This is a genomic window from Azonexus sp. (assembly GCF_030824335.1).
In the GTDB taxonomy this organism is placed as follows: Bacteria; Pseudomonadota; Gammaproteobacteria; order Burkholderiales; family Rhodocyclaceae; genus Azonexus.
This window is the reverse complement of sequence record NZ_JAVBXX010000006.1, coordinates 1-57,671: the sequence shown is the minus strand read 5'-3', so window position 1 is coordinate 57,671 and position 57,671 is coordinate 1. Positions and strand designations below refer to the sequence as shown.

Genomic DNA, 57,671 nt, shown 5'->3' with positions numbered 1-57,671 from the left:
AATCGCCCGCGACCAGCTGGAAGACTGGGCGGCACGCAAGGGAATGTCGCTCAAGGATGCAGAGTACTGGCTGGCACCGCTGCTCTGATCCGGGACTTGCTGCAAAAAATGGCCTCGCATGCGAGGCCATTTTTCCGTCGGCTTGATGCAGCGCTACTTCAACGGCAGGTAGATATCCGTCACCAGATCGGCCTCGGCCGTTTCCGGCAGCAGATTCAGGTAATGGAAATAGAGCGGGAAGTCGCGCAGTTCCTCGCCGCTCTCGGGTAGCCACTCGCGGTAAAGCGGGTAGATGCTCTCGCCGATCTGGGTATGCGAACCGAAGTGCCGCACCCGCGCACAACGCCCGCCGGGAATGCACTTGTTGAGCACGCCCTGCGCATTGGGCGGCACCTCGCCCAGCACTTCGCCGGCGATGTCGAAACGGAACTGATCCGGCTCCGTCGTATCGGGATTGTCGTAGGCAATGCCGAAGCTCCGGCTGCTCTGTTTGGGTGAAAGACCGCTTTGCTGGCGCCAGGCGATGAACTCACCGACCGATTCATTGACGCGTTCGGGCGGGCCGCGATGTTCGCGCACAGCAAGCAAGGTCGTTGTGAAATTGACGATTTCAACCTGCATGTTTCTCTTCCTTTCCGGGATACGGAATCGATAGCGCTCGTGCCACGACACCCAGTCCGGCGCCCGCCTGAATGCGGAGGGCGACTTGCCGAAGGTGTTCCTGAAAGCGCGGGAAAACGATTCCGGGTTTTCAAAGCCGGCATCCAGCGCGATGTCGATCACCTTCCGCCGCCGGTTCAAGGCGAGCTGGTAACTGGCCCGCCGCAGCCGCAACAGGAGGACGTAACGCCCGACACTGGTCCCGACAAACTCGGCGAATTGCCGATGGAAATGAAATTTGGAGAAATTCGCGACCTGGCTCAGTTGCTCCACGCTCAGGCTCTCGTCGAGATGGGCCTCGATGTAATCAAGGACCCGACCCAATCGTGCCGCGTACGCTGTTGCCCTGGTTTCGCTCATTGTTCTTCCTCTATCCATGGCCAGCACTATGCGCGACACGGCAGATGAAATCCTGACTCCGATTGCTCACCGTGGGGAAAGCATCCCCCTGCGCCGACAGATAGGCTCTTCTGCCATTAACGGGAATACCTGTTCGCTTGTCCTTAGGCTGACAGGCTAACCTGTGTATCACTGGATCCCCAGCCAGCGCGAAAGCAGCGATGCCGGGCGGGCGATTGACAGCAGCGGCGCGGCCCGCTCGGGGTAACATACGCGTCATGAACACTCTGGCAAACCCGTCGATTCACCGTATCGCGTTCCGGCTGTTTGGCTTGATCCTGAGCTTGTTCCTCGTCGGTTGCAGCAACTTCACCCGACTGGCGGCGGACATCATGGAAAGTGGCGGCACGCTGCGAGTGGTGTCCGGCAGCTTGCAGGCACCAGCCTGTGAGCGTTGTGAGCTGATCATTACAGTGCTGGGTGATGAACGAGGCGATGCCATTCACAATTACCGGGTATTCGAGCGTCCTGGCGATTTCCGGATTGCCGCACTGAACACCTCGCGCTACCTTTTCGCCTTCCAGGACCTCAATCGCGATTTCACTTACCAGGCGAATGAACCGGGCGTCTGGTTCGATTTGGCCGCGCGCGGCATCGACAGGAATTCGGTAGCTGACATCGCGCTCGAGATCGGGGCACCACTGGTGCGCCAGGGACCTCGCGTGACTGACCTGTTCGAGTTGCGCGGCACGGGCCTCGGGCATATTGATGTCTTACTCGGCAAGGTCACTACTATCGACGACAAGCGCTTTGACAGCGAAGCTGCCGAAATGGGTATGTGGGAGCCACTCGGCTACATGAAGACCGGGCACGCCGGCATCTTCTTCCTCGAACCTTACGATCCATCACGCATCCCCGTCCTCTTCGTGCATGGCATCAACGGCACACCGCAGAACTTCAGAGCCTTGATCGACAAGCTTGATCGCCGCCGCTTTCAAGCCTGGGTCATCAACTACCCATCCGGCTTTGACCTGCGTGCGCTGGGCGACGGGTTGCTTGGGGTGCTGGCCGAACTACGCCTGCGCCATGATTTTCAGCGCATGCACATCATCGCGCACAGCATGGGCGGCTTGTTGATCCGTGAGTATCTGGGCGAGTGCAGCCGCGCCAAAGCCTGCGACTACCTCGACAAGGTAATCAGCGTGGCCACGCCGTATGCCGGCATCGAGAACATGAGCCTGTACCTCGACCTGACTACCGTGGTCATGCCGGTATGGCGCAATCTGCTGCCCACCGGGCCGTTTCTCGGCAATCTGTTCACGGCACCCTTGCCGCCGAAAGCTTCGCTGCACATCGCCTTTGCCTATCTCAGCGACCGCTCACCAACCGGCAAACCAGGCGACGGCGTGGTCAGCCTGAAGACCCAGTTACGCCCGGACGCGCAGCGCGAAGCCACATCAATGCGCGGTTTCCACGAAGACCACGTCAGCGTGCTGGCCAGTGAAGAACTGCAGGACTATGTAAACATGGTGCTGAAGCGATAGGCGCAAACCTGCTTCGTGCCGCCCTCGGGGAGCGGAACGCGCTATCCTCTGTCTCCCTCCCCCGTATCACGCTCCGCCATGCCCCGCTACCCGCATATCCTCTTCGACCTCGACGGCACCCTGATCGATTCGGCTCCGGCCATCCTGGCAAGTTTTCGCGAGGCTTTCGCGCAGACTGGCATCGCGCCGGTCCGCAGCATCGACGACAGCATCATCGGGCCGCCGCTGACCGAAACCCTGCAACTCATCTCTGGCAGTGACGATCCGGCACTGATTGCGCGGCTGGCCGAGGCTTTCAAGGCCAGTTACGACAGCGAGGGCTACAAGGCGACGGCCGCTTACGCAGGTGTTGCTGCCCTGCTCGCCCACCTCGCGGCGGCCGGCCGGCACTTGTCGATTGCGACCAACAAGCGCATTCACCCAACCCGGCTGATCCTGGCGCATCTGGGCTGGAGCGATTTCTTCAGCCATGTTTATGCCCTGGATCTGTTCACACCGCGCTTGCCGGACAAGGCAACGATGATCGGCCGCCTGCTCGCCGACCAAGGCATCGCAAAGGATCAGGCCATCTACATCGGCGACCGCAGCGAGGACGGCGAATCGGCCGATGCCAACGGTCTGCCTTTCATCGCGGTGACCTGGGGCTACGGCAGCCTGACGCCGGCGGAAATGCGTAGCGAATGGCGGGCGGCAGCTCAGCCGACCGCACTTGCAAGCTTGTTGCTCGCCAACTGAGAGTCAGCGCCTTTCAGGTCACACGAAACGCCGCCATCAGTGAATTCAGTCTGGCTGCCAGGGATGAGACTTGGCTAGCATTCAAACTGGTTTGTCGACTGGCACCAGAATTGGTTTCTGTCATCTGGGCTATTTGCTCGACGCGAGCTGCAACCTCCCGCGCTGCGCTGCTTTGCTCAGAAAGTGCGACCTGAATTTCGTTCACCGCCTTCACAACATCTCCGGCCCGTTGTTCGATCTGGTCAATTGACTGCCCAGCCTTCTGAGCCAGTTCTTCACCCTGGTTAGCTCGCACCACATCTGCCTGCATCGTATCTACTGCGCGTTGGGTGCCGCTTTGAATACGCGAAATCATGTCGCTGATCTGCTTCGTCGAGGCGCTGGTTCGTTCAGCCAACTTACGCACCTCGTCTGCCACAACAGCAAAGCCGCGCCCTTGCTCACCCGCACGGGCGGCTTCGATTGCTGCATTCAGGGCAAGAAGATTTGTCTGGTCTGCAATCTCCTTGATGACATTGACGATACCGCTAATCTCGCCAGACAGATCACCCAACTCACTGACGATGGCCGCCGAATGACGAACGCCTTCAGCAATGGCTGCCATTTCTTGTGCCGCACTACGCGTCACCACCCTGCCAACACGGGAAGCTTCTCCGGAACTGACCGCCAGCGCATTGGAGTCGTCAGCATGCTCACGCATCTGATCAATGGAAACCGACAATTCCTCCATCGAAGCAGCCATGCCGGAAGCCGACTCGGCCTGACTTTGGCTGGCGCTAGCAACGTCGGTACTGGCAGAAGCCAATTCATTGGACATCGACTCCAAAGTAGTAGCACCTTCCCTGACCTGCACAACAACCTCGCGCAAACGGTCCTGCATGTCGCACAAGGCTTTCAACAAATGACTGATTTCGTCGTTCCCGTTATGTTCGATACGGTCAGCAAGATTGAACTTCGCAACCGCATTTACCGCCCGTTCGGCTGCCGCGAGTTGCAGGGAAAAGCGGCGCTGAAATAACCAGGTAACGCCGCTCACGACAAGCAGGACAAACGCAAACATGGCGCCAACAATCAGACTTGTCTGCTTTGCCTGGCCGTTGGCCAGATTGAAGGCATCCTGCGCTTCTGTCTGGTAATAGGGCATGAACTGCTCTAACGGCTTGATGAAACCTCCATGAACCACTGGCCACTCATCTTCGAGAATGCTTTTCACGGTGTTGATGTCATCTACCCGATAAGCAGCCAACAGCCGCTCCATCAGCTTCTCAAGCGCCTTGAAGCCTGTGTTCATTTTTTCCAACTGAGCTTTTTCTTCTTCGGGAAGCGGCCGTTGTGGCTCCTTGGCCTTCGCCAAAGCAAGTGCGTAAAACTTTTCCCACTCGGGAGGTAATGAGCTTTGCACATCCTTCAGATGATTTGCGGACCCCACCGTAGGCAACTGCTCCAGGGCAACGCCGGCAATGCGAAAACGAACTTCTTTTACACGGCGCTCGATACTCTGCAAAAGCATGAGCGGCTCAAGCGTACGTTCGTTGACATCAGCCAAGTTGCTGGCCCCGTTGCGAGCAGCATAAATGGCCCCACCGCCCAACATCAGCATACCCAGCAATGTCACGACTGCCAGCAAATAAAGCAAACCACGCAACTTTTGTGGCATGGAAATCTCCAGATCAAATCAGAGAAGCACCCGGGGATGACAATCCATCCCCGGCAATTTGTTTTACTCAGTCGGGAAGCGCTTCTCTTCCCAGGCAGGCAGACCATCACGGAACCAGTTCACGTTCTTGTAACCCGCCTTGATGGCAACGTCAGCGCCCTTGTAACCGCGCCAACACGGTGAACCATTGCAATAGAACACCAGAACCTTGGCTTTGTCTGCGGGCAACTTCGCAAGATCAAACTCATCCTTTGGATCCAGCTTGGCTACTTTTTTATGTACTTCTTTGTACACAACGTTAATTGAACCCTTGATATGTTTTTCCGCATATTCAGCAGCCACTCTGGCGTCGACGAACAGCGCCCCTTTGTCATGGAGGGCTTTCGCCTTTGCTACATCAACAATCGTTCCACCTGGAATGTTCATCGGCGTTTCTTCAACAGCAATCGCTGCGGATGCCATGAAAGAAATGCTCAAAACGGTAAGCAGATTAGCAATACGCATGGATATCCCCTCATTAGGTAATTGGAATAGTTATTTTCACACATACTAATCTTCTAAATAATCTTTCTCGCATTTTTGCCACTCACGCCGCGAAACACTTAAAAGAACCATGACCTTGACTGCTTTCCCGGCAGATCGCCTTGCAGATATTCAACATGGATCGTTGCCTTACTAAAGCAATAGGCTTACCCTTCGCCCAATTTCATTTTGGCGGATGGGGAAAGCATGTCTGACAGTGCTGCGCGGGAATCCTCGCTTTTCCTTGCACCGCAAGCACCGAGCGATTCGCTCGTCACAACGCAAGCCGTCATCGATTCGCTTGGTGACGCAACGGCCCTGCTGAATCACCAGGGCGAAATCATCAGCACAAACCGCACCTGGAAAAACTTTGCCAGTTTGAACGGCGCAGATGGTGCCACGCTGATCGGTGTCGGCATCAATTACCTTGCTGTCTGTCAGCGCAATGGCGCTGACGATATTGCCAAAGGCATACACGCTGTCTTGCATGGTGAGCTTCCCGGTTTTCTGCAGGAATACCCCTGCCATTCGCCATCCGGCAAACGCTGGTTTCGCCTGTCGGCGACCCCGATGCAGGGGGCCAACGGGGGAGCCCTGATCTCCCACGTCGACATCACCGAACACAAACTCCTGAACGCCGAACTCGAGCAACATCGCCATCATCTCGAAGCCATGGTCGCCGAGCGGACGGAACAACTGGACGAAGCCAATCGGGCCTTGCGCAAACTGGCGCAGACGCGCAGCGACTTTCTCGCCAACATGAGTCATGAAATCCGGACGCCGCTCAATGCCGTACTCGGTTTTGCCCAGACAGGCGTCCGCGACAACGCGGGGCGCAAGGCGCAGATCAATTTCCGGCGCATTCTCGATTCCGGCCAGCACCTGCTCGGCATCATCAACGACATCCTCGACTTTTCAAAGATCGAGGCAGGCAAACTACTGGTTGAACAAATTCCTTTCCTGCTGGTTGATGTCATTGATCGGGCCACGGAACTCACCGCCGAACGCGCCAAGGAAAAGGGGCTGGATTTCCAGGTGACACTAAGCCCGACCCTACCCAAAGTGGTGACTGGTGACCCCCAGCGCTTGGGTCAAGTGCTGCTCAACCTGTTGTCAAACGCCATCAAATTCACCGATTCGGGCCAAGTCACCCTGTCGCTCAACTGCGAAGGCGATCAGGGAATATTTCGCGTTACCGATACCGGTATCGGCATGTCCAAGGAACAACTCAGCCGTCTGTTTTCCGCATTCGAGCAGGCTGATAGTTCGACCACCCGGCGCTTTGGTGGTACCGGCCTTGGTTTGGCCATCAGCCAGCGATTGACCGATACGATGGGTGGCACGATAACCGCACAGAGCGAACCGGGCCTTGGCTCAACGTTCGAATTGCGCCTGCCGCTACCGGCCAGCCAGGAAACGCCGACGCAAACCACGCCGGATCTTTATGCCCCGCCCGCCACGGAAAAGCGTCCACAACCCCGCCTGAACGGTTTGCGCATCCTTGCTGCGGAAGATACGGAGATCAACCGCTTCGTCCTCGAAGACATGCTGGCACCGGAAGGGGTGACGCTGACTTTTGCTGAAAACGGGGAAGAGGCCGTCAATTGGATCACGAAACACGGTGCAGATCAGCTCGACCTGGTGCTGATGGATATCCAGATGCCCATCATGGATGGTCACGAAGCGACCCGGCGACTGCAAAAAATTGCCCCAGCCCTGCCGGTTATCGGCCTGACGGCCAGAGCCTTGGCCGAAGAGCGCGCACAGTCGCTCGCCGCCGGGATGGTTCAACATCTGAGCAAACCCGTGGACGGCGAATCTCTGGTGGCTGCCATCCTGCATTACACATTGCGCCAACCACAGCCCCTCGTCAGTGAACTGCCTGCGGCCGCCGCGTCGGCAACGCAAGGTGAATCCCTGATCGACTGGGAAATGCTGAGTAAAAGCTTCAATGGACGTCAGCACGCCATCAACAAGTTGCTCGACCTCGCCGAACACGGCCATGCCGAAACACCAGCCCGCATTCGTGATACGGTATGCCGTAGCGATTATCAGGCACTGGCCTCGCTCGCGCACATCCTGAAGGGCAGCATGGGTCACATTCAGGCCCACAGCATCCGCGAACTTGCCGCCAGAACCGAAGCCGCCGCCCGCGCTGCGACAGCGGACAGCTTACCGCTCGGAGAGATGCTGGCCAAAGAAATGGATACGTTACTGCAGCAGTTGATCAAACGAAAAATGGCTCAGGGAAAAGCAAGCTAAAAGGGAAAGATAATGAAAATATTTGTTGTCGATGATGATCCAATGGCGCGCCTTGCCGCGACCGAATTCCTGCACGATACGGACCACGAAATCGTTGAACTGGAAAGTGGCGAAGCCATGCTCGCCAGCATGGAACAAGCGCCGGACCTGATCCTGCTCGATATTGAAATGCCGGGGATGAATGGCATCGCAGCCTGTCGGGCAATGCGCCAGGCGGGGCATGACGTACAAGTGATCTTTGTCTCGGCCAGCGACGATCTGGACACCCGCCTGACGGCCTACGATGCTGGCGGCAACGACTACATTGTCAAACCCTACGCCGCGCAGGAACTGGCCAGAAAGATCGAAATTGCCGGACGCAGCAAGCAAACGGCACTGGCTTGGCACGATCAGGCCGAAATGGCCCAGAAAGCAGCGTTTGCCGCCATGTCATCGATGGCCGAGATGGGTGCCATCCAGGATTTCCTGTGCGCCTCATTTTCCTGTGCCACGGTCGACGAACTGGCCCGCTGCATTGGCAAAACGCTGGAGCAATACGAACTGCAGGGACTCGTTGCGCTAAATTTCGAGAACAACAAAACGTGTTTCTCCACCCGTGGCGAATGCACGGCACTGGAAATCTCGATCCTTGAACACTCGCGCAACCTGGAACGCATCTTCCAGTTCCGCGATCGACTGGTCATCAATTATCCGTATGCAACGCTGCTCATTCTGAATTTGCCGCTACACCTTCCCGAACGGATTGGTCGCCTGCGCGATCATCTGGCCGTTCTGGCGGAAGGGGCTCAGGCACGCTTCATGGCGCTGCACTACGAGGCCCAGCGCCTGTCCCAGGCGCACAACCTGCGCGGCATCATCGCCGAACTGACGACGACGCTGGAAGATATTGAACAGCATCAAAAAAATCAGCGTATCCAGGTGCTGAACATCAACTGCAACCAGATGGAACGGCTGACCAAGGCATTCACCCACATCGGTTTGAGCGAAGCTCAGGAAGAGGCGGTGGCTTCGGTGGTTCAGGAAGGTATCGAACTCCTCTCGCAACTTCAGGACACGGGTCTGGAGACAGGGCAGCGCTTGCGCGAGGTAACCCACAAATTGCGCCTGCTCTGCCAGGACGGAAAATAGCCGGGTACGCCGCCGGAGCAAACACGGCAACCCCCCCGGCGACTTGTCCAAAGCGCGACCTGACACAAGAAATCGACGACAATTCGCGCCCATGCGTCCTGAACTCAATGTCGAACTGCGGCCTTACAACACGCTCGCCCTGCCAGGGCGAGCCACCGCCTATCTGAAAATCACCGATCCGGCCCAGTTGACCGCAACAGAACGCCGCCGGGAAAAACGCTTCATATTGGGCGGCGGCAGCAATCTGGTGCTGACCGGCGATTTCGCCGGCACCGTACTGCACATGGCAATTCCCGGCAAACGCCTGGTCGGTGAAGATGCCGAGGCTTGGTACATCGAGGCGGGGGCCGGGGAAAACTGGCACGACTTCGTTCAGTGGACACTGCAACACGGTTGGCCGGGATTGGAAAACCTGTCACTGATACCGGGAACGGTTGGTGCCGCACCGATCCAGAATATCGGAGCCTATGGATTGGAAGTCGGCGATTTCCTGCATCAATTGACCGCATGGGACTTTGAAAAACAGGCATTTATTACGGTCGACCGCAAAAATTGCCAATTTTCCTATCGCAACAGCCTGTTCAAGCAGCAAGGCTGGCATCTGAACGGGGGAATTGCCATCGTCTCGGTCACCTTCCGACTGCCCAAAGCCTGGCAAGCCAATTGTCGCTATGCCGATATCGCCAACGCACTGGCGGCTCGCCAGATCACTGCGCCCAGCCCGCAGGATATTGCTGACGCGGTCATCTCCGTGCGTCAGGCGAAGTTGCCCGATCCATCCATCACGCCCAATGCCGGCAGTTTTTTCCACAATCCGGTGGTCGACCGGAAAACCGCCGCTGCGCTGCACGCGGCCCACCCCCAACTGCCCAGTTACCCGCAGGCCGACGGCCGGGTCAAGCTCGCCGCTGGCTGGCTGATCGAACAGGCTGGCTGGAAGGGGAAAAATCTAGGTCCGGTCGGCATGTACGAAAAACAGGCCTTGGTCCTGGTAAACCAGGGTGGGGCAAACGGCGACGACGTCAAACGGACCATGGCGGCAGTTCAGGCAAGCGTGCGCGAAAAATTCGCGGTCGACCTCACTCCGGAGCCAATTTTCCTGTGACCTGCAGGCAGGCAGCGATACCGCTGGCCAGCGCATCGGCCATCCGTCGCTGACGCACAGGATCGCGCAACAACAACTCCTCGTCGCGGTGCTTGATCACCCCCGCCTCGAACAGCAGCGCCGGCAATGTTGTCCGATAGAGCACGACCAGATTGTCGTAATACCAGACACCATTTACCGCATCGGCCGCCTGATGTTTTCGACCGTGCCACGGGGTTGGCTCAAAACCGGCCCGGCGCAACATTGCACCGACTGCCGAGGCACAAAGCAAACTGGTTTCCGGGAACGGATTGGCAGCCGAAACAAAAATCCCATAGCCCTTCTTGACGTCGGTATACGTCAGCGAACGTCCTTCCCAGACCCACGCCTGCAAGTAAGCCTCGCTCACCGAATCGTGGTGCACGGAAACAAAGAAATCACTGCCAGAAGCCGCCTCGGGACGGGCAACCAGGCTGTCAATATGACCATCAAAATTGATTTCGCGCACTGCAATCCGCTGCGCTTCGAGTTGCCCGGCCAGTCGCTCGGAAAAGTCGCGATTAAAGGCAAACTCGCTACGCCCACGCGCACTGATCGCCCCGCCATCGCGTACGCCATGGCCGACATCGACGGCCACCACCGGTTTATCGGCAAAGGCCAATGGCGGGATCAGCAGCAGGAAACAGAACATCATCTTGGACATGAAGCGATTATCCCATGCTGAATCGTGGCCGGCCCGATGCGAAATACGCTATAGTTTTGCCCTCCAATAGGGGAAGAAATGAACCAGAAAAGCCACCCTCGGGGCAGCACTGCCCATATGCCTGATTTGAACTGGAGTCAGGTTCGCGAAACCGTCCTGCTGCTTGAACTTGCCGCAGTGCAGATCGAAGCGGCGATGAAGGACAGCAATGCTTCAGTCGAAGTGCTGACCGACTCCTTCACCAGCATGGCCAGCAACATGCAAACCATTTCCGAAACAGCCAGCAAGCTGCCGGATCAAGGCGACGTCGGAACCGCCAAACAGGAACTGCTGGGCATTGCCGGGCAGGTTTCCGGCATGGTGCACCAGACCATCATTGCCTTCCAGTTTTACGACAAACTGGTGCAGCGTCTGTCGCACGTCGGACTGAGCCTGGGCGATCTAAGCAATCTGGTCGGCGACAACGGACGCCTGTTCAACCCAGGCGAATGGGTCACATTGCAAAGCCGGATTCGCTCGAAATACACAACCCGCGAAGAAATCGCCATGTTCGATGCCGTCATGCAAGGGATGTCCGTGCAGGAAGCCATCGACCGTTTCATGGCGGAAATGAAAGAAAAAAGCGACGACATCGAGTTGTTCTGAACTCGCATCGCCTCCGTTTTTCCTCCTGCCTCAGAAGTCTTCGCGCGCTTCCCACATGATGTGCGCGTCGGCACCGGCCTTCGCCGTACGTTCCAGCATGTCGATCAAGGGCCAGGCACGCTGTGCCAGCCCAACCACCGGTGGCTTGTTCTTTTCTTCTTCCTCATCGTCGACCTCTGGCGCTGCCTGGCGCCGCGCCTCGGCAACCGCCGCCTGCAATTTGGCCAGGGCCGGCAACATTTCCGGTGGGGTGAACACGCCACGCGCCGTACTTTCCTTACCGACGATCCGCAGCAAGTCTTTCGCTGTCTCGGCAAACATCAGTACTTCGCCCGTCTCGCTGGAATCAAATCTTACGATCATGTTGTGTACTCGTTAGCTGGGTTGTCAGGAACATCGCCAGTCATGCACAATGGCCCCAAGGGGGAATACTCGAATGGACAAGAATACTACCGCCAATCCCTGGGAGACGGGAAACGACGCCATCGAGCAACTGGCACTGGAGGAATGCGCCAAACGCCAGCGCATTGACCATAGTGTTTCAGTCCTCATCCTGCCTGCCGGCCAGTGCAAACTTGCCGGCTGCTTTGGCCAGCTGGATGCACAAGTCACCGTTGCCGACTGTGCGGAACGCCAATCGGAAGTTGAAGGCCGCATTCTGGCCTCCGGTTACCAGGACAACATCCGCTTTGCCACCACCACCCTGCCCGCGCCACCGACGCAGGAAGCAGACGCCAGCTACGACATCATCGTGCTGCGGCGTGGGCTGTGCAGCTTGCCCTACGCACAGGGAAAGCTGCTGATCCGGCAGTTGCGGCAAAAGCTCAAGATCGGCGGGAAATTATTCATCACCGTGCTGGGATTGCACTCCGAACTCGGTGAAGACTATCCGGGCGGCGAACAGTCGATTTACGAACGCTACAGCAAGCTCGCCCCGGCCATGGCGCGCAAATACGATATCCACGACGAAGTTTGCCTGTATTCCGAACGCGACCTTTTCCTGTTGTTACTCGAATCCGGCGCCAGCGTGCTGCGCACGATGACCACCACCTGGGGCAACGTCAAGGCCGTCGCCGTTCGCGTTTGATGCGGCTGGGCATTGATCTCGGCGGCAGCAAGATCGAGATCGTCGCACTGGCAGATGATGGCAGCGAAATGCTGCGCCAGCGGATAGTCACACCGCAAGGCGACTATCGGGCAACGCTGCAGGCCATCGCCGGGCTGGTCGAAGCAGCCGAAAAAGAGCTTTCCTGCACGGGCAGTGTCGGCATCGGTATACCCGGCGCAGAATCCCGGCACAGCGGCTTGATCAAAAATGCCAACTCGACCTGCCTGATCGGCCAGCCCTTGCGCCAGGATTTGCAAACGCTGCTGCAGCGCGAAATTCGCTTGGCCAACGACGCCAACTGTTTTGCCCTGTCTGAAGCCATCGATGGCAGTGCCCAAAGTGCGCGCAGCGTATTCGGCGTCATTCTCGGCACCGGTGTCGGCGGCGGCATCGTCATCAATGGTCAGGTAGTAGCCGGGGCAAATTCAATTGCCGGGGAATGGGGGCACAATCCCCTCCCGTCGACCGAGGCCGACCCGTTACGCCCGCTGCCTTGTTACTGCGGTCGAACAAGCTGTATCGAAACCTGGCTCTCCGGCCCCGGCATGACTGCCGATCACTTGCGGACGCGCGGCGAGGCACTTGCCGCCGAAACCATCGCCAGCCGTGCCGCCGCCGGCGATGCCGCCTGCTCGGCCACCCTGACACGCTACCTGAGCCGGCTCGGACGGGCTCTCGCCGGGGTAATCAACATTCTCGACCCGGAAGTCATCGTGCTGGGTGGCGGCCTGTCAAAAATCCAGCAGCTTTACGAACAGTTGCCCGATTCTTGCGGTCCACATGTCTTTTCCGACATTTTCTGCACCAAAATCCTGCCGCCCGCGCATGGGGATTCCTCTGGAGTACGCGGCGCTGCATGGCTGTGGAATTGATGGCAAAATCGCCCGACCATGGCCCAGATATCCCTGTTCATCGGCGGCATCCGTCCGCTTCCCGAGTCCGGTCGTCCGACCGGCATTTACAAACAAGCCGCCAACGCACCGCTTGAGCTTGCCTGCGAAGGTTTCATCGGCGACCAGCAAGCCGACCGCCGTGTCCATGGCGGCCCGGAAAAAGCCGTGCATCTCTATCCGGCCGCCCACTACGCAATACTCGCGCAACGGTTTCCCGAAATCGCCAGTCAGCTCGTTCCCGGCAGCCTGGGTGAAAACCTGTCGACACCGGACCTCGACGAGTCAGACGTGCGTATCGGCGATATCTGGCAGCTCGGCACCGCCCGTCTGCAGCTTTGCCAACCACGCAATCCGTGCTGGAAGATCAATGAGCGCTTCGCCACCGAAGGCATGGCTGCCTTCATCGCCGAACACCGGTTGACCGGCTGGTACTGGCGCGTATTGACACCGGGTAGCGTCAGTCCGGGCGATACATTGACGCTGGAACTCGCCGCACAAACATTTTCGCTGGCCGAGGCAATGCAACTCTGGCAAAGCCACCGCCCCGCCCCCGGCGATCTGGAAAAATTGGCGACCACACCCGGCATTGCAACGCACTGGCGACAAAAGATTGAACAGCGCCTGCACTGGCTGCGCGCCAATCCCGACATCCAACCCAGCCCCCCAACAACGTTCCACGTGAAACCGGAGCAGGCATGAACGCCCCAATCCAGCGCAGCCTGTTTCTGCGCATTCTGTTACCGTTTGCCGCCGGCTATTTCCTGTCCTATCTCTACCGGACGGTGAATGCCGTACTCGGCCCGGTCATCGCCGGCGAACTGGCGCTACCGGACAACGCGCTCGGCTTGCTGACCAGCACCTATTTCCTCGCCTTCGGCGCGGCCCAGTTACCGCTCGGCATGCTGCTTGATCGTTACGGCCCACGCCGGGTCGAAGCAAGCTTGCTGATAATCGCCGCGCTCGGTGCCGCAGTTTTTGCCCTGGCCGACGGGTTGACCGGACTGACGCTGGGCCGGGCGCTGATCGGGCTCGGTGTTTCAGCTTGCCTGATGGCTTCGTTCAAGGCCTTCAGCCAATGGTTCCCACCCGAGAAACAAGCTTCATTGACCGGCTGGATCATGGCTTCCGGCGGCATGGGTGCCCTGGCCGCAGCAAAACCGCTGGAGATGGCCTTAGGCTTCAGCGGCTGGCGGGAAATCCTCATTGGCCTGGCCGTGGTTACGCTGATCGTTGCACTGGCGCTCTGGTATTTCGTGCCGGACAAGACGATCGAGCGCAGCGGCACCGGATTTGCCGAGCAACTGGCCGGCGTCCGCGCCATTTTCGCCAGCCGCCATTTCTGGCGCTACGCCCCGATGGGTTTCTGCTTTACTGGTGGCTTCATGGCAATCCAGGGACTGTGGGCATCGCGCTGGATGAATGTCATGGAAAGCCTCGATGCGGCCGCCGTCGCCGCCCGCCTGACCTGGATGGGCAGCGCCATGCTCGGCGGTTTTCTATTCATGGGTTTCTTTGCCAGTGCGCTGGTTCATCGTGGCATCTCCCTGGAAAAACTGTTTCGCACGGCAATGTTCGCCGCCTTCCTTGCCTTCGCAGTAATCTGCCTGCAGCCGCAATGGGCCGGCGATTGGCTATGGCCGCTGCTCGGTGCCTGTTTCTCGCTGTCCAACATCGCCTATTCGCTGGTCGCCCAGGCTTTCCCGTCGCATCTCTCGGGACGCGCCAACACCGCGCTGAACTTGCTGGTCTTCGCCGGCGCCTTCGGCCTGCAGTGGGGTATCGGCATCCTGGTCGATGCCCTGCAGGCCAATGGCTGGCATGTGACGAGCGCTTACCCGGCAGCGTTCTACGGGCTGCTAGGCGCTCAACTGCTGTCCCTCATCTGGTTTTTGTTGCCCCGGCGGCAAAGTTGAGGTGGCCAGATCAACCTGCTGCATGAAGCCGGCTGAGCCGCTTTCCATCAGGTAGACGCCGGCCGCCCGAATCTGCCCGAGCAGTTCGTTGTCGGCATTTTTCAGGGAAAACGGGGCGTCGACCGCAGCAGTGTAAAGTGCACCGACGCCCTGCTCGGCCAGCGAACGAAAACTGTCGCCGGACCACAGTGCCAACTTGGAAAATGCGCTGTCGGCCTCGTCGATCCAGCCGTTGCCATCATCGTCGAGCTTGGCGAGATCGGCAAAACCGTTGCCGCTCTTCGTGCCGAAAAGTTCATTGCCGTTATCGGCCTGACCATTGCCATTACGGTCGAAAACGAGAAAACAATTGCCCCCCGTCAAGCCCGGCAGCCATTCTGCTGAACCATCGGCATCGAGGTCGAAGGAAAAACGCTCGTTGCTCAGTTCGCAATACTTGCCCTCAAAACTGAGGACCAAAGGATCGCGTAATTGAACGCTGCCGCTTTCCTCAGACAAAGTTTCCCGTTCATATTCGCGTTTCATGGCGACACTGAAATCAAAGCCGATTTCCCGCCCATCGCAGGTTTTGACCATTCCCTTGCCGCATACATTAGTCGACTCCGACTCACTCACCCGCTCACTGATCCGGGTGCGCCAACTGATCTCGCGGGTATTTCCAGCATCCTTGGCCGCGCCCTCCGGCATGGGTGCCAGCGTATCGCTGGCGGCAACGCTCTTCCGGCAAGACTTGCCATCCATTGCCGCCAAAATCGCCGAGACGAGCGACTCCAGCATCTTCTGCACGCGTTCGCGCAGCTCGGTTTCCTTGCTTTCCTGCTTGGCGTCCGTTGTCTCCGCCAGCGTTGCAAACAAGCTGCGGAAGCCAATTTCTGACTCGACCTCCCGCGTCCGGCTGCTTGTGGCTTCGTGGCTGGCCGACAAAATGACGCTCGATTCCTGGATTCTCATGATGCCCTCCTTGCAGTGTCTGGAACATCCACACTGCAAGGGGCGTGCCGGTCACAATTCGAGCGGGTCGACTTCGATGTGCCAGCGCAGTTTTGACGGTGACTTGATGCGCGCGATAGCCTCGCGCCAATGCGGCAGGAAGGCCTGCAAAGCCGGGCGGGAATAAGATTCGGCGAGCAGTTGGGCGCGTTCGAGATTGGCCAGGCGGGCCATTTTCATCGGCACCGGATCGTAAAGCATGACCTGTTCGTGCTCGGCTATCGTCGGCAGTCTGACCGCACTTTCAAGAAAGGCCAGCGCATCGGCCATCGCCGGCGCCTCGGCGCGCAGCACGGCCTGGAAGGTGTAGGGAGGAAAACCGGCCTGCTCGCGCTCCTTCAGTTGGGTCGCGGCAAAACCGGTGTAATCGTGGGCGACCAGCGCACCGAACAGCGGGTGATCCGGGTACTGCGTCTGGATCAGGACCTCGCCCTTCAGTTCGGCCCGCCCGGCGCGCCCGGCCACCTGCATCAATTGGGCGAACAAGCGCTCCGGCGCCCGCCAGTCGGCAGCAAACAGCGCCGCATCGGCGCCCAGCGCGCCTACCAGCGTCAATTTCGGGAAGTCATGGCCCTTGGCCAGCATCTGCGTGCCGACCAGAATATCGGCTGCTCCACCGTGGATTTGTTCAAGCACGGCTTCCCATTGCTTGCGACTTTTGACCGAATCGCGGTCGACACGCAGGATGCGCGCCTCGGGAAACTCGCTTTGCAGCCAGGTCTCAACGCGTTGCGTGCCGCGGCCAAAGGGATGAATGTCCTGATTGCCGCAAGTCGGACAAGCCTTCGGAATGCCATTCTCGAAACCGCAGTGATGACAGCGCAGGCGGCGGTCGGCCAGATGCAGCACCAGATTGGCCGCACAACGCTGACAGCGCGACACCCAGCCACAGGCCGGACAGGCCAGCACCGGCGCATAACCGCGCCGGTTGAGAAAGACCAGGCTTTGCTCGCCGCGCTCAAGGCGCTGGCGGATGGCGGTTACCAGAGTTTCGCTGACGCCCTCGCGCAAGACCATTTTGCGCGTATCGACGATACGCACCGTCGGCAATCTGGCTTCCGGGTTGGCCCGTTCCTTCAGTGTCAGTAGCTGGTAGCGGCCACCGTCACGCGCGTTGGCCCAGGTTTCCAGCGCCGGCGTAGCCGAACCGAGCAGCACCGGGATGCTCAACTGGCGGGCACGCACCACGGCGATATCACGCGCCGAATAACGCATGCCGTCCTGTTGCTTGAACGACGCATCGTGTTCTTCATCGACGATGATCAGCCCGAGCCGTGGCATCGGCGTGAAAATCGCCAGCCGGGTGCCGAGCACGATATCGGCTTCGCCGGAAAATGCGGCCCGCCAGTTGCGCTCACGGGCCGCTTCGGCCAGTTCGCTGTGCAGCGAGACCACCGTGCGCTCGGTAAAGCGACCACGCACGCGCTCTTCCAGTTGTGGCGTCAGATTGATTTCCGGCACCAACAACAAGACCTGTCGGCCGAGCGCCAAGGCCTGCTCGACCAGACGTAAATAGACTTCCGTCTTGCCGCTGCCGGTCACGCCATAAAGCAATTGCGCCGAAAAACCGCCGTCGACCGCAATTTTGTTGATGGCGCTCGCTTGCTCTTCTGTCAAGGCCGGTACCGCTAGCGCCATCTGAGCCTTCTTGACGCGACCCGCCCGACGGTTTGGCGGCGCAACACGCTTCAGGCCAACCGGCAAAGCCTGCAGGACGACTTCACCGAATGGCGCCTGATAGTAAGCACTGGCAAACTCACACAGCGCGAAAAAATCGTGTGGTAAGGGATCATGATCACGCAGGATCTCGGTCGCCGGCTTCAACTGCTCATCCGGCCACTCGCCCTGCTCGACCACCTCGACAATGACACCGATCCGTTCGCCGCGCCCGAAGGGCACCCGTACCCGCAAGCCGGCATCTGCGGTCGACGCGCTTTCGGCCCGATATTCGAACAGGCGATGCAGCGGCAAATCGAGAGCAACACGCAAGACGGGCATGACGATCCGTGGAATGGTGGGTTGCGGCGGTCCAGCCGAAAACTTGTCCACAAAAGCTGTGGATAACTTTGTGGATTGCTTATGGGCAGAAGCGCTAAGTCGCCGTTTTGTAAGGCTTTTGTCTTATTGCCGAAATAATAAGCAAAAGAAAATAACGCATAAAATCAATTATTTGCGTGATTTGCTTACTGTCAAGCCGATTTCCGTAATTATTTTCCCGCAGAACAAGGCGCTGTGCATAAGTCAAGCATGTTCTGCGGGAAATCCGGCTTTATTTGCGCAATGTACGACTGTGAGCGTGCACGGTTTCGACCAGCGTGGTCACATTTTCCGGCGGCGTGAATTGCGAAATACCGTGACCCAGATTGAACACATGACCGGTATTGCCCGGCCCAAAGCTGTCGAGCACCTTCTTCGTTTCGGCAGCAATGATTTCCGGCGTACCGAACAGCACGTTCGGATCGATATTGCCCTGCAGCGTGACCTTGTCGCCGACCCGGCGACGCGCTTCGCCGATGTCGATGGTCCAGTCCAGACCGACCGCGTCGCAACCGATGGCGGCAATCTTCTCCAGCCACAGGCCACCGTTCTTGGTGAACACGATGCTCGGAATGCGCTGGCCGTCCTTTTCCTTCTTCAGCCCGGCAACGATGCGCTGCATGTAGGCCAGCGAGAATTCCTGGTAGGCCGCCGCCGAAAGCGAACCGCCCCAGGTGTCGAAGATCATCACGGCTTGCGCACCGGAATCGATCTGGGCGTTCAGGTAGCTGGTCACTGAATCGGCCGTCACCGACAGTATCTTGTGCAGCAGGTCCGGGCGGCTGTACATCATGCCCTTGATATGGCGGAAATCCGACGATCCCTGACCTTCGATCATGTAGGTGGCCAGCGTATATGGGCTGCCGGAGAAGCCGATCAGCGGCACCGAATTATCGAGCGCGCGGCGGATTTCCGAAACGGCATCCATCACATAGCCGAGATGTTCGTAAGGATCGGGAGCCGTCAGGTTATTGATCGCCCATTCCTCGCGCAAGGGACGCTCGAATTTCGGACCTTCGCCTTCGGCAAAGTACAGGCCGAGACCCATCGCATCCGGCACGGTCAAAATGTCCGAGAACAGGATCGCCGCATCGAGGTCGTAACGCGCCAGGGGCTGCAGGGTCACTTCGCAAGCCATGGTCGGCGACTTGCACAGATTCAGAAAATTACCGGCGCGCTTGCGCGTCTCGCAATATTCCGGCAAATAACGGCCAGCCTGACGCATCAGCCAGAGCGGCGTGTACTCGGTGGGCTCCTTCAGCAGGGCGCGCAGGAAGGTATCGTTCTTGGGTCGGCTCACGGTCTACTCCACCAGAAATCGGAAAAACCGGATTATCCGCCTTTCCGGCAGCGCGGTCAGCAGCTTTGCGATAGCGACAGGATTACCCGGCAGATCAAGCTGCTTGCCAATTCATCCACCAGAACCCAGAATTCAGCATGCTCATATACTGCTCTTATGCAGTTTGTGCATGAAAATTCCATACCCCACGTTCTTTCAAGGTCGCCACTCATGTTCAAAAAAATCATTTTTCTGGGTTCTTTGACCCTTTGCACCTCCGCCTTTGCTGCAGATGCGGATTTCACGCTGGTCAACCGGACGGGATACACCATCGAAGAGGTCTATATCTCGCCAGCCAATCGCAGTCAGTGGGGCAAGGACCGTCTGGGCAGCAAGCAATTGCCCAATGCAGCGTCGCGCAAATTCAAATTCGGCGACACCAAGAACTGCATGCAGGACATCAAGGTCGTGTTCACCGACGACGAATCCGAAGTCGAATGGGAAGACTTCGACCTCTGCGAACTGGACAAGATCACCCTGCGCTACAACCGGAAAACCGGTGAGGTATCGGCCGATTCAGAATAAGCAACGGCAGCCTCATTGGCCAATATTGGCGATACAGGCTGGGCAGCAATCAGAAACTGGGCAGACCATGAAAAGGGAAACCGTGGTCTGCCCCTGAGCATCATCATGAAAAAAAGACAGAAACTACTTTTATCTTGTGCCAGCCTGCTCATGTCATCGGTAGCCGTAGCGCAGGGAATGCACCGCTGTTACATCAATGGCCAAGTCGTTCAGCAGGAAGCCCGCTGTCCTGAACGTAGCACTTCGAGCGATCCCAAACCGGTCGCCGATACGAGCAAGCGCAGCGTGGAAAGCACCAGCAGCAACCCGATAGAGCACGGGAAGTCGTTATGCAAGACAGTCGCCCCGGCATCGCAACAGTGGAAGGACCCAACGAGCCTGCTGATCGGCAATGTCACCGGCGGAGAAATGACGACGCTGGCGATTGGTTATCGTGTTGTCGGCGTCAGAAACTTTTACGTGCCGGTCAACGGCAAAAACAGCTATGGGGCCTATAACGGGGAAAAAACCCTGACTTGCGTCACCAGCGAAGATGGACGGCGCGTTCTGAAGGTCAATGACGTACTACTTTGATTGATGGCTGCGGTTTATTTACGCCAGAATGCCGGGGTCAACACGACCAGCAGGGTAAAAATCTCCAGTCGGCCAAGCAACATCGCGAAAGTGCAGATCCAGGTCTGAAAATCCTCCAGGACAGCAAACGTGGTCGATGGCCCAACCAGGCCCAGTCCGGGGCCCGTGTTATTGACGCTGGCCACGACGGCACTGAAGGCAGTCACGATATCGAGTCCGGTGAATGCCAGCAGCAAGGTCATCGTGACGATGCTGACCATATAGACGAAAGCAAAGGCCAGCACCGCGAAAAGGACAGATTGTGGGGCCGTCTGTCCGCCAAGACGGACGTTGTACACGGCCGCCGGGTGCATGGCACGAACCAGTTCGCGATACACCTGCTTGTAGAGCAACAGCGCCCGCATCATCTTGATGCCACCGCCGGTCGACCCCGCGCTGGTCGAGAAACTGCACAGGAACAGCATCCACAGACCGGCAAACATCGGCCATTGTCCGTAATCGGTGGTCGAGTAACCTGTCGTGGTTGCGACCGAAATGACGTTGAACAAGGTGTAGCGGAAAGCGTTGTCCATGTCGTGGAACATCCCCTCCTTCCACAGATAATTGGCCAACACGAAAACACTGAGCAACAACGCGCCGACAAACCAGCCCGCCTCCGGATCGCGACCATAGACCAGGATCGACCGGCCACTGAGGGCAAGAAAATGCGTGGCGTAATTAATGCCGGAAAACAGCATGAAAATGATGCAGATCCACTCGATGAGCGGCGAATTGAAATAACCCAGGCTCATGTCGTGGGTCGAAAAGCCCCCCAGCGACAAGGTCGAAAAGGCATGGCAAACCGCATCGAACCAGCCCATGCCAGCCCAGCGATAAGCCAGCATGCAAGCCAGCGTCATCAGCACGTAAATCAGCCAGAGACCTTTTGCCGTTTCAGTGACGCGGGGCGTGATCCGGTTGTCCTTCATCGGCCCCGGCACTTCGGTCTGCAGCATCTGGCGCCCACCGATGCCAAGCATGGGAAGAATGGCGACGACCAGCACGATCAAGCCCATACCGCCCAGCCATTGCATCAGGTGACGCCACAAATTGATCGATTCGGGCAAATGATCAAGGCCGGACATGACAGTTGCGCCGCTTGCGGTCAACGCCGATACCGCTTCGAAATAGGCATCCGTATGCGACATGCCGAGATGAATCATGAACGGCAATGCGGAAAATGCCGGCAAGACCGTCCATACCAGCACCACGAGCAGGAAACCGTCGCGTACGTTGAGATCGCGCTGCAGGTGACGGTAGCGATACCAGAGAAAGGCACCGCACAGGATGGTCAACAGGAAAACCTCGTCGTACACCCGCTGCGCACCATCGTTGGTGGCGTGGGAAACCAACAGCGGCGCCAGAATGGTCAGGCCGAACAGCATGAGTATCATGCCCAAGGCGCGATAAACAGGAGCAAAACGCGTCACGGGCAGTCTCTCAGAGGAAGTGGAAGCCCACCTGGAACAATTTTTCGACTTTCTTCACCAGCTTCTTGCGGGTACAGAAAATAATCACGTGGTCGCCGGCTTCAATCACCGTATCGTGGTGCGCAATAACCACCTCGCCATAGCGGGTAATCGCCGTCCAATCGTCGGTTTGACCGATCACGATGGGTTGCTCGAAGTTGCGCACCATGGCCGCCACGGTGACCCCTTTCGGCCAATCAACTTCATCGATTCGCCGACCGACGACCTTGGACGTGTTGCGATCACCGTGTGCGACGATTTCCAGTGCCTCGGCAGCACCGCGTCGCAAGGAATGGACCTCGGCCACATCGCCCTGACGGACGTAGGCCAACAAGGTCCCAATGGAAATCTGTGCCGGTGAAATACCGATATCGATCGGCCCACCCTCGATCATCTCGGCATAAGCCCGCCGGTTGACCAGCGCAACCACGCGCTTGCAACCCAGACGCTTGGCCAGACTGCCGGCCATGATGTTGTCTTCATCATCATTGGTCACGGCGAGAAAAAGATCCATCTCGCCAATATTTTCCTGCTCCAGCAACTCTTCGTCGGTGGCATCGCCGTACAGCACGAGCGTGTCGTTCAGCTCGTTGGCCAGCAACTCGGCTCGCGGCCGCAAACCTTCGATCAGCTTGACTTCGTAGTGCCCCTCCAGCGCCTTGGCCAGACGAAGGCCGATATTTCCCCCACCGGCAATCATGATGCGTTCGACGCGGCTGGTCATCCGGCGCAACTGGCTGAGCACGGTATGAATATTCTCGGCCGCCGCCAGCAAGAAGACTTCGTCGCCACTCTTGATAACCGTCTCACCTTCCGGAGCTACCGGCTGATTGTCGCGAAAAATGGCGGCAATGCGGGCATCGATCTCCGGCGGCAAATAATCGCGCATTTCCTTGATCGGCTTGCCGACCAGCAACCCCCCCTCATAAGCCCGCACGGCAACCAGGCAAACCCGGCCACGGGCGAAATTGAGTACCTGCAGGGCACGCGGGAATTCGATCAGGCGCCGGATATAGTCGGTGATCACCTGTTCCGGGCAAAGCGCAAAATCGACGGCGAAGTTATCCGTCGACAGCAGCACTTCATCCTCCAGGAAATCCCGCGAACGCAGCCGAGCGATCCGGGTTGGCACGTTGAAGACGGTCTGCGCCAGCTTGCAGGCAACCAGATTGGACTGGTCGCTTTGCGTCACGGCGATCAGCATATCGGCATCTTCCGCTCCGGCTTGCCGCAAGACCGTAGGCGTTGCCGCATCGCCAACCACCGTACGCAAATCCAGACGATCCTGCAGTTGTGCCAGTCGAGCCCCATCGCGATCAACGATGGTGATGTCGTTTTCCTCGGACACCAAGCCCTCGGCCACACTGGCGCCTACCTGACCGGCACCCAGAATGATGATTTTCATGTTTTCCCCCCGCTTGCCGACTTATTCTTCGTTACGTTTGCCGAGTCTGATATCAAGCTGCTTCAACTTGCGGTACAAATGCGTCCGTTCCAACCCGGAGCGCTCGGCCAGACGGGTCATGTTTCCCCCTTCACGACGCAGATGATGCTCGAAATACAACTTCTCGAACGCGTCGCGCGCCTCCCGCAACGGTTGTTCGAACAAAGGCTGAAACGACTGCTCCCGGCGCTCATCCTCGATTTCCGGCGGCATGACCCGCACCACGTCATCGGCGCTAATCTCTTCTTCAAGCGCTGTCAGTGCCAGATTGCGGACTAATCCGTAAAGGATGTTCCAGCTGGTTTCGACATGCTTCTTCCAGTTCAACGTGCGCAATACATTCAGCGCAGCCGTTGAAAACCGGCGGACCGGGACTTCGCCGCGTTCGACAAAATTGCTCAGCAACAGTACCGCGATTTCCGGCAGATCATCGACATGGGTAGCCAAGGCTGGCATGGCTACCCAGATTTCACCCAGACGGGCAAGCAACTTGCTGTCCCAGCCATGTTCGGCCAGGTCAGCAAAGGCGGTGGCGCTTGCCACGACCAGTTGCAAATTCAGCTTTTCTGCCCGGTCGACCGCAAAAGCCAGATTCATCTGCTGCATCTTGCCCAGTACGGCCAGATCAGGAACGAACAGTATCCCGCCACTGATTTTTTCCAGCGCATCCTGCGTCAAGGCACTGCTCGTGGTCGACAAGTCAAGCCACGGCGCACGTGGTGCCAACAAGGTGCGAGCGGCAATTTCCGCCATTCCGCCGGTCGCCCCCTTGATCAGCAAAACGGAAGTCTTGGCCGCTGATTGATCGAGCCGGCGGCGAAACTCCTTGACGAATGCCAGGCGGGAAAAAGCATCCAGCGTCAGAGCCGCGCGTACCGGTGGCGCATCGTGTTTGAGCGCCTTCTGCACCGTACTCAGCAGCTTTTGCAGCGCAATCGGCTTCTCGAGAAAATCAAAAGCCCCAAAACGCGTCGCTTCAACCGCCGTATCGATCGTCCCATGACCGGACATCATGACCACCGGCATGTTCAGATGCCCCCCAGCGTGCCACTCCTTCAACAAGGAAATGCCATCGGTGTCGGGCATCCAGATATCGAGCAGAACCAGATCCGGGCGCAACTCATTGCGCACCTTGCGGGCTGCTGTTGCATTTTCGGCCAGCCGAACGTCGTAGCCTTCGTCGATGAGAATTTCCGAAAGCAGTTCGCGGATGCCGACTTCGTCATCAACGACCAGAATGATTGCCATGTTTGGCCTCCTTCTCCCTGACCAGCGGCAGACGAATATCGATCTGGGCGCCGCCATCGGGAGCATTGCTGATTTCTATCCTGCCCTGGTGTTCATCGACAATTTTCTTGACGATAGGCAGTCCCAGCCCTGTTCCCCGGGCCTTGGTAGTGACATAAGGTTCAAAAATTCGCGGCAATAGTTCAACCGGAAAGCCGGGGCCATTATCGGCGATGCGCAAGCGAGCGCAACGCCCGCAAAGATCGGTGGCAATCTCGATATGAGCCTCCTGGCGCCCTTCCAGGGCATCTTCGGCATTGCGCAACAAATTGTGAATGACTTGGCGCAACTGGGTTGCATCACCGAGTACCAACGGCAGGGCTTCACCAAAGTGGACATCGATACGGGCAGAAGAGCTTTCGTACAAGCCCAGCACTTCGCCGAGCAAAGCGTTCAAATCCAGCGGCACGGCTTCAGGCGCCGGCATCCGGGCATAATCGCGAAAATCATCGACCATGCGCTTCATCGCCTGCACCTGATTGATGATGGTCTGCGTGCCGCGCGCCAGCATCTCGGCGTCGCCATTGGCCAGCTTGCAAGCCAGTTTGTGTTGCAAACGTTCAGCCGAAAGCTGGATCGGCGTCAGCGGGTTCTTGATCTCATGCGCCAGCCGCCGGGCCACTTCCCCCCAGGCCGCGCTACGTTGTCCGGCAATCAGGCGGGTCACATCGTCGAATACCACGACGTCGCCACCACCGCTCGCTTCCGGCAACCGGGTGGCACGCAGCAGCAGCACTTGGGGCATCCCGTTCGGCCGCTCCAGTTCAAGTTGCGCCTGCCATTCCGGCTCTTCCGTCGCGGCGAAATTTTGCCGGATGAAAGCCCCCAGCACCTGCTGACGCGGCCAACTTTCCGGTACGGCACCAATCAATTCGGAAAAATCGTCTTCCAGAATGGTCAATGCGCCCTCGTTGACCGTACGCAACACAAACTTGCGGTCGAATACCAGCACCCCAGCCGACAAATTGGCCAGAATGGATTCCAGATAAGCCCGGGCCGACTCCAGTTCGGTGCGATGCCGATCCGTCTCGCGCCGGGCATCGTCCAGTTGGCGAGTCATCCGGTTGAACGACTGGGTCAGTACGCCAAGTTCGTCACCACTGTAAATGGCCTGGCGCTGGGAGAAGTCGCCATCCGCCACGGCTTGTGTCCCTTCGGCCAGAATGTAGAGTGGAGCGACCAGCCGGCGGGCCATCAGATAAGCCAGGGCAAAAGCGCTGAACAGCGCAACCAGTACGGTCAAGGTCAAGGTCAGGGCGTAAATCCGGGTCAGGCCGTGGCGCGCCAGTTGCAACTCCTGGTAATCGCGATACACCGCCTGCACCGCCTCGGCATCCAGTGCCAGCGTGGCCGGCACCACCTGCGTCAATTGCAGGATACGCGGCTCCTCGAACATGGCGCGTGGTGTTACCGGCACCAGCACGCGCAGGAAAAGCGACTCACCTTCACCTTCGACACCGCTCAAACCTTGCGAACTGCGTGCCTGCTTCAATTGGCCTTGCGTCGGCAACTCCGGCAGCAGTTTGCCCAGGTCGCCGGTAGCACTGGAAAGCAGTTGCCCGTTCACCGAGAACAAGGCCGCCGTATCAACCACCTTGTCCTCACGCAAACGGAACAGCACGGAACGCCGCGAGGGTTCGCCCACATCGGACAATTCGCTGGCCATGTCGCGTGCTTTCAGGGTCAGATCGGCAAGCAGCGAATCAAGTGCCGAACGCCCGAGATGCAAGCCGGACTCCAGGGCTTTTTCCACCCGCACGTCAAACCAGCTTTCGATTGAGCGCGTAACGAACTGCACCGAGACACCATAGACCAGCGCGCCCGGCAAAACGGCAATGACACCGAACATCAGCATCAGACGCAATTTGAGTCGTGCCCCGAACACCTGCGCCCGATAATCGTGCCACAAGGAACGCAACTGCCAGCCGACCAGGGCCAGCATGGCCAGAGCAAGCACAATATTGAGCGCGATCAGCAAAGGATAGTTACGCGAGAAGACGACCGTATCCGCCGCCGTCGCCATCAGCAACAGGAACCAGAGTATGCCGCCAATAGCTGCGGCCAACGCCCCCCCTGCGGCAACGAAGCGCTTCACTTGTCCTCCACTGGTGCGCTGGATGGCAGGGTTGCCGACCAGCTTTTCCAGTCGGCGGCCAAACTCCACTCCTTGTTGCCCAAGGCACTGATCTGGAATGGCCGGGGCAACTGATTCAAGTCGAGGCGCAGACGGACGGCAGCCTGATAGCTCTCCCCCGGCACCATGTTCTTGCTGTCCTTTTCAATCACCAGCCAGTTACGCAAGCGGCGCAATACGCGCAACGCTTCCCCCAGTGTGTCGAAGGACTGATGCAAACCACCAGTCGTCAGACGGTACTGGCGCGTCAGCGCATGATAGGAGAGGCGGTAGGTCTGGCTGCGGCTGGCCAATTGCTCATCGAGCCAGTACCAGCGCTGTCGGGAAAGCTCGAAATCGGCAATGAAATACAGCACGACGCCCCGGTTGACTGCCTCTTCCAGACGGGCGTTCAGGTCAAAACGAAAATCGGCCGACAGCACATAACCGTCGTCGCTCAACCGGAGTTGCGGATCAAATACTTCGATTTCTGCGGTCCACGCCAGCACCGGCAGGAAAACCAGCAGTAATACGCAACGGCGCAGACGTTCAAGCACGCTTTTCGAGAAGACAATAGTAGAAACCATCGTGCTCCGCATCGGGAAGAAGCTGCTCCTCATGACCGATAGTGGCCTCACCCTGAGCTGTCCCGGACCTCAGGAAACGCTGGATTTGTTGCGAATTTTCCTCGGGAAACAAGGAACAGGTGGCGTAAAGCAATTTGCCGCCCGGTCGCACGACATGCCAGAGCGCCTCGAGAATCCGTGCCTGCGTCCTGGCAAAACTGGCGATATCGTCTTCCCGGCGCAGCCACTTGGCGTCCGGATTGCGCCGCACGACGCCGCTGGCGGTACAGGGAACATCGGCCAGTACGGCATCGAACAGGCTGCCATCCCACCAGTCGTCGAGCCGGGTGCAGTCGGCAGCGCGTACCCGGGCTTTCAGATGCAGGCGGCCCAGTCCGTCCTCAACCCGCCGGCAGCGCGCCGGTTTCAGATCGAGCGCCAGCAGATCGAGATCGGCTCTTTCGAGCAGATGCGCCGTCTTGCCGCCGGGTGCCGCGCACGCATCGAGGACCAGGCTGCCCGGCGCCGGATCGAGGATTTCAGCGGCGCGCTGCGCCCCCGGGTCCTGCACCGAAACCAGCCCATCGAAAAAGCCGGGCAAACGATCCACCGATTGCGCTTGAGCCAGCGCCAGACCATCCTCGCCCACCGGCTGCGCGGCAATGCCGGCGGCCAGCAGTTGCTCGAGATAATTTTCCCGGCTGACCCGGCGCCGATTGACCCGCAGGCCCATCGGCGGTGCCTGATTGCCGGCTGCGACGACTCCCGCCCAGTCTGCCGGATACGCCGCCTGCAGGCGGTTCAGCCACCACGCCGGATGCTGGGCCACGGCCAGCGGATCAGCCGCCAGTGCTGCGGTCAACGCAGCCTGCTGGCGCAAAAAGCTGCGCAACACGCCATTGACCAGCCCGCGGAATTTTCCGTTGGCGATCTCACCGGCGGCTGAAACCGCCTGATCGACCACGGTATGCGTCGCGTCAGGACGGGTTTCCAGTCGATAGATGGCAACCAGCAACAAGGCGCGTACTTCATCGACCGACAAGGGCCGGTCGAGCAGGCGGGAGAGAAAGAAATCGCCCCGTCCATGGGCGCGCAGGCTGCCATAGACCAGATCCTGGACAGCCGGCCGGGCGACCACGTCGACCCGGCTGATCAGGCCATCGGCCAGGCTCTGCCCGGCGAAAACGGCGGCATCGATGCGCGCCGCCTGAAGCAGCGCATAAGCAAGAGAAGTAAATGGCAAGCGAGACATAGGATGAGATTATCGCACGGGGCATAATCGTGGGATGCGCCCTTTCTTCATCCTTCTTCTCTGCCTGATTTTCAGCCCGCTCGCCCAAGCCTGGAACGCCGCGGGGCACCGCCTGACAGCCATTATCGCCTGGCAAGGCATGTCACCCGCCGCCCGGGAATTTGTCGCCAGCGCGCTGGAACAGCACCCGGACCACGCTCGCTGGCATGAAAAATCAGGAACCGGCGAAGCGGCATTGATCTTCGCCGAAGCCTCGACCTGGCCAGACAGTATTCGCCGCGACCCGCGTTTTTACGACGAACGTCGGGAGTCGCCGACACCGGATCTGGCTGGTTTTCCCGATACGGCGCGCCATCTCGATTGGCATTACGCCGATTTTGATCGCGACGGCCAACGTGGTCGCGGCCAGATTGATCGGCAGATCGGAGAATTGACCAAAATTTTGCGGTCGACCGCAAAACCCGGCGAAATTGCCTGGGCCTTGCCTTGGCTGGCGCACCTGGTCGCCGACATTCATCAGCCGTTACACGTCGGTTTCAGCGAAGACCGCGGCGGCAATACGCAGTTGATCGAGAACCCCTTCGACGCAAAGCAGCCGTTCGTCAAACTGCACGCTTACTGGGATGACCTGCCCGGCCCGAGCAGCCTGCGCGGCAAGAAACTACGCAAGCAAGCCGGGATATTGCTGGAAGAACACCGCCCCGGCGCGCAGGGTGATGCCGCACTGTGGCTGCGCGAAAGCCGCGATCTGCTGAACGATGTTTATCCGAAGGCCGCTGGCAGCGTCACGCCGATCATTGACCTGCCCTACCGGGAGCAGGCCAAGGCCAGGGCTGACCGGCGCATCACCGAAGCCGGCCGACGACTCGGGCAATTACTGGAATCCATTCAGCGCAGCCGCGTTTCACGTGGAACGCGCTAAACGAAGCAGCGAATTTTCGAGACCGTACGTGGACCGCTTGTCGAACCGGCGGCCAAGCAACAAAGGCTCAGTCGAGTCCCGTAAACCGATCACCCACTTTGAGCGGATGTCCGGCCAAAAACTGCTGCACCGGCAAACGCTTGCCACCGGCTTTCTGCAACTCGCTGACCGCCAGCGCGCCTTGCCCACAGGCAATCACGATATTTTTGCGGTCGACCGCAAGAATGCTGCCTTTTTCACCGCCCCCATCGACCGGCCGTGCCGCCCACAGCTTGACCGTCTGCCCGGCAAACACCGCCTGTGCTCCAGGAAACGGATTAAAGGCACGGATATGGCGATCCAGCTCGGCCGCCGTTTTTGACCAGTCAATCGCCGCTTCGAGCTTTTCGATCTTGTGCGCGTAAGTAACGCCTTCGCTAGTCTGGACTTCGGCCGGTAACGGCAGACGCGCCAGTGCATCGACAATCAACCGGGCACCGAGCGCCGCCAGCTTGTCGTGCAAGCTGGCCGTCGTATCGTCGGCCGCGATGTCGAAGGCAGCACGCAACAGCACCGGCCCGGTATCCAGACCCGCTTCCATTTGCATGATGCACACGCCGGTCTCTTTGTCGCCGGCCAGCAAGACCCGTTGGATCGGCGCAGCACCCCGCCAGCGCGGCAGCAGCGAGGCATGAATATTCAGGCAACCCAGGCGCGGCAGGTCTAGCACCACTTGCGGCAGGATCAGTCCGTAAGCAGCAACCACCATGACCTCGGCACCGACCGCAGCAATCTTCGCCTGTGCTTCGGCATCCTTCAGCGTCAGCGGCTGAAAAACCTCGATCCCATGTTCCTGCGCAATTTTCTTCACCGCCGACGGTTGCAGCGTCATGCCGCGCCCGGCCGGCCGATCCGGCTGAGTCAGCACCAGCGCAACCTCATGGCCGGCAGCGATGATGGCGGACAGCGCCTGCGCCGCAAATTCGGGGGTGCCGGCAAAAATCAGCTTCATGCCGTCACCCGCGCCTGCTTGGCCAGCTTGCTGCGGATGCGGGTCTGTTTGAGTTGTGACAGGTGATCGACGAAAACGGTGCCGTTCAGATGATCGATCTCGTGCTGGATACAAACAGCCAACAGGCCTTCGGCCTCCAGCACCTGCGGCTTGCCATCAAGATCAAGGTAGCGCACGGTAACCCGTTCGGCCCGCTCAACCTTGTCATAGACGCCAGGCACTGACAGACAGCCCTCCTCGCCAATCGAGCATCCGGCGCTGTTGCTCAATTCGGGATTGATGAAGACGCGCAGATCATTCTTTTCTTCCGAGATATCGACCACGACAACCCGTTTGTGAACATCCACCTGGGTCGCGGCCAACCCGATACCCGGCGCTTCATACATGGTTTCTGCCATGTCAGCGGCCAGCCGGCGAATGCCGTTGTCAATTTTTATCACGGGCGCTGCCAGTTTTTTCAGGCGCGGATCAGGAAAACGCAAAATGGGTAAGAGTGCCATGGCAATAGGGAATGAAAGCTTGCTTGCTTAGGTGATTGGATGCAGAATCTGACGCAATTCTTGAGATATGAACGCGAATTGCAGACGCCGGTAGGACAATGCAAGCTGCTGCGCGTTCCACCGGTACGTGAGGGATTACCCATGGTTCGCATTATATCCGCGCTCATCCTGGCTGTGACAGTTGCTTCTGCAACGGCCGCCGAGCCGCTTGAGCTGGTCGACAATCCGCCGGAGCGCCATATTGTGGTCAAGGGCGATACCCTGTGGGATATATCCGGCAAATTCCTCAAACAGCCTTGGCGCTGGCCAGACATCTGGCGGATGAATCAAGACCAGATCAAGAACCCGCACCTGATCTATCCCGGTGACATTGTCTGGCTCGACCTGTCCGATGGCAATCCACGCCTGCGTCTGGGCAAACCGCTGGGCAATGGAAAAGTACAGCCGAAGGTATATTCAACTGCCATTCAGCAGGTGATCCCCAGCATTCCGGCAAAAATCATCGAACCCTTCATCTCGCAACCACTGATCCTCGAACCTGGCGACGCTGCCGTCGCGACACGCATCGTGGCCACCCAGGAAGACCGGGTCATTTTGGGCAATGGCGATACGGCTTTCGTCTCCGGCATTACTGATGCCAGCGTGGTCAAATGGCACATTTTCCGTCCGGGAAAACCACTCAAGGATCCCGAAACTGGCGATGTCATCGCTCAGGAAGCCTTCTTTCTGGGCAATGCCACACTGGTCGAACCGGGCGAACCGGCCACCATACGCATCACGCAGTCAAAGGAAGAAGTCACCCGGGGCGATTGGCTGAAGCCGGCACCGCCAACCAGCATCATGGCCTATGTACCACATCGCCCGGAGTTGGAAATCAGCGCGCGCATCATGTCCATCTACGGCGGCGTTAGCGAAGGCGGCTCCGGCTCCGTCGTTGCGCTGAACCGCGGCGAGGCAGATGGCGTCGAAATGGGCCACGTGCTTGCGCTGTTCCGCAAACGGGTTTCGCAGGATCTGGACGAAAGCCACCAGCGGGTTTCAACCACCATTCCCGATGAACGCTATGCCTTGGCATTCATCTTCCGCACCTTTGATCGTATCTCTTACGCACTGGTGCTTGAATCGTCGAAGTCTGTCCTGATCGGCGACGCAGCACGCAATCCGTGAACGACCTGCAAGGCCTGGCCGACTGGCTGCGCCTGACCCTGATTCCCGGTATCGGCGGCGAGACGCAACGAAAGCTTCTCGCCGCTTTCGGTTTACCGGAGGCTGTTTTCACGGCAGACCCTGCTGCCGTGCGCAGCGTAATCGGGGCAAAGGCCGAGCTGCTTTTCGATTTTCGCCCCGACGAAGCCGTCGACCGCAGCATTGCGTGGGCCAGCCAACCCGACCAACATATCCTGACCCTGGCCGACGCCGACTACCCGGCTGCCCTGCTGGAAATCCCCGACCCACCCAGTCTGATCTATGTCCGGGGCAACAAAGCCCTGCTCAATCGTCGTAGCCTGGCCATGGTCGGCAGCCGCAATGCCACCCCCCAAGGCATCCAGAGCGCAGAGCAGTTCGCCCACGCCTTGGCCGCCCAAGGGCTCTGCATCGTCAGCGGGCTGGCACTGGGTATCGATACGGCAGCCCATCGCGGCGCCCTGGCTGGCGGTGGCGATACCGTCGCCGTCATCGGCACCGGTGCCGACCGCGTCTATCCGGCACGCAACCGCGAACTCGCTTTGGCCATCGTCGAACGAGGCGCCATCGTCTCTGAATTTCCGCTCGGCACACCGGCCATTGCCGCCAATTTTCCTCGGCGCAACCGGATCATTGCCGGTCTGTCGCGCGGCGTACTGGTCGTCGAAGCCGCCACGGAAAGCGGTTCGCTGATCACTGCCCGCCTGGCCGGTGAACAAGGTCGCGATGTCTTTGCCATTCCCGGCTCCATCCACTCGCCGGTTGCCCGCGGCTGCCACAAACTGATCAAACAAGGGGCCAAGCTGGTTGAAACCGCTGCCGATGTGCTCGAGGAACTTGGCCAGTTTGCTACACCGTTGGCAAAACCCACTCTCGCACCGGATGCGCCAACGAACGCCTCGCAGGCGCATCCCGTATTGGCCGCAATCAGCCATGCCCCTTGCGGATTTGATGAAATCGTCGAGCGCAGCGGACTCGCTGCCGAGAAATTACTACCTGAACTGCTAACCCTGGAACTTTGCGGCGAAATCGCCGTCCTTCCCGGCAACCGCTATCAGCGAATGAACTGAACTCTCGCGGATACAAGTCCGCCCTTGCCAATCCGTCCGGCGCCCACTTATTATGCCCGGCACCCTACAGGCAGAACCCATGAGCAAAAAACTGATCATCGCCGAAAAACCTTCCGTCGCCAGCGACATCGCCAAGGCGTTAGGCGGGCTGACCAAGCACGACGACTATTTCGAGAACGACGAATACGTCGTCTCGTCGGCGGTCGGCCATTTGCTCGAACTCTCCTGTCCCGAAGAATTCGAGGTCAAACGCGGCAAGTGGTCGTTTGCCCATCTGCCGGTCATCCCGCCGCATTTCGCGCTGAATCCGATCGAAAAAAGCGCCTCGCGCCTGAAAGTCCTGCTCAAACTGCTCAAGCGCAAGGATGTCGATGCGCTGGTCAATGCCTGTGACGCGGGGCGCGAAGGCGAATTGATCTTCAATTACATCGTCCAGCATGCCGGCAACAAGAAGCCGGTACAGCGCCTGTGGCTGCAATCGATGACGCCGCAGGCCATCCGCGATGGCTTCCTGCGTCTGCGTCCGGGCAGCGAATTGCAAGGCCTGGCCGATGCCGCCGTCTGCCGCTCCGAATCCGACTGGCTAGTCGGCATCAACGGTACGCGGGCGATGACCGCCTTCAACTCGAAAACCGGTGGCTTTCACCTGACCACCGTCGGCCGCGTGCAGACCCCGACGCTGGCCATCGTGGTCGAGCGGGAAAAGAAAATCCGCGAATTCCAGCCGCGCGACTACTGGGAAGTCGAAGCCGACTTCGGCGCCAAAGCCGGCAATTACACCGGCAAATGGTTTGATGAGGGCTTCAAGGGCAAGCAGGACGACGAACACGCCCGCGCCGACCGTCTATGGGAACAAAACAAGGCCGAAGCCATCAAGGCCGCGACTTCCGGCAAACCGGGCATCGTCACCGAAGAAGCCAAGCCGGAAACTCGCTTGTCGCCATTGCTCTTCGATCTGACCAGCCTGCAGCGCGAGGCCAACAGCCGCTTCGGCTTCTCGGCCAAAACCACGCTCGGCCTGGCCCAGGCCCTGTATGAAAAGCACAAGGTGCTGACCTATCCACGAACCGATTCGCGTTGCCTGCCGGAAGACTACGTTGCTACCGTCAAGGCAACCATGTCGGTGCTGACAGGCGAAGGGGCCGGCAAAGGACACGACGAAGTCCTGTTGGCCCGCTATTCGCCATTTGCTCACCAGATTCTGGCGCGTAACTGGGTCGTGCCGAACAAGCGCATTTTCAACAATGCAAAAGTGAGCGATCACTTTGCCATCATCCCCACCCCGCAGGCACCGAAAAACCTCAACGAAGCCGAACAGAAGCTCTATGACTTCGTCGTCCGGCGTTTCCTGTCAGTCTTCTTCCCGGCTGCCGAATACCTGGTCACCACCCGCATCACCCGCGTCGAGGGCTACCCGTTCAAGACCGAGGGCAAGGTGCTGGTCAATCCGGGCTGGCTGGCCGTGCATGGCAAGGAAGGGCAAACCGGCGACGAAGGCAATCTTGTTGCGGTCGACAAGGATGAGAAGGTGAAAACCGAGGAAGTTGCGGTCAAGGCCAACGTCACCAAGCCGCCACCGCGCTACTCGGAAGCGACGCTGCTGTCCGCCATGGAAGGCGCCGGCAAGATGGTCGACGACGAAGAACTGAAGGCGGCAATGGCCGGCCGTGGCCTCGGCACGCCAGCCACCCGGGCGCAGATCATCGAAAACCTGATCGGCGAGCAGTACATGCTGCGCGAAGGTCGCGAACTGACGCCAACCGCCAAGGCCTTCAACCTGATGACCTTGTTGAACGGCCTGGGCGTCAAGGAACTGACCCAGCCGGAACTGACCGGCGACTGGGAATGGAAACTCGGCCGCATCGAAAAAGGCGAATTCACGCGCGAAGAATTCATGCGCGAAATCGCCGAAATGACGCGCCATATGGTCGAACGCGCCAAGAGCTACGACAACGACACCATCCCCGGTGACTTTGGCGTCCTCGCCACGCCCTGTCCGAAATGCGGCGGCGTGATTCGTGAAACTTACAAGAAATTCCAGTGCGGCGATTGCGACTATTCGCTATGGAAAATTGTTGCCGGTCGCCAATTCGAACCGGCCGAAATCGAAACCTTGCTGACCGAACGTACCGTTGGCCCGCTGACCGGTTTCCGCAACAAGATGGGCCGTGGCTTTGCTGCTGCCATCAAGCTGAACGACGAGCATCTGCCCGAATTCGACTTTGGCCAGGACAAGGCGGATGAAGCCAACGCTGAACCCGTCGATTTTTCCGCCCACGAAATTTTGGGCAAATGCCCGAAGTGTGCCGCCAATGTATATGAACACGGCAGTTCGTATGTCTGCGAAAAATCGGTTGGCCCGGAAAAAACCTGTGATTTCCGTTCCGGCAAGATCATTCTGCAGCAGCCAATCGACATCGCACAGATGAAGAAACTGCTGGCTGATGGCAAAACCGACTTGTTGCGTGAATTCGTTTCCAACCGCACGCGGCGCAAGTTCTCGGCCTATCTGGTCGCTCAGGAAGGCAAAGTCAGCTTCGAGTTCGAGAAGAAGGCACCAGCCGCCAAAAAACCGGCAGCCAAGAAAAAAGCAGCAACCTGATCAGTTGACCGTACGAGCCTTGCGCAGACAGTTGAGCAAGGTTTCGTAGAGCAGGATGGGATCAACCGGCTTGGCGATGAAATCGACCATGCCGGCTTCCCTGCAGCGAATCTGGTCTTCGGCGAAGGCATTGGCGGTCATCGCGATGATCGGCGTCGAAAACCCCGGCAGCTCGCGCAAGGCCATCGTTGTCTCGATACCGCCCAGGTGCGGCATCTGCAGATCCATCAGGATCAGCCCGTAGGGTCGTTGCGCCCGCCTGACCTTGTCCAGCGCAGCAGCACCATCACTTGCCACATCGACATCGAGCCCGACATTTTCGAGCAGGGTTTGCGCCAATTCCTGATTGATCGGATCATCTTCGACGACAAGAACACGCGTTGCGGCAAACTCCGCCAGCAAAAGCTGATCAGCCCGCCCTTGTTCGGCAACGGGATGCATCTCCGGCAAAGCAGCGGCTCCGCGCATCAAACGCGCAGAAAACCAGAAGCAACTGCCTTGTTCGGAGGTGCTTTCGACACCGGCATCCCCGCCCATCAAACAGGCCAAGCGACGCGTGATTGCCAGGCCCAGTCCCGTGCCACCATAACGCCGGGAGCTTGAATCATCGGCTTGCTGAAATGGCGAAAACAGCTTGTCGACGATCTCCGGTGCAATACCGATGCCGGTATCTCTGACAGAGAAGCGCAACATGACAGACTCTTCATCTTCCGACTCACAACTGATGCGTAGCGCCACCTCGCCGTGCGCAGTAAATTTAATGGCATTGCTGGCAAGATTCAGGAATGCCTGAACCAATCGCCCGGCATCACCCCGCAGACCGGCAGGACACCCATCGACTGAATGGCTAAGGCGAAGGCCCTTGGCGCGGGCCTGCTCTGACAGCATCGAGACGATATTGTCCATGATGCTTCCCGGGTCAAGCTCACGCACCTCAAGGTGCAATTTTCCGGCCTCGATTTTTGATATATCGAGTAAATCGTTGATGATCCCGAGCAGATGATTCGCCGCTCCGGATATCTTGTCCAGCCGATCCAGCAACTCGGGATCTGCAAGTTTGCTACGCAGCAGGTAGGCCATGCCGATGATGGCATTCATCGGCGTCCTGATTTCATGACTCATGTTGGCGAGAAAAGCACTCTTGGCCCGATTGGCAGCCTCCGCAGCATCCCGGGCATGAACCAGCTGGCCCGTGCGCTCGGCAACGAGAACCTCAAGCTGCTCACGATAGTGACGCAATTTTTCTTCGCTGCTACGCAAATCATTTTCTGTCTGCCGACGCTGGGTAATGTCTCGCGCAATCCCCAGCACCCCGATCAAACTACCATTCTGGTCGAACATCGGCGTTTTCACGGTTTCAAACAACAAATGCTCACCAGACTCGGCAAAATCCAGCCATTCCTCGTTCAACGACGGCTTACCAGCGGTCATTGCCCGTTTGTCATGGGAACGAAAGGAATCGGCAGTTGCCTGATCGACAAAATCATAATCGGTTCGACCGATAATCTCGGCCTCCGGCGCCCCAAAGAGCTTTTCAAAACGTGGATTGCACGCCAGATAGACACCGGCCACATCCTTGACCCAAACCAGGTCGGGAATCGTCTTTACCAAAGTAAGCAGTTGGGTACGCTGCATCTCCAGTTCAGCGGTGCGCTGGCGAACCAGGCGGCGCAGGGTATAAACCCAGAGGGCAAGCCCACCACCGATCAGCAAGAGAACGACAAGACCGCCAACAAAATATCGGACATAAGGTGAAAGTTGCAGCGGCTGCCCCATCCACTTGGCCCGCAATAAATCTTTCTCCGCATCGCTGATTTCACCCATGCCGCGCTCGACCAATGCCAAAATCGCCCCATCCCCCTTGCGCACCGCACGATGAAACTCAGCGCTGTAGAAACTGAATGCCTGATGAAAATCATCCTGGGCATCCATTCGATACAAGTAAAAACCGGCCGGTTCCTCGTCAAGGCAGAACAACTTGATATCTTGCGCAATTGCCGCGCGAATCATCTGCGAATAATCACGGTAGTACTGCAGTGTCGAAATACCGTGCGCTTCGAGATACTCGACGCAAGCATCGCCAGCCTGCACGCCGATCTGGAAACCTTTCAACGCTGCCGGGCTGCTGATGCCGTTAATCGAGTTGTGGCTGTAAATGGAAACTTGCTGCTTCGAATAGGGTGCAGAAAACTCGTAAAGCTTTTCGCGGGCAGGCGTCCGGTAAATGGCCTCGATCACATCGGCCTCACCGCGGCGCATCATTGCCTGAGCCTCAGCCCAGGCAATTGCGGTCAACTCGACGCGAACCCCGGTTTTCTTTTCCCAAAGCTGCCACAAGTCGACCAGATAACCTTCGACATTGCCATCGGCATTGCGAAACATGTAAGGCGGATAGTTGTCGTCGCTGACCACACGGATGACTTCCGGTTGCGCGGCCAGCAAAGAACCGGCTACCCCCATCCCCAGACAGGCGACAAGGAAAAATCGGCCGGCCCGTTTCACGTGAAACCTCAGTGGCGCGCCGTCGCGCCTGGCAACTGGCAGGAAAGCACAGCAGTACGCAAAACATCGATGGCCTGCGGCCGCGGATAGGTTACCCGCCACACCAGCCCGACCGTACGCGTCGGCGAGCGTCCGGCAAACGGCAGCACACTGACCATCGGCTCCCTGACGACCAGCGGATCGGCCGCCGTACTCGGCATGACCGCCACCCCGGCACCGCTGGCCACCATGTAACGGATGGTTTCCAGCGAACTACCCTCCAGCGAATGCTCCAGCGCATCCTGGCCCGTCAGGCGCGGGCAGGATTCCAGCACCTGATCACGGAAACAATTGCCCTGCCCCAGCAGCAACAAATTCTGCCCATCCAGCTCGTCGGCCGGAATGGCTTCGCGCCCGACCCATGGATGACTGGCCGGCACAACCACGCGGAAAGGTTCGTCATAGACCGGCTGGGCGACCAGGCCCGGTTCAGCGAACGGCAAAGCAATGACGATGACGTCCAGTTCGCCAGCCTTGAGGGCCGGAATCAAATTGGCCGTGAAATCTTCCTTGAGGAAGAGCGGCATTTTTGGCGCTTCCCGATTGAGCGCCGGGATCAATTGCGGCAGCAGGTAAGGTGCAATGGTGTAAATAATGCCGACACGGAGCTGGCCGCTCATCGGGTCGCCCGTTGCGCCAGCAATTTCTTCCAGCTTGACCGCCTCTTCCAGCACGCTGCGCGCCTGATTGACGATACGTTCACCGAGCGCGGTAATCCGCACATCGCTGGCCGTGCGTTCAAACAAGGCCGCACCGATCTGTCCTTCAACCTTCTTGATCGCCACCGACAAGGTCGGCTGGCTGACATGGCAGGCTTCCGCCGCCCGTCCGAAATGCCGTTCTCTAGCCAATGCCACGAGGTAACGCATTTCGGTCAAGGTCATCGCGAAATACCCAGTTTTTCGTAGTCGACCGCAGTCAGCCAGCGCCATTCGCCCGGTTTCAGGTCGGCCGGCAATTGCATTTCGCCCACCGCTTCGCGATGCAATGCCTCGACCCGGTTGCCGACCGCCGCCACCATGCGCTTGACCTGATGGTATTTGCCTTCGGTCAGGGTCAGGCGCAGTTGGCAATCGCCGACGATTTCCGCCCCTGCCGCAGCAATCGGTTCGGGCTCGTCAGCGAGCAGCACGCCAGCCAGCAATTGCTCGATCTGCGCCGCGTCGAGCGGATGCTTGGTCTGGGCCAGATAGACCTTCGGTACCTTGCGCTTGCCGGAAGAAAGCTGGTGATTGAGCTGACCATCGTCGGTAATCAGCAAGAGGCCGGTGGTGTCTTCGTCGAGCCGGCCGATCGGCTGCACGTCGCGTTCGCGTAGTTGTACCGGCAGCAGTTCGAGGACGCCCGCGTGGTGCTTGGGCTTGCGCGAGCATTCGTAGCCGGCCGGTTTGTTGAGGACGATGGTGGCAAATTCGCAAAATGGCCAATCGACGCCGTCGACCGTAAAAATCAGTCCGTCGGTGGCAATTTCAGCAAAAGGATTGGCGCAAATTTCGCCACCAATAGCGACCCGCTCGTGGCGGATCATGGAACGGCAGGCCTTGCGTGTGCCAAAACCGTGTTTCTGGAGGATTCGTTCTAGTTGCATGGGGGAATGCTACCACCCGCCCACGAACTTCGGATATCTCGACTGCGGCGAAAAACCGCCTCGGGCAGCACACTTTGCCCGAGACGGCTGACTGAAGAAGAAAAGGATCAGCTCAATATCTGGAAATCAGAGACCGTCAAACTGGCCGCATTCACACCCACCAGCGTCAGCGAAACACTATCGCCAAACTCCACGACGGTTTCCTGACCATTGTCGCGAATGGCCGAGACAAAACCGAGCAACTGGGCCAATGAAGTCAGCCCGAGACCGGTATCGAAAACCAGCTTGTCGCCTTCCGCATGGTGAAAATCATCGACCTTCACATGCCCCAACTGGCGGAAAACAAACTGGTCCGAACCGCCCCCGCCAAACGAAGCCCCGTCCGCCGTCAGCCCGATGTGTTCGTCACGCTCATTACCTTCGTAATGCAGCGATTCGCGAATGACCGGCGCGACCGCAGTATTGGCAGTATTACCGACCCACTGCTCACTGACCTTGGCGAACAAGCCATCACCATCGACATCGCTGTAACGGGTAATTTCCTCACCGTTGTACTTGGTTTCGATCTTCAGGACATCGCCACCTTCAAGCGTATAACGCTCGTTGTAATCAAGGGATTTGCGCTGATTGACCCCGTGCTCAAGTTCGAATGCCGCGACGACGGTCCCGCTATTCAGCTCAAACGAGTATTTTTCACGCCCCGACAGATTGGCAGAATATGAAGAGGCATTGCCGCTGTTATCCGACGAAGCCCCCGGGACATCATCCGACGACCCTGCCGCATAAGTCGCATTGACTTTGCTGTAGATCCCATCGCCATCGGCATCAACATAGCGCGTGTTTTCCAGGCGCCCATCGTCATACTCGGTTTTCACAACCTGCGTGCCGTCGACCGTCCAACTCTCCCCTTGGTCGATGCTCTCCCATTTCATGCGGCCATTCTCGATTTCGTAAACTGCACGGATGACACCGTTTTGAATATCGAACTTGTAGCCCTTGTTTGCGTCATTGCTCATCTTGCTCTCCTGAAACGTGTTGGTGATGGAACGAACTGTAAAGACTCATGCTGAATGGAACCTGAAGACACCAATTTTTCTGCATCTTGCTGATTCATCTTCTGTTCAGGATGGGCACGCTACCTTCCGGATTTCACTTTGGTGTGCCATCACATGCGATTACTGCTCCTTGAAGACCAGCCAGTACTGGCCGAGGCGATTTCCAGTCACCTGAAGTCACAGGGATTCACTATCGATACGATAAGCAGCTTGCGAGAAGCAGAGCTGGCCTTGCAAATTGGCGAGTTTTCCGCCGCTCTATTCGATTTGTCACTCCCCGATGGCGATGGCTTGACGCTGCTGCGCAGCGTCAGAAAACGGGGCAGCCGTCTGCCGATCATCATCATGACGGCACGCGATCAAATCAGCGACCGCATCAAGGGCCTGGAATCCGGCGCCGATGACTATCTGGTCAAACCCTTCGACCTGAACGAACTGGTCGCACGACTGCATGCCGTACTGCGGCGTTACGAAGGCAATCCCAGTCCGGTGCTGAAAATCGGCAAATTTGAAATCGACCAGAACCAGCACCGGATATTGAGCAATGGCGAAGACCTGCAGCTCACCGCCAAGGAATGGGCGCTCATCATCAAGCTCATCGCCAAACCGAATGCCGTGGTACGCAAGGAACAACTTGAAGAAGCCTTGTACAACTTCGATGATGAAATCGTCAGCAACACGCTGGAAGTCTATGTCAGCCGGCTGCGCAAGAAACTGGGGAAAAACAGCATCGAGACGATTCGCGGACTGGGTTACCGGTTTGTTGGTGAAAAAAGCTGAGACGAACAAGGACCGGCAAAAGGCCATCGATCAAGATAGCCATGGCAGACGATGCTACCATCGGGGCATGAACTTCGAACACCTGATCGCCATCAACGACCCCGGCAATCCGCTGCTCGTCTCACTGTCCCGCCAGCAAGTCTGGGATGGTCTGTTGCACCGGGTCGAAAATCCCCTGCCCTTCCTGCCCGGACTGGAAGCCTGCACGATTCTTCAACGCGAAGCGGAGACGCTGCTGCGCGAACTGGATTTCGGTGCCGCCAGAATCCGCGACCGCGTTACGCTGCTCAACGGCGAATGGGTGCGTTTCGACATTGAGCCGGGCGAGCAACATGCCGGTGGCAGCCTGACCATCCGCATCGAGGAACCCGCGCCGGGACATCTCTTCCTGCGCTTCACCTACGGCACGACCTTCAGCGCCAGTGCCAGCGAAGAAGATCGGGCCTACGCCGAATACATCAAATCCGCCTACCAGCAGTCGGACATCGACTGCGTCCGCATCATCCGCACCTTGGCCGCCGAGGGTCTCCACCAGTAATTTCATTGCGCGAGGAACCGTCATGAGCCAGAGCGAAAGCCCAAGCTTGCCGCTGGAAAATGCCCATCACCGGTCAAGCGACGACATAATTCTGGCCTTGAAAAGTCGAGTAATCGGCTTGTCGACCGCAGAAGCCAGCACACGACTGGCTGAATTCGGCCCCAACCGTCTGCCAGCTGCAGCGCGGGAAAACGTGCTGAAGCGCTTCTTCAAACACTTCAACGACGTATTGATTTATGTCCTGCTGGGTGCCGCCGGCATTACCGCGCTGCTTGGTCACTGGCTCGACACCGGCGTGATCCTCGGCGTCGTCGTCATCAACGCCTTCATCGGCTTCATTCAGGAAGGCAAAGCCGAAGCTGCGCTGGATGGCATCCGGAAAATGCTGTCGGCCCACGCCCAGGTCCGCCGCGACGGACAATGGACGCAAGTCGATGCCGCCACCCTGGTCCCCGGCGACATCGTCCGTCTGCGCTCCGGCGACCGCGTACCGGCTGACCTGCGTCTGCTCGACGCAACCAACCTGCGCATCGAGGAATCCGCCCTGACCGGCGAATCCGTACCCGCCGACAAGCATAACCAGGCCGTGGCCATCGATGCCGGTCTTGGTGATCGTTTCGACATGGCCTATTCCGGCACGCTGGTTGCCACCGGGCGCGGCCATGGCGTGGTCACGGCGACCGGCCCGAATACCGAACTGGGGCGCATCAACCGGCTGATCGCCGAGGTGGAAAGCCTGCAGACGCCACTGACCCGCCAGATGGCGCAATTCAGTAAAGTGCTGTCGATCATCATCGTCGTGCTGGCACTGCTGATGCTGGCCATTGGCATCGGCCTGCACGATTTCCCGCTCGACGAAGTTTTCCTAGCCGCGATCGGCTTTGCCGTTGCTGCGATTCCCGAAGGGCTGCCGGCCATCCTGACCATCACGCTGGCCCTCGGCGTGCAACGCATGGCCTTGCGCAACGCGATCACCCGACAGCTGACGGCAGTCGAAACGCTCGGTTCGGTCACCGTCATCTGCTCCGACAAGACGGGCACGCTGACCAAAAATGAAATGACGGCCCGGCACATCATTACCCGTGCCGGCAATTACGCCGTCAGCGGCACCGGCTATCAGCCAGAGGGTGACATCACACTCAATGGCGAGTTGGCCAAACTGGCCGAACACCCCCACCTGCACGCCCTGATCGAAGTCGTCGCAGTGGCCAACGATACCCATATTGCTGAAGAGGATGGGCAGTGGAAGGTCACCGGCGAACCGACCGAGGGGGCACTACGCACCTTGGCCCACAAGGCGGATTTCGACAGCACGGCACACCGGCGCCACGCGGCCATTCCATTCGAATCGCTCAACAAGTTCATGGCAACACTGAACAGTACGCCGGACGGCCAGCAGCGCATCCTGTTGAAAGGCGCCCCCGACCGTCTGCTTGAGCGTTGTCGGCAGGAGCTGGGCGTCGATGGCAGCGTGCAGACCATTGATCAAGTCTTCTGGGAAGGCGAAATCAACCGGCTCAGCAGCAAGGGCCTGCGCGTACTGGCCGCGGCAGCGCGTACGGTTGATGACGAAAAACGCCATCTGGAAATCAGCGACCTTGATGAAGGCATGATTTTTCTCGGCCTGATCGGCATCATCGATCCGCCAAGGCCGGAGGCTGTCGCGGCCATCAAGTCCTGCCACACGGCCGGCATCCGGGTAAAAATGATTACCGGCGACCATGCCGGTACGGCGGAAGCCATTGGCATCGAAATGGGATTGAACCGAAACTCGGGCCAGGGCGGCACACTCAAGGTCATCACCGGCGCCGAGATCGAAGCGGCCAGTGACGAAGAACTGCAGCAGATTGCGCAGGACTGCGACATCTTTGCCCGCACCAGTCCGGAACACAAACTGCGCCTGGTCATGGCCTTGCAGGCGCGCGGCGAAGTCGTGGCGATGACCGGCGATGGCGTCAACGATGCACCGGCCTTGAAACGGGCCGATGTCGGTGTGGCGATGGGTATCAAGGGCACAGAAGCGACCAAGGAAGCTGCCGCGATCGTGCTGGCCGACGATAATTTCTCGACCATCGAACGCGCCGTCGAAGAAGGCCGAACAATTTACGACAACCTGAAAAAGGCCATCCTGTTCATCCTGCCCACCAACGGCGCACAGGGCTTCGTCATGCTGATTGCCGTGGTTTTCGGCCTGACCCTGCCGTTGACCCCGGTACAGATTCTCTGGGTCAACATGATCGTGGCCATTACGCTGGCCATGGCGCTGGCCTTCGAGCCAGCCGAACCGGGGATCATGCAGCGCCCACCGCGCAAACCAGGCGCACCAATCATCAGCCCGCTATTCATGCTGCGCTTGCTGCTGGTTTCGGTATTGATCGGCGGCGCCACCATCGCCATGTTCGAAATCGAACTGGCACGCGACATGCCGCTGGATGTGGCACGCACCATGGCAGTCAACACGCTGGTCATCGCCCAGGCTTTCTACCTGTTCAATGCGCGCTTTCTTACCGCCTGCAGCTTGCGTCTCGACCTGCTATTCACCAATCGCGCAGCATGGATCACCACCGGCATACTGGCCCTGTTACAGCTTGCTTTCGTCTATCTGCCGATCATGAACAGGACTTTCGGCACCGCCCAACTTGAGTTGCGTCACTGGCTGCTCCCGCTGCTCATCGGCTTCGCCATCTTCCTGTTGATGGAAATCGAAAAATTCGTCATGCGGCGTTTTGCTTGATTTTGCGCAATGTTGCGGTCGACGCGTCAGCAAGGGCATTTTTCACCCCGCAGCCCAACTGCAGATAACACGCAATGCGGTTGATTGCCGGGCTGGAATATCCGAACATGGGCATATGAAAATACATGAAATCCTCCTCTGCACGCCCGAGCGCACAACCAAGGTCGGCCTCTGGCTAATCGCCATCATGCTGGTCGGCAGCATCGGTTACCTGCACCTGCTAGCCGGCCCGGCTTACGAATTCCAGCTTTTCTTCATGCTGCCTATTGCCCTCGTCGCCTGGTTTGTCAGCACTCGCCGAGCCTATGTGCTATCGCTCCTGACCGCCGTGCTCTGGTATCTGGCTGACCGCCAGCTCGGCGGCGATCAGCCAGATCGAATTGTCCTGCTGTTCAACATGGCGACGAGGCTTGGCCTCTTCATTTCGCTGGTCTGGCTGCTCGGCTATGTGCGCGGCATGATCATGTGCCAGAAGCCGTTTTCCCACCCGAACGAATCGCGCCAAGCCCGTGCACAAGAGCAATAACCCCTGCAACCTTGCTGGTAATATGCAGCCTCCTGCAAATCCGTAACCTCTTTACCCAGCCTGTTTGTGAATTCAGCGAAGTCATCCTCTCAATCGGGCATCAGCCTCCGGCACCTCAGCCTGCGAACCCAGATCGGTCTCGCCGTTGGTTTGGTCCTGAGCCTGATTCTCCTGATCCACGCGTTGCTGCTATTTTCTGCCGCCCGTGGCGAGTTGAGACAAAGCCTTTCCGGACAACTTGAGGTACTGGTCAGCCGCCTGGCGGCCGAACTGGACGACAAGGTACTGATCCGCGTCGCCGTTCTGGAATCGATGGCGAGCAAATTTCCGCTCGAGTCCATCAACGACCCGGTAGCGGTCGAAAGCTATTTCCGCAATTCCCCCAGCCTGTACACACTGATTGATGATTTTTACCTGTTCTCGGCCCAAGGCGTCCTGCTGGTCGATTGGCCGGTAGCCCCTGGACGACGCGGCCTGGATATGACGGAGCGCGACTATATTCAGGGGGTCATGGTCAAGGGCCGGACCACCATCTCCAAACCCATTCTGGGCAAAGCCACCAAACAACCCATCGTGGTCATTTCAGTCCCCATTCTGGATGATCACGGCAAGCTGGTCGGCATCATGGGCGGCGTGGTCAATCTGCATCGCTCGCGCTTGCTGGAACCACTGTCCAGCACCAAGGTCGGGCAATCCGGCTATTTCTACCTGGTCGGCCAGGAACGATTGACCATCATGCACCCGGACAAAACCCGGATACTCAAACCGATCACCGACCCGGGAGCCAATCAGCAACTTGACCGGGCACTCGATGATGACTTCGAAGGCACTGTCGAGGCAGTGAATAGCCAGGGTTTGCAGGGGTTGTTCAGTTTCAAGCGCCTGCCCAGCACCAACTGGGTGCTGGCTGCTGTCCTGCCCTCCAGCGAAGCCTTCGAGTCGGTCAACAAATTGCGCCTGCAGGTAACGCTGTTCACCATCCTGTCCTTGATCCTGGCTGTGCTCATCACTGCCCTCGTGGTGCGCCGCTTTACCCGCCCCCTGGAAATCCTGTCGAACTTCCTGAAGTCATCACGCAGCCTCAGTCCCCCCCCGGCATTACCACATCGCTGCAAGGAAACCGATCACCTGTCGGAAGCCTTTTCCGAATTTCTGGCGCAGCAAAAAGTCACTCAGGACGAACTTTACATTGCCCGTCAAAAGGCCGAAGCCGCCAATGCCGACCTGCGCATCGCCGCCATCGCCTTCGAAGCCCAGGAAGGCATGTTCATCACCAATGCCGAAAATGTCATCCTGCGCGTTAACAAGGCATTCATAGAAATCACCGGCTACGCCGCCGACGAAGCAATCGGGCAGACACCGGGACTACTGGCTTCAGGGCGTCACGACAGCAATTTTTATAGCGACATGAAGGAAAGCATCAGGCTAACCAATGCCTGGCAGGGTGAAATCTGGAATCGGCGCAAAAATGGCGAGGTTTACCCGCAATGGCTGACCATTACTGCCGTCACCGACAGCAGCGGCACCCTCACCCACTATGTCTCGACACTGACCGACATCAGCCAGCGCAAGGCGGCAGAGCAGGAAATCAAGTATCTCGCCTTCTACGATCCGCTGACCCACCTGCCCAACCGCCGCTTGCTGATCGACCGCCTGCAGCAAGCCGTTGCCTTGAGCGATCGCAATACACGAACCGGCGCCCTCCTGTTCATCGATCTCGACAACTTCAAGGTGCTCAACGATACGCTCGGCCATGAAAAAGGCGATCTGCTCCTGCAACAGGTTGCACAGCGTCTGACCACCTGCGTCCGCAAGGCCGACAGCATCGCCCGCCTGGGCGGCGATGAGTTCGTCGTCGTACTCGAAGACCTGAGTAAAAACCCGAACGAAGCCGCCACCCAGACCGAAGCCGTGGGCGAGAAAATACTTGAGATACTCGGCCAGCCCTACGATCTGGACGGTTACCCGTATCACAACACGCCGAGTATCGGCGTCACCATGTTCGCCGATCAGTCGAGCAGTGTCGACGACCTGATGAAGCATGCTGACCTCGCGATGTACGAGGCAAAGAAAGCGGGACGCAACACCCTGCGTTTCTTCGATCCGGAAATGCAGGCCACGATTACTGCCCGGGCAATGCTGGAAAAAGACTTGCGGGCCGCCCTGGAGGTGCAGCAGTTCGAGCTGTACTACCAGCCACAAGTCGATGCCGAAGGCCGCATCCAGGGCACCGAAGCCTTGCTCCGCTGGCAACATCCGGTACGCGGCATGATTGCCCCCGGAGAATTCATTCCGCTGGCCGAAGAAACCGGCCTGATCCTGCCGCTCGGCCACTGGATTCTGCAGACCGCCTGTCAGCAACTGGTCGACTGGTCGAAAAATCCGGTGCTCGCACATCTTGGCATTGCCGTGAACATCAGCGCACTGCAATTCCGCCAACCGGAATTCGTCGACCAGGTACTCAATGCGCTCGACAGCACCGGTGCCGATCCGCAAAAACTCAAACTGGAATTGACCGAAAGTCTGCTGCTCGACAATGTTCAGGAAGTCATCGACAAGATGGGCGCACTGAAAGCCCGTGGCATCAGCTTCTCGCTGGACGACTTCGGTACCGGCTATTCATCGCTCTCCTACCTGAAGCGCTTGCCGCTCGATCAATTGAAGATCGACCAGTCATTCGTGCGCGACCTGCTGACCGACGTTAACGATGTCGCCATCGCCCGTACCATTGTCGCGCTGGCACAAAGTCTCAACCTGGCAGTCATCGCCGAAGGCGTGGAAACCCAAGCACAACGCGATTGCCTGGCCCTGCAGGGCTGCCACACCTACCAGGGTTATCTGTTCGGACGGCCGGTGCCACCGGCAGAACTCGAACAACGCCTGCTGCAATCGCTGAATCTGTCACCCAGCGCAGCGCACCACCCAGCCTAACCGGGTGCAGACAGCCGCCGGATGGCGGGGCAAGAATTGCCGCTTTCAAGGATCATCCCTTGCCGGACAGCCGACATCTATTCAGCCAAGCCGCCTACGATTCTTTCGGCATCGCTTGCCACAAGCAAGCTGGCCGAAAATCGTGCACCTTGTACCAATGACTGAGCAACAGCAGGCGCAGTTATTGCGTTGACCAAAGCACAAGAAGGCAAACTGCCTTCTTTACCGGCGGGAGGCAATATGTCAGTCAATGCAATCAGCACGACGAATCTGGATTTTTCCCGGCTCATGGCTAGCAAGGCTGGGCTATCGGGGGAAAACCAGACCGAAGGCGCTGACTTTTTGTCATCGCTGAAATTGCGTATGGCCGACTTCAAGTCACAGTCGATCGACACCCTGATCTCTTCCGCCATGCAAAGTGATATCGGCCAAGGTGCCTCGCGCCTCGCTGCACTGTTCGGCAATCCCCCAAGCCCGAGCAATGCGGCTTCGGCGCCACTCTCCACGTCTGGCCGCAACACCAGCCTGTTCGATCCGGAATCAGCCTACCGGATGATGAGCGTCATCAATACACGGGAAGTGACCTACAAAGCCGAACTGTCCGAAATGAAGGACATGAAATCCTATCTGCAGCGCATGCAGCAGGAAGGCATCAAGCTCGGCGAGATCGACGAAACGAGCACGCCGGAGGCAATCCGAAGCAGCTTGCAAGCCTTTGCCGACGCCTATAACGGCTGGATAGACCGCTTTGACGAAAACCTGGAAGACGGCGGCCTGCTCGCCGGCACCCATGCCGCCACCGCTTCGCAGTGGGAACTGGAAAAAAGCGTGGAGAATTTCTTCAACGGTGCCATGGACGGTGTGCGTGGCATGGGCGATCTCGGCTTGAGCATCGATCCGCACACCAATATGGCGAGCCTCGACACCAAGCGGCTCGATACACTGATGTCCAGCAACAAGAAAGGTGTCAGCAACGCCATCCGGGAGTTCAGCGCCAACTTTGCCAAATCGGCGGAACTGCTCAATTCGGACGGCAACTTCATCCCCAACCGCTTGAGTAATCTTGACCGGGTCATCGACTACATCGACCGCAACAAAACTTCGTTGCAGGCTGAGTTCGGGCTGGGCGATCCGGCCAAGCCAAACGCACTGGTAGCCAAGGCACTGGCCGCCTACAACACGACTTACGGCAGCGCTGCCTGAGTTTTATCCGGTACAAAATCGGCCAAATACGCGGGTTGACCGCAAGATTTGGCTCACCACACAGTAAAAAGCCGAAGGCACTTCACCTTCGGCTTTTCTCCCGCTGAACTGCCGAGACGGGCTTACTGAACGCCTTGGCTGGCCAGGTAATCCTCGTAACCACCAAGGTAATCGACGATCTTGCCATCGCCCTTGACTTCGAGCACGCGGGTCGACAACGAGGAGACGAACTCCCGGTCGTGCGACACGAAGACCAGCGTGCCGGGGAATTTTTCCAGGCCGGAGTTGAGCGCTTCGATCGATTCCATGTCGAGGTGATTGGTCGGTTCGTCCATCAACAGCACGTTCGGCCGCGACAGCATCAGCTTGCCGAACAGCATGCGACCCTGCTCGCCGCCGGAAAGCACCTTGACCGCCTTCTTGACGTCATCGCCGGAGAACAGCAGACGGCCGAGCGTGCCGCGCATCAGGGTTTCGACATCGCCGCCTTCGCCAGCCGAATCACGGGCATAGGGTGCGATCCAGTCGGTCAGGTTGATGTCGCTCTGGAAATCGGCCGAATGGTCCTGCGCGTAGTAGCCCAGTTGCGCCTTTTCCGCCCACTTGATCGTGCCGTAACCGGGTTGCAGTTCGCCCATCAACAGCTTCAGCAGGGTCGTCTTGCCGACGCCGTTCTCACCGATGATGGCAATCTTTTCGCCGGCATTGATGGTCAGCGTCAGGTTGTTGAAAATCTTCTGCTCACTGCCCGGATAGGCGAAGGTGAGGTCTTCGATCTCGACCGCCTGACGATGCAGTTTCTGCTTCTCGTCGTAATCGAAGCGGATCCACGGGTACTGGCGTGACGACGGCTTGACGTCTTCCGGCTTCAGCTTGTCGATCAGCTTCATCCGGGACGTTGCCTGCTTGGCCTTGGAGGCGTTGGCCGAGAAGCGGCGGACGAAGGTCTGCAGTTCGGCGATGCGTTCCTTGGCCTTGGCGTTGGCGTTCGACTGGCGTTCGCGCGCCTGCTGCGCGGCTTCCATGAAGTCGTCGTAGTTGCCGGCGTAGGTGGTGATCTTGCCGTAGTCCAGGTCGGCCATGTGGGTACAGACCTGGTTCAGGAAGTGGCGATCGTGCGAGATGATGATCATCGTCGAATCACGGTTGTTCAGCACGTCTTCCAGCCAGCGGATGGTGTTGATGTCGAGGTTGTTGGTCGGTTCGTCGAGCAGCAGGATGTCCGGGTTGGCGAACAGCGCCTGGCAGAGCAGCACGCGCAGCTTCCAGCCCGGCGCCACTTCGCGCATCGGGCCGTTGTGCTGCTCGATTGGAATGCCGACGCCCATCAGCAGTTCGCCAGCGCGCGATTCGGCGGTGTAGCCGTCGTACTCGCCGACCTTGCCTTCAAGCTCGGCGGCACGCATGTAATCGTCTTCGCTGGCTTCCGGATTGGCGTAGATCGCGTCGCGTTCCTGGATCGCCGCCCACAATTCCTCGTGGCCCATCATCACCACGTCGAGGACGCGCATATCCTCGTAAGCGAACTGGTCCTGCTTCAGGTAGGCCATGCGCTCATGGACATCCTTGGAGACATTGCCGGCCGACGATTCCAGCGCGCCGCACAGGATCTTCATGAAGGTCGACTTGCCGGCGCCATTGGCTCCGATCAGGCCGTAGCGATAGCCTTCGCCAAATTTGACGTTAACATTTTCGAACAGGGGCTTGGCCCCGAATTGCATGGTGATGTTGGCAGCAACGAGCACGACGATTTCCGATCCGGCAAGTATTTCAATAAGGGCGAGATTTTACCCTTTTTGCCCGGTCGACCACGGCTGCCGGCCCCATTTTTGTGCACCGCGGTGTAACATCGCGGCCAACAATAACGCGCGAAAAACCTGGAGACAGCACCATGGTTCCTCACCTCACCACGGCCCTGACCGGCCCACTGCTCGAACTGGAGCGCCGCTTCCTCGACAGCAGCGCGCAGATCGAGCACTGGCTGCGCGCCCAGTGGCAGGAACACACGCCCCCCTTCTACTCATCGGTCGATCTGCGTAATTCCGGCTTCAAGCTGGCGCCGGTCGATACCAACCTGTATCCGGGCGGTTTCAACAATCTCAATCCGGCCTTCCTGCCGCTGTGCGTACAGGCGGCGATGAGCGCGATCGAGAAGTTCTGTCCGGAAGCCCGCAGCCTGCTGCTGATTCCTGAGAACCACACGCGCAACCAGTTCTACCTGCAGAACGTCGCGCAGATCGCCGCCATCCTCAAGCAGACCGGACTGGAAGTACGCATCGGTTCGCTGATCCCCGATCTGACCGAGCCGACTGCGGTCGACCTGCCCAATGGTCAACAATTGCTGCTCGAACCGCTGGTGCGCAAGAACAACCGGCTCGGCGTGTCCGGTTTCGAACCCTGCGCGGTGCTGCTCAACAATGACCTGTCGGCCGGTATTCCGGCCATTCTGCAGGGGCTCGATGAGCAGGTCGTGTTGCCGCCGCTACATGCCGGCTGGGCGGTGCGCCGCAAGTCCAACCATTTTGCTGCCTACGATCAGGTGGCCAACGATTTCGCCCGCGCCATCGGTATCGATCCCTGGCGCATCAATCCGGCCTTCTCGGTGTGCCGCAGCATCAATTTCCATGAACGCCAGGGCGAGGAATGCCTGGCCGCGAATGTCGAGGCCGTACTCGACATCGTGCGCGAGAAATACCGCGAATACGGTATTGCCGAAACGCCCTACGTCGTCGTCAAGGCCGATGCCGGCACTTACGGCATGGGCGTCATGACGGTACGCAATGTCGATGAAGTCATCGCGCTGAATCGCAAGCAGCGCAACAAGATGAGCGTCGTCAAGGAAGGCCTGGAAGTCTCCGAAGTACTGATCCAGGAAGGCGTGCACTCCTTCGAAACGCTGAATGAGGCGGTCGCCGAACCGGTTATCTACATGATCGACCGTTACGTCGTCGGCGGCTTCTACCGCGTGCATACCGGGCGCGGCAAGGACGAAAACCTCAATGCGCCGGGCATGCACTTCGAGCCGCTGGCCTTCGAAACCGGCTGCAACCTGCCGGATTACCGCTGCGGCAATCCCGACTCGCCGCCCAACCGCTTCTACGCCTATGGCGTCGTCGGCCGACTGGCCTGCCTTGCGGCCGCCGTCGAACTGGAGCGGACGGCGCCGGACGCTGCCTAGACCACGCCAATGGCCCAGCAACTGCATTTCGAAAAGCATCTGCTCGGCGGTCGTGCCCGCTCACTGAAGCTGGCCTTCATTCTTGACCCAATCGATAGCCTGAAGGCCTGGAAAGACTCCTCTATCGCCATGATGCGGGCTGCCGGCAACCACGGTCATGATGTCTTTGCCATCGAAGCGCAAACGCTGGGCTGGCGCAAGACAGAAGCCGGGCATCCCGGCGGCGTCTTCGGCCAGTGCATTCATCTGCATCTGCGCCCTGACGACCACGACTGGTATCGCGAAACCGGCCGCGAGTGGATTCCGCTCAGGGGCTTCGACGCGGTCATCATGCGCAAGGACCCGCCGTTCGATTTCGAGTTTCTCACCGCCACCTGGCTGCTCGAGCGAGCCGAAGCCGATGGGGTACGGGTATTCAACCGGCCACGGGCGCTGCGTGAGCATTCGGAAAAGGTCGCCATTACCGAATTTGCCCAATTCACGCCGTCGACCGTAATAAGTCGTGATTTTCACCAGCTTCACCACTTCATCGATGAACAGCGCGACGTCATCCTGAAACCACTCGATGGCATGGGCGGTAGCCAGATTTTCCGCGTTCATCGCAACGATCCCAACCGGAACGTCATCGTCGAGACACTGACACACAATGGTCAACGAACGATCATGGCGCAGCGCTACCTGCCGGAGATCGCCCATGGTGACAAAAGAATTCTGCTGATCGGCGGAAAAACGGTGCCGTATTGCCTGGCGCGCATTCCCAAAGCCGGCGAAACGCGGGGCAATCTGTCAGCCGGCGGCACCGGCATCGCCCAGGAACTCAGTCCACGCGACCGGGAAATTGCCGAAACCATTGGCCCCATTCTGTTCAAGCGCGGCCTCATGCTGGTCGGCCTGGACATCATTGGCGACTGCCTGACTGAAATCAACGTCACCAGTCCAACCTGTATGGTCGAAATTCGCCAGCAAAGCGGTTTCGATGCCGCCGGTGCTTTCATCACAGCCGTTGAGCACGCATGCGGTCTTACCTGAACACTTACCGGCTGGGCGCTCTGGCGCTGCTCGCCCTCTTGCTCTGCGCTTGCGGCAAGGCACCACTGCAAGAACAACAGGCTTTCGTGTTTGGTACCCGGGTCGAAGTCATCGTCGTCAGCGAGCAGGCAGAACAGGGCCGGCAAGCCATTGCTGCCGTCCTGCGCGAGTTCGACCGCATGCACCGAGCTTATCACGCCTGGCAGCCTTCCGAGCTAAGCGACGTCAATGCGGCCATCGCCGCTGGTCGATCACAGGAAGTCAAGCCGGAGCTGGCGGAATTCCTGCGCGAAGCCCAAGCGCTGGCCGCTCAGGGCGACCATCTGTTCGATCCGGGCATTGGCCGACTGATCAAAACCTGGGGGTTTCATGCCGATGAATTTGTCGCCCAGATGCCGGCAGAAAGCGCACTGACGGCATGGCGAAAACACCCTTCGTCAGTCGCCGAGCTGGTCATAGACGGGAATACGGTCTCCAGCCGCAACCAGATGCTGGCCCTGGATTTTGGTGGTTACCTGAAAGGCGTCGCGCTGGATCGCGCCGCAGCCATCCTGCGCAGCCAAGGCATCAATAACGCGCTGATCAACATCGGTGGCAACGTCATGGCCCTGGGCAGTAAGGATGGGCGCAAATGGCGCGTCGGCATCCAGCATCCGCGCCAGCCCGGCCCACTGGCCACGATCATGCTCGACAACGGTGAAGCCATCGGCACCTCCGGCGACTACCAGCGCTACTTCGAACTCGACGGCAAGCGCTACGCGCATCTGATTGATCCCCGGACTGCATATCCAGTCGATCATACCCAAGCCGTTACCGTCCTGATTCCCGCCGGCCCGAAATCCGGCACGCTATCCGACGCCGCATCCAAGCCGATCTTCATTGCCGGCCCGGATAACTGGCGGACGATGGCGACGAAAATGCAAACCGGCATGGTTTTGCGCGTTGACCGTGATAACCGGATTTTCGTGACCGAGGCGCTGCACCAGCGCCTGAACTACATCGGTCAGCCCCCGGAAATCACCGTCGTGCCCTGAATCGGGCCGCTGCAGTGTGCGGCTTATTCAGGTGTTTTCGAGTCTATCATCAGCGTTACCGGGCCATCATTGACCAGCGTAATCTGCATGTCGGCCCCGAACACACCGGTCGGAACCGGCTTGCCCAATTCAATCGCCAGTTTTTCGACAAAGCGATCAAACAAGGGCGCAGACAATTCGCCGCGCGCCGCCCGGCTCCAGGAAGGACGATTCCCCTTCTTGACCGAGGCATAGAGAGTGAATTGCGATACGGCGATGATTTCCCCACCAACGTCCTGAACACTGAGGTTCATCACCCCTTCGGCATCGGCAAACAGGCGCATACGGACGATCTTGCCGACCATCCAGTCGAGATCGGCCACTTCATCCGTCGTTTCAAAACCGGCCAACACAAGCAAACCATTACCAATTTTGCCGACAATATTGCGGTCGACCGCAACAGAAGCCTCTTTTACCCGCTGAATCACGACACGCACAGGTAAAACTCAGGCCAGCGAATCGAGCGCCAGGCGCAATTGAGCCGCATAGGCCTCCAATTGCTCGCGTGCCGGGTCCTTGCGCGGCCACGACAAGGCAATACCATCATCCGCGTGGCGCGGCACCACATGCAAGTGAAAATGGAAAACCGTCTGGTCCCCAGCCTTGCCGTTACATTGCAGCAAGGTCAGACCGGGCGGATCGAATGCTTCCTGTACCGCCAGGGCCATGCGTTGTGCGGTACGCATCGCTGCAGCCGCTTCATCTGGCGTCAGATCAAGCAATGTGGCCGCATGACGCTTGCTGGCAACCAGCACATGGCCGGGGTTGACCTGGCCAAGATCCATGAATGCCAGCGTCTGGTCATCTTCATAGACCTTAGCGGCAGGAATTTCACCTGCAACAAGACGACAGAATATGCACTGACCCGGCGGTGAAGTATCGACAAACATGGGCATGATGGCTCCTTGTTGAATGTGTTCTTGCAATAGGCAACCCCGAATGGATAAACGCCTTTCGGGGCGTAATCTTAATCTGGCCAGCGCCCCGAAAAATAGGGCAACAAAGCTTTCGCTGCCTCGACTCTGTGCTCGATCGTTACGCCGGTATCGTTCATCACCGCCAGCAAGAAGTTTCTCGGGTCCTGATAGCTGTCGCACGGCCCTCCAGGCAGACAACGAGAAGCTGAAACCTGTGCCATCACATCGGCCTGCTCCAATCTTTCTGCCTGCATAGCCTGCAGACGAGACTGGGCTTGCTGAAACTCGCTGCGCGTGATGCTGCGCAACCCCGCCAGCATCTCCGCCTGACGATCCATGTTTGGCGCCATGTCCAAGCCGGGTTCATCAATAAACATGCTCCCCATGCTCGGATCGATGAATGCCGACCATTTACCACTTAGCGGCTGAAACGCCGGAACCAGGGCAAGGAGCGTAGGGGCTTCACCAGGAAGAAGTTCGAGTTTGGCGCCGGCGATATCAGCCAGGTATTCATGGCAAAGGGCCGTCAAAAAAGATTTCGCATCGTCAAGCAAGAGCGAATCCGCCAGAGAAAACCAGATGCCAAACCCTTTATTCCCGGAAACGGCTATGGCGGGTGCGGGTAAATCCAGATCATTTTGCACCCCGTGAAACACCGAAGCGACAGCCTCCCAGTCGCTGACCCGTTCGACACTGAGAACCATGGCCCGGACCGATTGTTCAGCCCCAAGCAGGCTAATTGCCACACGACTCTCACCATTCAGGCAGTCGGCCAGTAAGGCCGGACTCAGCGCAATCAAGGGAGAAGGACATGCCTCATCGACCGTGGCATCGCCGTCGCTGAAACGGTGGCTACAAGCAAGCTGGCGGTCGTGAAAATATAGCCGTTGTAACTCTGTAATCAGTTTTTGCATGGAGGGAAACGATAGCCTAATGATTTAATGCAGAAGAACGACAGACGTCGCAAACATCCCAAGGCAAACAATCGCAAATGCGAGCTTGCGGATGGTAGTCAGCACCGACATAAACCTTGCCCGGTACCTCATGAGCTGTTGGCCGGTTGATGGTTGCGCCTGTTTTTACAGGCTTTACCGGCGCAGATGCCTGCCCTTCATCGTGCGGTGTCGGCGACCAACGGGAAAACCCGGCGAGGTCGCCATCGTTGACCACGTACCAAATCTTCCGGGCGGCATCCCAGCGCGCACCGAGTTTCTTGGCTTCATCTTTCTCGGCAAAAGACACCTTCAAATTGAAGCGCATGGATATTCCTTGTTCAGAGGGGGGTTGCTAGGAGAACTTCGGCGAGTGTTTACGAGTTGGATGAGACGAAGCGTTGTCCTGAGTGTTGTTGGGTATTGAGGCGGTAATTTTGTTCCGAGTAGACGTAAAAACCCCCCGTAGCGGTATGCTGCGGGGGGTTTTTGGTGTGGGAGCCTGGCGGTGACCTACTTTCGCGAGCGGAAGCTCACTATCATTGGCGC

At 58.6% G+C, this 57,671-nt stretch carries 51 protein-coding genes (1 of these 51 running past the window's edge); 26 read left to right on the top strand and 25 right to left on the bottom strand.

Annotated elements, in window-relative coordinates; genetic code table 11:
- On the top strand, positions 1 to 88 hold the 3' end of the coding sequence (metH, locus tag RCI20_RS02560; protein WP_306602962.1) for a methionine synthase. Its footprint begins 3,572 nt before the window's first position; the window shows 88 of its 3,660 coding nt (coding positions 3,573-3,660); its start codon lies off the left edge, out of view; it ends in the stop codon at positions 86 to 88.
- A gap of 65 nt (positions 89 to 153) precedes the next feature.
- On the opposite strand, the gene RCI20_RS02555 is transcribed toward metH, so the two are convergent.
- Positions 154 to 1,020: a GyrI-like domain-containing protein gene (locus tag RCI20_RS02555; RefSeq protein WP_306602961.1), complete on the bottom strand. Its 867-nt coding sequence runs from the start codon at positions 1,018 to 1,020 to the stop codon at positions 154 to 156.
- 257 nt (positions 1,021 to 1,277) lie between these two features.
- Here RCI20_RS02555 and RCI20_RS02550 point away from each other — a divergent pair, with 257 nt between their 5' ends.
- Both RCI20_RS02550 and RCI20_RS02545 read left to right on the top strand, forming a co-directional pair.
- Positions 1,278 to 2,543 carry a triacylglycerol lipase gene (locus tag RCI20_RS02550; RefSeq protein ID WP_306602960.1) on the top strand — a complete coding sequence of 422 codons (1,266 nt, stop codon included), beginning with the start codon at positions 1,278 to 1,280 and terminating at the stop codon, positions 2,541 to 2,543.
- Between the two features lie 78 nt (positions 2,544 to 2,621).
- The gene (locus RCI20_RS02545) at positions 2,622 to 3,278 is read left to right on the top strand and encodes an HAD family hydrolase (protein WP_306602959.1); all 657 of its coding nucleotides are present in this window, start codon (positions 2,622 to 2,624) and stop codon (positions 3,276 to 3,278) included.
- Positions 3,279 to 3,291: 13 nt separating this feature from the next.
- Here the strand turns inward: RCI20_RS02545 and RCI20_RS02540 are convergent, their stop codons facing one another.
- On the bottom strand, positions 3,292 to 4,935 hold the full coding sequence (locus RCI20_RS02540) for a methyl-accepting chemotaxis protein (RefSeq protein ID WP_306602958.1): 1,644 nt from the start codon (positions 4,933 to 4,935) through the stop codon (positions 3,292 to 3,294).
- Positions 4,936 to 4,998: 63 nt separating this feature from the next.
- The gene (locus RCI20_RS02535; protein WP_306602957.1) at positions 4,999 to 5,439 is read right to left on the bottom strand and encodes a rhodanese-like domain-containing protein; all 441 of its coding nucleotides are present in this window, start codon (positions 5,437 to 5,439) and stop codon (positions 4,999 to 5,001) included.
- A gap of 225 nt (positions 5,440 to 5,664) precedes the next feature.
- On the opposite strand from RCI20_RS02535, the gene RCI20_RS02530 reads away from it, so the two are divergent.
- The 3 genes from RCI20_RS02530 (at position 5,665) to murB (ending at position 9,952) form a co-directional block, all read left to right on the top strand.
- Positions 5,665 to 7,719 carry an ATP-binding protein gene (locus RCI20_RS02530; protein ID WP_306602956.1) on the top strand — a complete coding sequence of 685 codons (2,055 nt, stop codon included), beginning with the start codon at positions 5,665 to 5,667 and terminating at the stop codon, positions 7,717 to 7,719.
- A gap of 12 nt (positions 7,720 to 7,731) precedes the next feature.
- Complete coding sequence (locus RCI20_RS02525; RefSeq protein WP_306602955.1) at positions 7,732 to 8,847, top strand: PleD family two-component system response regulator; 1,116 nt, start codon at positions 7,732 to 7,734, stop codon at positions 8,845 to 8,847.
- Positions 8,848 to 8,938: 91 nt separating this feature from the next.
- Entirely contained in the window at positions 8,939 to 9,952 is a 1,014-nt protein-coding gene (gene murB / locus RCI20_RS02520) for a UDP-N-acetylmuramate dehydrogenase (protein WP_306602954.1), read from the top strand.
- Here murB and RCI20_RS02515 read toward each other — a convergent pair.
- Positions 9,927 to 10,634: an N-acetylmuramoyl-L-alanine amidase gene (locus RCI20_RS02515; protein ID WP_306602953.1), complete on the bottom strand. Its 708-nt coding sequence runs from the start codon at positions 10,632 to 10,634 to the stop codon at positions 9,927 to 9,929. The genes murB and RCI20_RS02515 overlap by 26 nt on opposite strands.
- A gap of 78 nt (positions 10,635 to 10,712) precedes the next feature.
- On the opposite strand from RCI20_RS02515, the gene RCI20_RS02510 reads away from it, so the two are divergent.
- The gene (locus RCI20_RS02510; RefSeq protein WP_306602952.1) at positions 10,713 to 11,279 is read left to right on the top strand and encodes a hypothetical protein; all 567 of its coding nucleotides are present in this window, start codon (positions 10,713 to 10,715) and stop codon (positions 11,277 to 11,279) included.
- Between the two features lie 30 nt (positions 11,280 to 11,309).
- Here RCI20_RS02510 and RCI20_RS02505 read toward each other — a convergent pair whose 3' ends face one another.
- Complete coding sequence (locus tag RCI20_RS02505; RefSeq protein ID WP_306602951.1) at positions 11,310 to 11,642, bottom strand: DUF1840 domain-containing protein; 333 nt, start codon at positions 11,640 to 11,642, stop codon at positions 11,310 to 11,312.
- A 73-nt stretch (positions 11,643 to 11,715) separates the two neighbouring features.
- On the opposite strand from RCI20_RS02505, the gene RCI20_RS02500 reads away from it, so the two are divergent.
- Genes RCI20_RS02500 through RCI20_RS02485 form a run of 4 tightly spaced genes read left to right on the top strand, consistent with a single transcriptional unit; the run spans position 11,716 to position 15,193 of the window.
- Entirely contained in the window at positions 11,716 to 12,366 is a 651-nt protein-coding gene (locus tag RCI20_RS02500; RefSeq protein ID WP_306602950.1) for a class I SAM-dependent methyltransferase, read from the top strand.
- Positions 12,366 to 13,259 carry an ROK family protein gene (locus RCI20_RS02495; protein WP_306602949.1) on the top strand — a complete coding sequence of 298 codons (894 nt, stop codon included), beginning with the start codon at positions 12,366 to 12,368 and terminating at the stop codon, positions 13,257 to 13,259. The genes RCI20_RS02500 and RCI20_RS02495 overlap by 1 nt, the downstream gene beginning before the upstream one ends.
- An 18-nt stretch (positions 13,260 to 13,277) precedes the next feature.
- Positions 13,278 to 13,979: an MOSC domain-containing protein gene (locus RCI20_RS02490; RefSeq protein WP_306602948.1), complete on the top strand. Its 702-nt coding sequence runs from the start codon at positions 13,278 to 13,280 to the stop codon at positions 13,977 to 13,979.
- The gene (locus RCI20_RS02485; protein WP_306602946.1) at positions 13,976 to 15,193 is read left to right on the top strand and encodes a nitrate/nitrite transporter; all 1,218 of its coding nucleotides are present in this window, start codon (positions 13,976 to 13,978) and stop codon (positions 15,191 to 15,193) included. The genes RCI20_RS02490 and RCI20_RS02485 overlap by 4 nt, the downstream gene beginning before the upstream one ends.
- Here the strand turns inward: RCI20_RS02485 and RCI20_RS02480 are convergent.
- The 3 genes from RCI20_RS02480 to hemE all read right to left on the bottom strand — a co-directional run bounded on the left by RCI20_RS02480 (position 15,137) and on the right by hemE (position 19,520).
- Positions 15,137 to 16,144, bottom strand: a complete 1,008-nt coding sequence (locus tag RCI20_RS02480) for a hypothetical protein (RefSeq protein ID WP_306602945.1) — start codon at positions 16,142 to 16,144, stop codon at positions 15,137 to 15,139. The two genes, RCI20_RS02485 and RCI20_RS02480, sit on opposite strands and share 57 nt — an antisense overlap.
- Positions 16,145 to 16,195: 51 nt before the next feature.
- Positions 16,196 to 18,181, bottom strand: a complete 1,986-nt coding sequence (locus RCI20_RS02475) for a primosomal protein N' (protein WP_306602943.1) — start codon at positions 18,179 to 18,181, stop codon at positions 16,196 to 16,198.
- A gap of 271 nt (positions 18,182 to 18,452) precedes the next feature.
- Entirely contained in the window at positions 18,453 to 19,520 is a 1,068-nt protein-coding gene (gene hemE, locus RCI20_RS02470; RefSeq protein ID WP_306602942.1) for a uroporphyrinogen decarboxylase, read from the bottom strand.
- Positions 19,521 to 19,730: 210 nt separating this feature from the next.
- Between hemE and RCI20_RS02465 the strand changes: the two genes are divergently transcribed.
- Together RCI20_RS02465 and RCI20_RS02460 are read left to right on the top strand one after the other, a co-directional pair.
- Positions 19,731 to 20,084, top strand: coding sequence for a hypothetical protein (locus RCI20_RS02465; RefSeq protein ID WP_306602940.1), 354 nt, complete (start codon positions 19,731 to 19,733; stop codon positions 20,082 to 20,084).
- A 105-nt stretch (positions 20,085 to 20,189) separates the two neighbouring features.
- Entirely contained in the window at positions 20,190 to 20,657 is a 468-nt protein-coding gene (locus tag RCI20_RS02460; RefSeq protein ID WP_306602938.1) for a hypothetical protein, read from the top strand.
- 14 nt (positions 20,658 to 20,671) lie between these two features.
- Here the strand turns inward: RCI20_RS02460 and RCI20_RS02455 are convergent, their stop codons facing one another.
- The 6 genes from RCI20_RS02455 to rsmB are packed head-to-tail and all read right to left on the bottom strand — an operon-like array spanning position 20,672 to position 28,827.
- Positions 20,672 to 22,126, bottom strand: coding sequence for a TrkH family potassium uptake protein (locus tag RCI20_RS02455; RefSeq protein ID WP_373691460.1), 1,455 nt, complete (start codon positions 22,124 to 22,126; stop codon positions 20,672 to 20,674).
- Between the two features lie 10 nt (positions 22,127 to 22,136).
- Positions 22,137 to 23,570, bottom strand: a complete 1,434-nt coding sequence (gene trkA, locus RCI20_RS02450; RefSeq protein WP_306602937.1) for a Trk system potassium transporter TrkA — start codon at positions 23,568 to 23,570, stop codon at positions 22,137 to 22,139.
- Between the two features lie 21 nt (positions 23,571 to 23,591).
- The gene (locus tag RCI20_RS02445; protein WP_306602935.1) at positions 23,592 to 24,857 is read right to left on the bottom strand and encodes a sigma-54 dependent transcriptional regulator; all 1,266 of its coding nucleotides are present in this window, start codon (positions 24,855 to 24,857) and stop codon (positions 23,592 to 23,594) included.
- The gene (locus tag RCI20_RS02440) at positions 24,835 to 26,991 is read right to left on the bottom strand and encodes an ATP-binding protein (protein ID WP_306602934.1); all 2,157 of its coding nucleotides are present in this window, start codon (positions 26,989 to 26,991) and stop codon (positions 24,835 to 24,837) included. Before RCI20_RS02440 ends, RCI20_RS02445 begins: the two co-directional genes overlap by 23 nt.
- The gene (locus RCI20_RS02435; protein WP_306602933.1) at positions 26,988 to 27,596 is read right to left on the bottom strand and encodes a DUF4390 domain-containing protein; all 609 of its coding nucleotides are present in this window, start codon (positions 27,594 to 27,596) and stop codon (positions 26,988 to 26,990) included. The genes RCI20_RS02440 and RCI20_RS02435 overlap by 4 nt, the downstream gene beginning before the upstream one ends.
- On the bottom strand, positions 27,559 to 28,827 hold the full coding sequence (rsmB, locus tag RCI20_RS02430) for a 16S rRNA (cytosine(967)-C(5))-methyltransferase RsmB (RefSeq protein ID WP_306602932.1): 1,269 nt from the start codon (positions 28,825 to 28,827) through the stop codon (positions 27,559 to 27,561). The genes RCI20_RS02435 and rsmB overlap by 38 nt, the downstream gene beginning before the upstream one ends.
- Before the next feature lie 34 nt (positions 28,828 to 28,861).
- Here rsmB and RCI20_RS02425 point away from each other — a divergent pair, with 34 nt between their 5' ends.
- The gene (locus RCI20_RS02425; RefSeq protein ID WP_306602931.1) at positions 28,862 to 29,749 is read left to right on the top strand and encodes a S1/P1 nuclease; all 888 of its coding nucleotides are present in this window, start codon (positions 28,862 to 28,864) and stop codon (positions 29,747 to 29,749) included.
- Positions 29,750 to 29,816: 67 nt separating this feature from the next.
- On the opposite strand, the gene fmt is transcribed toward RCI20_RS02425, so the two are convergent.
- Both fmt and def read right to left on the bottom strand, forming a co-directional pair.
- Entirely contained in the window at positions 29,817 to 30,740 is a 924-nt protein-coding gene (gene fmt, locus RCI20_RS02420; RefSeq protein WP_306602930.1) for a methionyl-tRNA formyltransferase, read from the bottom strand.
- Complete coding sequence (gene def / locus RCI20_RS02415) at positions 30,737 to 31,240, bottom strand: peptide deformylase (RefSeq protein WP_306602929.1); 504 nt, start codon at positions 31,238 to 31,240, stop codon at positions 30,737 to 30,739. Before def ends, fmt begins: the two co-directional genes overlap by 4 nt.
- 141 nt (positions 31,241 to 31,381) lie before the next feature.
- On the opposite strand from def, the gene RCI20_RS02410 reads away from it, so the two are divergent.
- The 3 genes from RCI20_RS02410 to RCI20_RS02400 all read left to right on the top strand — a co-directional run bounded on the left by RCI20_RS02410 (position 31,382) and on the right by RCI20_RS02400 (position 36,097).
- Positions 31,382 to 32,407 (top strand): LysM peptidoglycan-binding domain-containing protein, encoded by a 1,026-nt coding sequence (locus RCI20_RS02410; protein WP_306602928.1) that lies wholly within the window; start codon positions 31,382 to 31,384, stop codon positions 32,405 to 32,407.
- Positions 32,404 to 33,495 carry a DNA-processing protein DprA gene (gene dprA / locus RCI20_RS02405; RefSeq protein ID WP_306602926.1) on the top strand — a complete coding sequence of 364 codons (1,092 nt, stop codon included), beginning with the start codon at positions 32,404 to 32,406 and terminating at the stop codon, positions 33,493 to 33,495. The genes RCI20_RS02410 and dprA overlap by 4 nt, the downstream gene beginning before the upstream one ends.
- A gap of 79 nt (positions 33,496 to 33,574) precedes the next feature.
- Entirely contained in the window at positions 33,575 to 36,097 is a 2,523-nt protein-coding gene (locus tag RCI20_RS02400; RefSeq protein WP_306602925.1) for a DNA topoisomerase III, read from the top strand.
- On the opposite strand, the gene RCI20_RS02395 is transcribed toward RCI20_RS02400, so the two are convergent.
- From RCI20_RS02395 to RCI20_RS02380, 4 genes are all read right to left on the bottom strand, one after another.
- Complete coding sequence (locus RCI20_RS02395) at positions 36,098 to 38,599, bottom strand: ATP-binding protein (protein WP_306602924.1); 2,502 nt, start codon at positions 38,597 to 38,599, stop codon at positions 36,098 to 36,100.
- 8 nt (positions 38,600 to 38,607) lie between these two features.
- Complete coding sequence (locus tag RCI20_RS02390; RefSeq protein WP_306602923.1) at positions 38,608 to 39,522, bottom strand: hydrogen peroxide-inducible genes activator; 915 nt, start codon at positions 39,520 to 39,522, stop codon at positions 38,608 to 38,610.
- Complete coding sequence (locus RCI20_RS02385; RefSeq protein WP_306602922.1) at positions 39,519 to 40,226, bottom strand: 16S rRNA pseudouridine(516) synthase; 708 nt, start codon at positions 40,224 to 40,226, stop codon at positions 39,519 to 39,521. Before RCI20_RS02385 ends, RCI20_RS02390 begins: the two co-directional genes overlap by 4 nt.
- Positions 40,227 to 40,333: 107 nt before the next feature.
- Positions 40,334 to 41,242, bottom strand: coding sequence for a hypothetical protein (locus tag RCI20_RS02380; RefSeq protein ID WP_306602921.1), 909 nt, complete (start codon positions 41,240 to 41,242; stop codon positions 40,334 to 40,336).
- 153 nt (positions 41,243 to 41,395) lie between these two features.
- Here RCI20_RS02380 and RCI20_RS02375 point away from each other — a divergent pair, with 153 nt between their 5' ends.
- From RCI20_RS02375 to fliD, 6 genes are all read left to right on the top strand, one after another.
- Positions 41,396 to 42,061, top strand: a complete 666-nt coding sequence (locus RCI20_RS02375) for a response regulator transcription factor (protein ID WP_306602920.1) — start codon at positions 41,396 to 41,398, stop codon at positions 42,059 to 42,061.
- A gap of 67 nt (positions 42,062 to 42,128) precedes the next feature.
- Positions 42,129 to 42,599 (top strand): SRPBCC family protein, encoded by a 471-nt coding sequence (locus RCI20_RS02370; protein ID WP_306602919.1) that lies wholly within the window; start codon positions 42,129 to 42,131, stop codon positions 42,597 to 42,599.
- Positions 42,600 to 42,621: 22 nt separating this feature from the next.
- Positions 42,622 to 45,333, top strand: a complete 2,712-nt coding sequence (locus tag RCI20_RS02365; protein WP_306602918.1) for a cation-transporting P-type ATPase — start codon at positions 42,622 to 42,624, stop codon at positions 45,331 to 45,333.
- Positions 45,334 to 45,448: 115 nt separating this feature from the next.
- Positions 45,449 to 45,859: a hypothetical protein gene (locus RCI20_RS02360; protein WP_306602916.1), complete on the top strand. Its 411-nt coding sequence runs from the start codon at positions 45,449 to 45,451 to the stop codon at positions 45,857 to 45,859.
- A 66-nt stretch (positions 45,860 to 45,925) separates the two neighbouring features.
- On the top strand, positions 45,926 to 48,790 hold the full coding sequence (locus RCI20_RS02355; RefSeq protein WP_306602915.1) for an EAL domain-containing protein: 2,865 nt from the start codon (positions 45,926 to 45,928) through the stop codon (positions 48,788 to 48,790).
- A gap of 240 nt (positions 48,791 to 49,030) precedes the next feature.
- Positions 49,031 to 49,993 (top strand): flagellar filament capping protein FliD, encoded by a 963-nt coding sequence (gene fliD, locus RCI20_RS02350; RefSeq protein WP_306602914.1) that lies wholly within the window; start codon positions 49,031 to 49,033, stop codon positions 49,991 to 49,993.
- 122 nt (positions 49,994 to 50,115) lie between these two features.
- Here the strand turns inward: fliD and RCI20_RS02345 are convergent, their stop codons facing one another.
- On the bottom strand, positions 50,116 to 51,738 hold the full coding sequence (locus tag RCI20_RS02345; protein ID WP_306602913.1) for an ABC-F family ATPase: 1,623 nt from the start codon (positions 51,736 to 51,738) through the stop codon (positions 50,116 to 50,118).
- A 146-nt stretch (positions 51,739 to 51,884) separates the two neighbouring features.
- On the opposite strand from RCI20_RS02345, the gene gshA reads away from it, so the two are divergent.
- The 3 genes from gshA to RCI20_RS02330 are packed head-to-tail and all read left to right on the top strand — an operon-like array spanning position 51,885 to position 55,234.
- Positions 51,885 to 53,171: a glutamate--cysteine ligase gene (gshA, locus tag RCI20_RS02340; protein ID WP_306602911.1), complete on the top strand. Its 1,287-nt coding sequence runs from the start codon at positions 51,885 to 51,887 to the stop codon at positions 53,169 to 53,171.
- Positions 53,172 to 53,180: 9 nt separating this feature from the next.
- Positions 53,181 to 54,200 (top strand): glutathione synthase, encoded by a 1,020-nt coding sequence (gshB, locus tag RCI20_RS02335; protein ID WP_306602910.1) that lies wholly within the window; start codon positions 53,181 to 53,183, stop codon positions 54,198 to 54,200.
- Positions 54,185 to 55,234, top strand: coding sequence for an FAD:protein FMN transferase (locus RCI20_RS02330; protein WP_306602909.1), 1,050 nt, complete (start codon positions 54,185 to 54,187; stop codon positions 55,232 to 55,234). Before gshB ends, RCI20_RS02330 begins: the two co-directional genes overlap by 16 nt.
- Positions 55,235 to 55,257: 23 nt before the next feature.
- On the opposite strand, the gene dtd is transcribed toward RCI20_RS02330, so the two are convergent.
- The 4 genes from dtd to RCI20_RS02310 form a co-directional block, all read right to left on the bottom strand.
- On the bottom strand, positions 55,258 to 55,710 hold the full coding sequence (dtd, locus tag RCI20_RS02325; RefSeq protein WP_306602907.1) for a D-aminoacyl-tRNA deacylase: 453 nt from the start codon (positions 55,708 to 55,710) through the stop codon (positions 55,258 to 55,260).
- Between the two features lie 9 nt (positions 55,711 to 55,719).
- On the bottom strand, positions 55,720 to 56,169 hold the full coding sequence (locus tag RCI20_RS02320) for an HIT family protein (RefSeq protein WP_306602906.1): 450 nt from the start codon (positions 56,167 to 56,169) through the stop codon (positions 55,720 to 55,722).
- 71 nt (positions 56,170 to 56,240) lie between these two features.
- Positions 56,241 to 57,104 (bottom strand): hypothetical protein, encoded by an 864-nt coding sequence (locus RCI20_RS02315; RefSeq protein WP_306602905.1) that lies wholly within the window; start codon positions 57,102 to 57,104, stop codon positions 56,241 to 56,243.
- Positions 57,105 to 57,120: 16 nt separating this feature from the next.
- On the bottom strand, positions 57,121 to 57,450 hold the full coding sequence (locus RCI20_RS02310; protein ID WP_306602904.1) for a DUF5710 domain-containing protein: 330 nt from the start codon (positions 57,448 to 57,450) through the stop codon (positions 57,121 to 57,123).
- Positions 57,451 to 57,671: the final 221 nt, after the last annotated feature.

Excerpts from the sequence above, each read along its gene's own strand:
- RCI20_RS02385 (WP_306602922.1), bottom strand. The coding sequence starts at position 40,226 with ATGCAACTAGAACGAATCCTCCAGAAACACGGTTTTGGCACACGCAAG.
- RCI20_RS02530 (WP_306602956.1), top strand. The coding sequence starts at position 5,665 with ATGTCTGACAGTGCTGCGCGGGAATCCTCGCTTTTCCTTGCACCGCAA.
- RCI20_RS02515 (WP_306602953.1), bottom strand. The coding sequence starts at position 10,634 with ATGTCCAAGATGATGTTCTGTTTCCTGCTGCTGATCCCGCCATTGGCC.
- RCI20_RS02555 (WP_306602961.1), bottom strand. The coding sequence starts at position 1,020 with ATGAGCGAAACCAGGGCAACAGCGTACGCGGCACGATTGGGTCGGGTC.
- RCI20_RS02360 (WP_306602916.1), top strand. The coding sequence starts at position 45,449 with ATGAAAATACATGAAATCCTCCTCTGCACGCCCGAGCGCACAACCAAG.
- RCI20_RS02320 (WP_306602906.1), bottom strand. The coding sequence starts at position 56,169 with ATGCCCATGTTTGTCGATACTTCACCGCCGGGTCAGTGCATATTCTGT.
- RCI20_RS02540 (WP_306602958.1), bottom strand. The coding sequence starts at position 4,935 with ATGCCACAAAAGTTGCGTGGTTTGCTTTATTTGCTGGCAGTCGTGACA.
- gshA (WP_306602911.1), top strand. The coding sequence starts at position 51,885 with ATGGTTCCTCACCTCACCACGGCCCTGACCGGCCCACTGCTCGAACTG.
- RCI20_RS02375 (WP_306602920.1), top strand. The coding sequence starts at position 41,396 with ATGCGATTACTGCTCCTTGAAGACCAGCCAGTACTGGCCGAGGCGATT.
- RCI20_RS02310 (WP_306602904.1), bottom strand. The coding sequence starts at position 57,450 with ATGCGCTTCAATTTGAAGGTGTCTTTTGCCGAGAAAGATGAAGCCAAG.
- rsmB (WP_306602932.1), bottom strand. The coding sequence starts at position 28,827 with ATGTCTCGCTTGCCATTTACTTCTCTTGCTTATGCGCTGCTTCAGGCG.
- gshB (WP_306602910.1), top strand. The coding sequence starts at position 53,181 with ATGGCCCAGCAACTGCATTTCGAAAAGCATCTGCTCGGCGGTCGTGCC.
- RCI20_RS02465 (WP_306602940.1), top strand. The coding sequence starts at position 19,731 with ATGTTCAAAAAAATCATTTTTCTGGGTTCTTTGACCCTTTGCACCTCC.
- RCI20_RS02545 (WP_306602959.1), top strand. The coding sequence starts at position 2,622 with ATGCCCCGCTACCCGCATATCCTCTTCGACCTCGACGGCACCCTGATC.
- fliD (WP_306602914.1), top strand. The coding sequence starts at position 49,031 with ATGTCAGTCAATGCAATCAGCACGACGAATCTGGATTTTTCCCGGCTC.
- RCI20_RS02535 (WP_306602957.1), bottom strand. The coding sequence starts at position 5,439 with ATGCGTATTGCTAATCTGCTTACCGTTTTGAGCATTTCTTTCATGGCA.
- fmt (WP_306602930.1), bottom strand. The coding sequence starts at position 30,740 with ATGAAGCTGATTTTTGCCGGCACCCCCGAATTTGCGGCGCAGGCGCTG.
- RCI20_RS02410 (WP_306602928.1), top strand. The coding sequence starts at position 31,382 with ATGGTTCGCATTATATCCGCGCTCATCCTGGCTGTGACAGTTGCTTCT.
- RCI20_RS02525 (WP_306602955.1), top strand. The coding sequence starts at position 7,732 with ATGAAAATATTTGTTGTCGATGATGATCCAATGGCGCGCCTTGCCGCG.
- RCI20_RS02400 (WP_306602925.1), top strand. The coding sequence starts at position 33,575 with ATGAGCAAAAAACTGATCATCGCCGAAAAACCTTCCGTCGCCAGCGAC.
- RCI20_RS02370 (WP_306602919.1), top strand. The coding sequence starts at position 42,129 with ATGAACTTCGAACACCTGATCGCCATCAACGACCCCGGCAATCCGCTG.
- RCI20_RS02425 (WP_306602931.1), top strand. The coding sequence starts at position 28,862 with ATGCGCCCTTTCTTCATCCTTCTTCTCTGCCTGATTTTCAGCCCGCTC.
- RCI20_RS02380 (WP_306602921.1), bottom strand. The coding sequence starts at position 41,242 with ATGAGCAATGACGCAAACAAGGGCTACAAGTTCGATATTCAAAACGGT.
- RCI20_RS02480 (WP_306602945.1), bottom strand. The coding sequence starts at position 16,144 with ATGAGAATCCAGGAATCGAGCGTCATTTTGTCGGCCAGCCACGAAGCC.
- RCI20_RS02435 (WP_306602933.1), bottom strand. The coding sequence starts at position 27,596 with ATGGTTTCTACTATTGTCTTCTCGAAAAGCGTGCTTGAACGTCTGCGC.
- RCI20_RS02475 (WP_306602943.1), bottom strand. The coding sequence starts at position 18,181 with ATGCCCGTCTTGCGTGTTGCTCTCGATTTGCCGCTGCATCGCCTGTTC.
- RCI20_RS02500 (WP_306602950.1), top strand. The coding sequence starts at position 11,716 with ATGGACAAGAATACTACCGCCAATCCCTGGGAGACGGGAAACGACGCC.
- RCI20_RS02490 (WP_306602948.1), top strand. The coding sequence starts at position 13,278 with ATGGCCCAGATATCCCTGTTCATCGGCGGCATCCGTCCGCTTCCCGAG.
- def (WP_306602929.1), bottom strand. The coding sequence starts at position 31,240 with ATGGCACTCTTACCCATTTTGCGTTTTCCTGATCCGCGCCTGAAAAAA.
- RCI20_RS02485 (WP_306602946.1), top strand. The coding sequence starts at position 13,976 with ATGAACGCCCCAATCCAGCGCAGCCTGTTTCTGCGCATTCTGTTACCG.
- murB (WP_306602954.1), top strand. The coding sequence starts at position 8,939 with ATGCGTCCTGAACTCAATGTCGAACTGCGGCCTTACAACACGCTCGCC.
- RCI20_RS02495 (WP_306602949.1), top strand. The coding sequence starts at position 12,366 with ATGCGGCTGGGCATTGATCTCGGCGGCAGCAAGATCGAGATCGTCGCA.
- RCI20_RS02460 (WP_306602938.1), top strand. The coding sequence starts at position 20,190 with ATGAAAAAAAGACAGAAACTACTTTTATCTTGTGCCAGCCTGCTCATG.
- RCI20_RS02330 (WP_306602909.1), top strand. The coding sequence starts at position 54,185 with ATGCGGTCTTACCTGAACACTTACCGGCTGGGCGCTCTGGCGCTGCTC.
- RCI20_RS02505 (WP_306602951.1), bottom strand. The coding sequence starts at position 11,642 with ATGATCGTAAGATTTGATTCCAGCGAGACGGGCGAAGTACTGATGTTT.
- RCI20_RS02550 (WP_306602960.1), top strand. The coding sequence starts at position 1,278 with ATGAACACTCTGGCAAACCCGTCGATTCACCGTATCGCGTTCCGGCTG.
- RCI20_RS02315 (WP_306602905.1), bottom strand. The coding sequence starts at position 57,104 with ATGCAAAAACTGATTACAGAGTTACAACGGCTATATTTTCACGACCGC.
- RCI20_RS02365 (WP_306602918.1), top strand. The coding sequence starts at position 42,622 with ATGAGCCAGAGCGAAAGCCCAAGCTTGCCGCTGGAAAATGCCCATCAC.
- RCI20_RS02445 (WP_306602935.1), bottom strand. The coding sequence starts at position 24,857 with ATGGCAATCATTCTGGTCGTTGATGACGAAGTCGGCATCCGCGAACTG.
- RCI20_RS02390 (WP_306602923.1), bottom strand. The coding sequence starts at position 39,522 with ATGACCTTGACCGAAATGCGTTACCTCGTGGCATTGGCTAGAGAACGG.
- trkA (WP_306602937.1), bottom strand. The coding sequence starts at position 23,570 with ATGAAAATCATCATTCTGGGTGCCGGTCAGGTAGGCGCCAGTGTGGCC.
- RCI20_RS02510 (WP_306602952.1), top strand. The coding sequence starts at position 10,713 with ATGAACCAGAAAAGCCACCCTCGGGGCAGCACTGCCCATATGCCTGAT.